Annotated in this window: 50 protein-coding genes (2 of these 50 running past the window's edge); 30 read left to right on the top strand and 20 right to left on the bottom strand. The window is 65.2% G+C overall.

The window, feature by feature from the left end:
* On the top strand, positions 1-1,269 hold the 3' portion of the coding sequence (locus tag M9980_RS01580; protein ID WP_250752653.1) for a DEAD/DEAH box helicase. Its footprint begins 114 nt before the window's first position; only the last 1,269 of its 1,383 coding nucleotides appear in the window; its start codon lies beyond the left edge, outside the window; its stop codon occupies positions 1,267-1,269.
* Between the two features lie 101 nt (positions 1,270-1,370).
* Positions 1,371-2,144: a COG4705 family protein gene (locus M9980_RS01575; RefSeq protein WP_250752651.1), complete on the top strand. Its 774-nt coding sequence runs from the start codon at positions 1,371-1,373 to the stop codon at positions 2,142-2,144.
* On the opposite strand, the gene M9980_RS01570 is transcribed toward M9980_RS01575, so the two are convergent.
* Together M9980_RS01570 and M9980_RS01565 are read right to left on the bottom strand one after the other, a co-directional pair.
* Positions 2,141-2,800: a hypothetical protein gene (locus M9980_RS01570; protein ID WP_250752649.1), complete on the bottom strand. Its 660-nt coding sequence runs from the start codon at positions 2,798-2,800 to the stop codon at positions 2,141-2,143. The genes M9980_RS01575 and M9980_RS01570 overlap by 4 nt on opposite strands.
* Before the next feature lie 62 nt (positions 2,801-2,862).
* Positions 2,863-3,246, bottom strand: a complete 384-nt coding sequence (locus M9980_RS01565; RefSeq protein ID WP_250752647.1) for a MarR family winged helix-turn-helix transcriptional regulator — start codon at positions 3,244-3,246, stop codon at positions 2,863-2,865.
* 166 nt (positions 3,247-3,412) lie between these two features.
* On the opposite strand from M9980_RS01565, the gene M9980_RS01560 reads away from it, so the two are divergent.
* The 8 genes from M9980_RS01560 (at position 3,413) to M9980_RS01525 (ending at position 12,871) form a co-directional block, all read left to right on the top strand.
* Positions 3,413-3,967, top strand: a complete 555-nt coding sequence (locus tag M9980_RS01560; protein ID WP_250752645.1) for a F0F1 ATP synthase subunit delta — start codon at positions 3,413-3,415, stop codon at positions 3,965-3,967.
* Positions 3,968-3,978: 11 nt separating this feature from the next.
* Positions 3,979-5,508 carry a F0F1 ATP synthase subunit alpha gene (atpA, locus tag M9980_RS01555; protein WP_250752643.1) on the top strand — a complete coding sequence of 510 codons (1,530 nt, stop codon included), beginning with the start codon at positions 3,979-3,981 and terminating at the stop codon, positions 5,506-5,508.
* A gap of 11 nt (positions 5,509-5,519) precedes the next feature.
* Complete coding sequence (locus M9980_RS01550; protein ID WP_250752641.1) at positions 5,520-6,407, top strand: F0F1 ATP synthase subunit gamma; 888 nt, start codon at positions 5,520-5,522, stop codon at positions 6,405-6,407.
* A 25-nt stretch (positions 6,408-6,432) separates the two neighbouring features.
* On the top strand, positions 6,433-7,902 hold the full coding sequence (atpD, locus tag M9980_RS01545) for a F0F1 ATP synthase subunit beta (protein WP_250752639.1): 1,470 nt from the start codon (positions 6,433-6,435) through the stop codon (positions 7,900-7,902).
* A gap of 119 nt (positions 7,903-8,021) precedes the next feature.
* A complete protein-coding gene (locus M9980_RS01540; protein WP_250752638.1) occupies positions 8,022-8,276 on the top strand; it encodes an ATP synthase F1 subunit epsilon in 255 nt (84 codons plus the stop codon).
* Positions 8,277-8,564: 288 nt separating this feature from the next.
* Entirely contained in the window at positions 8,565-10,100 is a 1,536-nt protein-coding gene (locus M9980_RS01535; protein WP_250752636.1) for a TadA family conjugal transfer-associated ATPase, read from the top strand.
* A 93-nt stretch (positions 10,101-10,193) separates the two neighbouring features.
* On the top strand, positions 10,194-11,411 hold the full coding sequence (locus tag M9980_RS01530; protein WP_250752634.1) for an aspartyl protease family protein: 1,218 nt from the start codon (positions 10,194-10,196) through the stop codon (positions 11,409-11,411).
* A 2-nt stretch (positions 11,412-11,413) separates the two neighbouring features.
* The gene (locus M9980_RS01525) at positions 11,414-12,871 is read left to right on the top strand and encodes an ArnT family glycosyltransferase (RefSeq protein WP_250752631.1); all 1,458 of its coding nucleotides are present in this window, start codon (positions 11,414-11,416) and stop codon (positions 12,869-12,871) included.
* Here the strand turns inward: M9980_RS01525 and M9980_RS01520 are convergent.
* A complete protein-coding gene (locus M9980_RS01520) occupies positions 12,861-13,046 on the bottom strand; it encodes a hypothetical protein (RefSeq protein ID WP_250752628.1) in 186 nt (61 codons plus the stop codon). The two genes, M9980_RS01525 and M9980_RS01520, sit on opposite strands and share 11 nt — an antisense overlap.
* A gap of 52 nt (positions 13,047-13,098) precedes the next feature.
* Here M9980_RS01520 and M9980_RS01515 point away from each other — a divergent pair, with 52 nt between their 5' ends.
* On the top strand, positions 13,099-13,908 hold the full coding sequence (locus M9980_RS01515; protein WP_250752625.1) for a class I SAM-dependent methyltransferase: 810 nt from the start codon (positions 13,099-13,101) through the stop codon (positions 13,906-13,908).
* A 197-nt stretch (positions 13,909-14,105) separates the two neighbouring features.
* On the opposite strand, the gene phaR is transcribed toward M9980_RS01515, so the two are convergent.
* Entirely contained in the window at positions 14,106-14,672 is a 567-nt protein-coding gene (gene phaR / locus M9980_RS01510) for a polyhydroxyalkanoate synthesis repressor PhaR (RefSeq protein ID WP_250752623.1), read from the bottom strand.
* A gap of 20 nt (positions 14,673-14,692) precedes the next feature.
* On the opposite strand from phaR, the gene M9980_RS01505 reads away from it, so the two are divergent.
* The 3 genes from M9980_RS01505 to M9980_RS01495 all read left to right on the top strand — a co-directional run bounded on the left by M9980_RS01505 (position 14,693) and on the right by M9980_RS01495 (position 21,174).
* Complete coding sequence (locus M9980_RS01505; protein ID WP_250752622.1) at positions 14,693-15,754, top strand: alpha/beta fold hydrolase; 1,062 nt, start codon at positions 14,693-14,695, stop codon at positions 15,752-15,754.
* 35 nt (positions 15,755-15,789) lie between these two features.
* Positions 15,790-16,965 (top strand): acetyl-CoA C-acetyltransferase, encoded by a 1,176-nt coding sequence (locus M9980_RS01500; protein WP_250752621.1) that lies wholly within the window; start codon positions 15,790-15,792, stop codon positions 16,963-16,965.
* Positions 16,966-17,226: 261 nt separating this feature from the next.
* Positions 17,227-21,174: a TonB-dependent receptor domain-containing protein gene (locus M9980_RS01495; protein WP_250752620.1), complete on the top strand. Its 3,948-nt coding sequence runs from the start codon at positions 17,227-17,229 to the stop codon at positions 21,172-21,174.
* Positions 21,175-21,225: 51 nt separating this feature from the next.
* On the opposite strand, the gene M9980_RS01490 is transcribed toward M9980_RS01495, so the two are convergent.
* The 5 genes from M9980_RS01490 to M9980_RS01470 all read right to left on the bottom strand — a co-directional run bounded on the left by M9980_RS01490 (position 21,226) and on the right by M9980_RS01470 (position 27,427).
* Entirely contained in the window at positions 21,226-22,257 is a 1,032-nt protein-coding gene (locus tag M9980_RS01490; RefSeq protein WP_250752619.1) for an alanine racemase, read from the bottom strand.
* A 47-nt stretch (positions 22,258-22,304) separates the two neighbouring features.
* Positions 22,305-23,906, bottom strand: coding sequence for an MFS transporter (locus M9980_RS01485; RefSeq protein WP_250752618.1), 1,602 nt, complete (start codon positions 23,904-23,906; stop codon positions 22,305-22,307).
* 452 nt (positions 23,907-24,358) lie between these two features.
* Positions 24,359-24,703 carry an ATP-dependent Clp protease adapter ClpS gene (gene clpS / locus M9980_RS01480; RefSeq protein WP_250755022.1) on the bottom strand — a complete coding sequence of 115 codons (345 nt, stop codon included), beginning with the start codon at positions 24,701-24,703 and terminating at the stop codon, positions 24,359-24,361.
* A 133-nt stretch (positions 24,704-24,836) separates the two neighbouring features.
* Positions 24,837-25,592, bottom strand: coding sequence for a phasin family protein (locus M9980_RS01475; protein ID WP_250752617.1), 756 nt, complete (start codon positions 25,590-25,592; stop codon positions 24,837-24,839).
* A 113-nt stretch (positions 25,593-25,705) separates the two neighbouring features.
* Entirely contained in the window at positions 25,706-27,427 is a 1,722-nt protein-coding gene (locus M9980_RS01470; RefSeq protein ID WP_250752616.1) for a PHA/PHB synthase family protein, read from the bottom strand.
* Between the two features lie 133 nt (positions 27,428-27,560).
* Between M9980_RS01470 and M9980_RS01465 the strand changes: the two genes are divergently transcribed.
* The 3 genes from M9980_RS01465 to M9980_RS01455 all read left to right on the top strand — a co-directional run bounded on the left by M9980_RS01465 (position 27,561) and on the right by M9980_RS01455 (position 30,337).
* On the top strand, positions 27,561-28,769 hold the full coding sequence (locus tag M9980_RS01465; protein WP_250752615.1) for an LL-diaminopimelate aminotransferase: 1,209 nt from the start codon (positions 27,561-27,563) through the stop codon (positions 28,767-28,769).
* A gap of 319 nt (positions 28,770-29,088) precedes the next feature.
* Positions 29,089-29,868 carry a sulfite exporter TauE/SafE family protein gene (locus M9980_RS01460; RefSeq protein WP_250752612.1) on the top strand — a complete coding sequence of 260 codons (780 nt, stop codon included), beginning with the start codon at positions 29,089-29,091 and terminating at the stop codon, positions 29,866-29,868.
* A 40-nt stretch (positions 29,869-29,908) separates the two neighbouring features.
* Entirely contained in the window at positions 29,909-30,337 is a 429-nt protein-coding gene (locus M9980_RS01455; protein WP_250752611.1) for an acyl-CoA thioesterase, read from the top strand.
* On the opposite strand, the gene M9980_RS01450 is transcribed toward M9980_RS01455, so the two are convergent.
* Positions 30,338-30,835, bottom strand: coding sequence for a winged helix-turn-helix transcriptional regulator (locus M9980_RS01450; protein WP_250752609.1), 498 nt, complete (start codon positions 30,833-30,835; stop codon positions 30,338-30,340).
* Positions 30,836-30,994: 159 nt separating this feature from the next.
* Here M9980_RS01450 and M9980_RS01445 point away from each other — a divergent pair, with 159 nt between their 5' ends.
* Positions 30,995-31,294: a CC_3452 family protein gene (locus M9980_RS01445; RefSeq protein ID WP_250752607.1), complete on the top strand. Its 300-nt coding sequence runs from the start codon at positions 30,995-30,997 to the stop codon at positions 31,292-31,294.
* A 71-nt stretch (positions 31,295-31,365) separates the two neighbouring features.
* The gene (locus tag M9980_RS01440; protein ID WP_250752605.1) at positions 31,366-33,462 is read left to right on the top strand and encodes a RelA/SpoT family protein; all 2,097 of its coding nucleotides are present in this window, start codon (positions 31,366-31,368) and stop codon (positions 33,460-33,462) included.
* Here M9980_RS01440 and M9980_RS01435 read toward each other — a convergent pair.
* Positions 33,459-33,959: a DUF1440 domain-containing protein gene (locus M9980_RS01435; protein ID WP_250752603.1), complete on the bottom strand. Its 501-nt coding sequence runs from the start codon at positions 33,957-33,959 to the stop codon at positions 33,459-33,461. The two genes, M9980_RS01440 and M9980_RS01435, sit on opposite strands and share 4 nt — an antisense overlap.
* A gap of 279 nt (positions 33,960-34,238) precedes the next feature.
* Between M9980_RS01435 and M9980_RS01430 the strand changes: the two genes are divergently transcribed.
* Both M9980_RS01430 and M9980_RS01425 read left to right on the top strand, forming a co-directional pair.
* Positions 34,239-35,744: a tyrosine-type recombinase/integrase gene (locus M9980_RS01430; protein WP_250752601.1), complete on the top strand. Its 1,506-nt coding sequence runs from the start codon at positions 34,239-34,241 to the stop codon at positions 35,742-35,744.
* 201 nt (positions 35,745-35,945) lie between these two features.
* Positions 35,946-36,818, top strand: coding sequence for a TIR domain-containing protein (locus M9980_RS01425; RefSeq protein ID WP_250752598.1), 873 nt, complete (start codon positions 35,946-35,948; stop codon positions 36,816-36,818).
* A 49-nt stretch (positions 36,819-36,867) separates the two neighbouring features.
* On the opposite strand, the gene M9980_RS01420 is transcribed toward M9980_RS01425, so the two are convergent.
* Complete coding sequence (locus M9980_RS01420) at positions 36,868-41,391, bottom strand: HEAT repeat domain-containing protein (protein ID WP_250752595.1); 4,524 nt, start codon at positions 41,389-41,391, stop codon at positions 36,868-36,870.
* 163 nt (positions 41,392-41,554) lie between these two features.
* Here M9980_RS01420 and M9980_RS01415 point away from each other — a divergent pair, with 163 nt between their 5' ends.
* Entirely contained in the window at positions 41,555-42,919 is a 1,365-nt protein-coding gene (locus M9980_RS01415; protein ID WP_250752592.1) for a hypothetical protein, read from the top strand.
* Between the two features lie 83 nt (positions 42,920-43,002).
* Here M9980_RS01415 and M9980_RS01410 read toward each other — a convergent pair whose 3' ends face one another.
* Positions 43,003-43,653, bottom strand: coding sequence for an SOS response-associated peptidase (locus M9980_RS01410; RefSeq protein ID WP_250752588.1), 651 nt, complete (start codon positions 43,651-43,653; stop codon positions 43,003-43,005).
* Between the two features lie 38 nt (positions 43,654-43,691).
* The gene (locus M9980_RS01405) at positions 43,692-44,555 is read right to left on the bottom strand and encodes an SOS response-associated peptidase family protein (protein WP_250752586.1); all 864 of its coding nucleotides are present in this window, start codon (positions 44,553-44,555) and stop codon (positions 43,692-43,694) included.
* Between M9980_RS01405 and M9980_RS01400 the strand changes: the two genes are divergently transcribed.
* From M9980_RS01400 to arsH, 6 genes are read left to right on the top strand one after another with little or no spacing between them, the layout of a single operon-like run.
* Positions 44,545-44,997 carry an ArsI/CadI family heavy metal resistance metalloenzyme gene (locus M9980_RS01400; protein ID WP_250752584.1) on the top strand — a complete coding sequence of 151 codons (453 nt, stop codon included), beginning with the start codon at positions 44,545-44,547 and terminating at the stop codon, positions 44,995-44,997. The genes M9980_RS01405 and M9980_RS01400 overlap by 11 nt on opposite strands.
* On the top strand, positions 44,997-45,353 hold the full coding sequence (locus tag M9980_RS01395) for an ArsR/SmtB family transcription factor (RefSeq protein ID WP_250752582.1): 357 nt from the start codon (positions 44,997-44,999) through the stop codon (positions 45,351-45,353). Before M9980_RS01400 ends, M9980_RS01395 begins: the two co-directional genes overlap by 1 nt.
* Complete coding sequence (gene arsC / locus M9980_RS01390) at positions 45,350-45,778, top strand: arsenate reductase (glutaredoxin) (protein ID WP_479725556.1); 429 nt, start codon at positions 45,350-45,352, stop codon at positions 45,776-45,778. The genes M9980_RS01395 and arsC overlap by 4 nt, the downstream gene beginning before the upstream one ends.
* Positions 45,775-46,851 (top strand): ACR3 family arsenite efflux transporter, encoded by a 1,077-nt coding sequence (gene arsB / locus M9980_RS01385; protein WP_250752578.1) that lies wholly within the window; start codon positions 45,775-45,777, stop codon positions 46,849-46,851. Before arsC ends, arsB begins: the two co-directional genes overlap by 4 nt.
* A complete protein-coding gene (arsN2, locus tag M9980_RS01380) occupies positions 46,848-47,279 on the top strand; it encodes an arsenic resistance N-acetyltransferase ArsN2 (protein ID WP_250752576.1) in 432 nt (143 codons plus the stop codon). The genes arsB and arsN2 overlap by 4 nt, the downstream gene beginning before the upstream one ends.
* Positions 47,279-48,019: an arsenical resistance protein ArsH gene (gene arsH, locus M9980_RS01375; protein ID WP_250755021.1), complete on the top strand. Its 741-nt coding sequence runs from the start codon at positions 47,279-47,281 to the stop codon at positions 48,017-48,019. The genes arsN2 and arsH overlap by 1 nt, the downstream gene beginning before the upstream one ends.
* 33 nt (positions 48,020-48,052) lie before the next feature.
* Here the strand turns inward: arsH and M9980_RS01370 are convergent, their stop codons facing one another.
* The 3 genes from M9980_RS01370 to M9980_RS01360 form a co-directional block, all read right to left on the bottom strand.
* Positions 48,053-51,370: an error-prone DNA polymerase gene (locus M9980_RS01370; RefSeq protein ID WP_250752575.1), complete on the bottom strand. Its 3,318-nt coding sequence runs from the start codon at positions 51,368-51,370 to the stop codon at positions 48,053-48,055.
* Complete coding sequence (locus tag M9980_RS01365) at positions 51,367-52,731, bottom strand: DUF6504 family protein (protein WP_479725555.1); 1,365 nt, start codon at positions 52,729-52,731, stop codon at positions 51,367-51,369. The genes M9980_RS01370 and M9980_RS01365 overlap by 4 nt, the downstream gene beginning before the upstream one ends.
* Positions 52,732-52,837: 106 nt before the next feature.
* Positions 52,838-53,569: an ImuA family protein gene (locus tag M9980_RS01360; RefSeq protein ID WP_250752570.1), complete on the bottom strand. Its 732-nt coding sequence runs from the start codon at positions 53,567-53,569 to the stop codon at positions 52,838-52,840.
* Between the two features lie 191 nt (positions 53,570-53,760).
* Between M9980_RS01360 and M9980_RS01355 the strand changes: the two genes are divergently transcribed.
* Entirely contained in the window at positions 53,761-54,204 is a 444-nt protein-coding gene (locus tag M9980_RS01355; protein WP_250755020.1) for a DUF1810 domain-containing protein, read from the top strand.
* Here M9980_RS01355 and M9980_RS01350 read toward each other — a convergent pair whose 3' ends face one another.
* A complete protein-coding gene (locus M9980_RS01350; protein WP_250755019.1) occupies positions 54,205-54,579 on the bottom strand; it encodes a thermonuclease family protein in 375 nt (124 codons plus the stop codon).
* Positions 54,580-54,634: 55 nt separating this feature from the next.
* Entirely contained in the window at positions 54,635-55,558 is a 924-nt protein-coding gene (locus M9980_RS01345) for a nucleotidyltransferase and HEPN domain-containing protein (protein ID WP_250752568.1), read from the bottom strand.
* Positions 55,559-55,685: 127 nt separating this feature from the next.
* On the opposite strand from M9980_RS01345, the gene M9980_RS01340 reads away from it, so the two are divergent.
* Complete coding sequence (locus tag M9980_RS01340) at positions 55,686-57,239, top strand: ApeA N-terminal domain 1-containing protein (protein ID WP_250752566.1); 1,554 nt, start codon at positions 55,686-55,688, stop codon at positions 57,237-57,239.
* Positions 57,240-57,330: 91 nt separating this feature from the next.
* Here the strand turns inward: M9980_RS01340 and M9980_RS01335 are convergent, their stop codons facing one another.
* Positions 57,331-57,671, bottom strand: the 3' end of a protein-coding gene (locus M9980_RS01335; protein ID WP_250752565.1) for a hypothetical protein. It continues 673 nt past the right edge of the window; 341 of the gene's 1,014 nt are visible here — the last part of the coding sequence; the start codon falls outside the window, past its right edge; it ends in the stop codon at positions 57,331-57,333.

The raw sequence follows: 57,671 nt of genomic DNA, 5'->3' as shown, positions 1-57,671 counted from the left end.
GAGGGTCGCGACCTGCTCGGCATCGCACAGACCGGCACCGGCAAGACCGCGGCGTTCGTGCTGCCGTCGATCGATCGTCTCGTCAAAAGCAACGTCCGCCCGATGCCGCGCCAGTGCCGCATGCTGGTGCTGGCGCCGACGCGTGAGCTTGCCGCGCAGATCGCCGACAACGCGCGCCTGTATTCGAAGGGCAGCCGCCTGTCGGTCGTCACCGTGTTCGGCGGCACCTCTCTCCACAAGAACAAGGTCGACCTGTCGAAGGGCTGCGACATCTTGGTCGCGACGCCGGGGCGCATGGTCGACCTGATCGAACAGGGTCACCTGACGCTGTCGGCGGTCGAGATCTTCGTGCTCGACGAGGCCGACCAGATGATGGACCTGGGCTTCATTCATGCGCTGAAGCGTGTCGTGAAGCTGCTGCCGCATCGCCGCCAGTCGCTGTTCTTCTCCGCCACCATGCCCAAGACGATCCGCGAGCTGGCCGAGCAGTTCATCAAGGATCCGGTCGAGGTCCGCGTGACCCCGGTCGCGACGACGGCGGAGCGCGTCGAGCAGCAGGTGATCTTCGTCAACCAGACCGAGAAGCAGGCGCTGCTCACGATGGCGCTGATGCAGCTGAAGATCGACCGCGCGCTGGTGTTCACCCGCACCAAGCACGGCGCCGACCGCGTCGTGAAGCTGCTGGAGGCGAATGGCATCGCGTCGAACGCGATCCACGGCAACAAGAGCCAGCCGCAGCGTGAACGCGCGCTCGGCCTGTTCCGCTCGGGCGAGGTACCGATCCTGGTCGCCACCGACATCGCCGCGCGCGGCATCGACGTGTCGGGCGTCAGCCACGTGTTCAACTTCGAGCTGCCCAACGTGCCCGAGCAATATGTCCACCGCATCGGCCGCACCGCGCGCGCCGGCGCCGACGGCATCGCCATCAGCTTCTGCGCCGACGACGAGAAGCCGTATCTGCGCGACATCGAGAAGCTGACGCGCCAGAAGGTGACGATCCGCTCGCTGCCCGAGGATTTCCAGGCCGAGGCCGCGAAGCTGGTGAAGTCGCGCAAGCCGGTGGTGATGAGCCGCGACGAGCAGAATGGCCGCAACGGTCGCGCCCAGCAGGGCGGCGGTCGCGGTCGCAGCGGCGGCGGTGCCGCGGCACCCGAGGGCGAGCGCCGGTTCTTCCCCGCGAAAAAGAAGTTCAGCGCACGCCCCGCCGGCAGCGGCGGCGGTCGTCCGGGCGGCGGCCAGCGCAGCGCAGGCGGCGGACGCGGGCGGTAAGCGCCAGACCTCAAGCGAAAGATGGAACGGCGACCTGGGGACACCCGGTCGCCGTTCTGCTATCTGCCGGGCGCGCGACGCGGTAGCGCGGGAGACGAGCGATGACCGAGACCGAACGAGACGCGCTGTCGAAGGTGCCGGCGATCACGCTGGGCTTCTGGATCATCAAGATCCTGGCGACGACGTTGGGCGAAACCGCCGGCGACACCGTCAGCATGTCGATGAACCTCGGCTATCTGGTCGGCACCGCGATCTTCGCCGCTATCCTGGTCGTGCTGGTCGTGGCGCAGATCGCCGCCGACCGCTATCGCCCGCTGCTCTATTGGGCGACGATCATCGCCTCCACCACGGCGGGCACGACGATGGCCGATTTCGCGACGCGGTCGCTGTGGATCGGCTATCCGGGCGGATCGCTGCTGCTGTTCGGATGCGTGCTGGCGTCGCTCGCGATCTGGCACCGGACGCTCGGGCGGATCGATGCCGACACGGTGGCGACGCCGCGGGCGGAAGTCTTCTACTGGGTGACGATCACCTTCTCTCAGACACTGGGCACGGCGCTGGGCGACTGGACCGCAGATACCGGTGGCCTCGGCTATGGCGGTGCGGCGCTGGTGTTCGGCGTGCTACTGGCCGGTGTCGCCGCGGCCTATTACTGGACTCGCGCCAGTCGCGTGCTGCTGTTCTGGGCGGCGTTCATCCTGACCCGCCCGCTCGGTGCCGCAGTCGGCGACCTGCTCGACAAGCCGATCGACCACGGCGGCCTCGCATTCAGCCGCCCGCTGGCGTCGTTGGTGCTGGGGGCGGCGATCCTGTTGCTGGTGCTGCTCCTGCCACAGCGGGCGGGCGGGCATCCGGCGGTTGGGCGTAACGCCTAGGGCTTAGGCGCCTTCGCGTTCACCGCCAATGCCATCGCGCGAACGGTGGCGAGGTGCTTGACCACGTTGGCGGGCACGCCGTCGCTGTACCGCGTGATGGTGATGACCTTGCCGCCGACCGCCGTGATGCAACCGCTGACCGCCCGTGAGTAGCTGATCAGGGGCGTCTTGTAGCTCATGACGCCGCCGAGATAGACGCAGACGTCATCGCGACCGAGGGGCTTGATCGCCCCGCCGATATCAGGGCGGTCGCCGAACACCTTGTCGAAATTCTTTGCCACGTCCTCGTTGGTGACCGTGCCGATGCGGGCCTGAATGGTCGGCGTCTTCATCGCCGCGGCGATCGAGTCGAGGAACGGTGCGCGCTCCGTCGTGACGGTGAGTGCGGCCTTGGGCGTCTTGACCATGAAATAATCGGGTTTGGAGCCGTCGGCATCGCCGCACTGGAACATCGTCAGGTGGGTGACGCTGGCTTCGTCGGTCGCGGCCACCATCTGCGCGACGCCGGCCCCGGTCCCGGTCGGTGCACAAAAGCCGGCAGGCGTCTTCATGCTCATCTCGACGCCTGCGACCTGCCAGGCCTGCACCGGCGCCGTGTCGGCCGCGGCCAGAGTGGCTGCGGCGACAGCCGCGACGATAGCAACCTTGAACATCATTCCCCCGTTCGATGCGTTTGCGGCCCCCGCCGCGCCGCCAATGTAATCAGTTCTACGCCGGACTAGCCAGCCCCGTCGGACGCGGCGTGCCGGTCGCACGCGGCCACCAGCGGCGCCAGTTCGCGCACCAGCGTCGCCCCCGCCCCGGTAAGCGCCACCGTTTGGTACCGCCGATCGTCACGCCCGGCGGCAGCGCGGACGACGAACCGGCGCTCCCGCAGCCGATCGACCAGCTTCGTGACCGCGCCGCGCGTCAGCCCGCAGGCATCGGCAAGAACACTCGGCGCGACCGGGCCGCTGTCGTGCAATTGTCGCAGCGCCGTCCAGGCGATCGGCGTCAGGGCATGGGGCGCCAGCACCACTCCGATCTGCTGCGACGCACGGGCCGCGGCCAGACGCAACCGGTGACCGGCAGCATCATCGAGGGAGGTCGAGGTGTCGTTCATGCGCCTTTCAGTCGTCAAAACAGTTTCCTTGTCAACCAGCTCCCCAAGCCCCGTTGCATGATCCTGGGCACGGTGCTAACCGCGCCGCGACCCGTCGGGGGCCGGACGAGATTCGGCTCATCTCCCGCGGGTCGAACCCAGACTCCCCAAGAGGAACATTGCGTCCGTGGAAAGCATCGGCGGTATTCAGGCAAGTCTAAGCGGGCGCTACGCGACCGCGCTGTTCGAGCTGGCCCGTGATGCCAAGACCATCGACGCGGTCGAGGCGAGCCTGGCGACCGTGCGCGCGGCGCTCGACCAGTCGGCCGATTTCGCGGCGCTGACGACCAGCCCGGTGATCGGGCGCGGTGCGGCAGGCGCGGCGATCGCCGCCGTCGCTACCTCGCTGAAGCTCGATCCGACCACCACCAAGTTCCTGGGCGTGCTGGCCCACAACCGCCGGCTGAAGGATCTGCCCGCGATCATCCGCGCGTTCCGCAGCCTGGCCGCCAACCACCGCGGCGAGACGACCGCCGAAGTGACGTCGGCCCATCCGCTGACCGACGCCCAGGTCGATGCGCTGAAGCAGGGCCTGCGCGCCCGCGTCGGCCGCGAAGTTTCCGTCGATCTGAAGGTCGATCCGTCGCTGCTCGGCGGGCTCGTCGTCCGCATCGGCAGCCAGATGATCGACAGCTCGATCAAGACCCGTTTGAATTCTCTCGCCCACGCGATGAAAGGCTGAAGGCTAAGACAATGGACATCCGCGCCGCTGAAATCTCCAAGGTCATCAAGGACCAGATCGCCAACTTCGGCACCGAGGCCGAGGTCAGCGAGACCGGCCAGGTGCTGTCGGTCGGCGACGGCATCGCCCGCATCCACGGCCTCGACAACGTCCAGGCCGGCGAAATGGTTGAATTCGCCAACGGCGTGCAGGGCATGGCGCTGAACCTGGAGGCCGACAACGTCGGCGTCGTGATCTTCGGTTCGGACTCCGAAATCCGTGAGGGCGACACCGTCAAGCGCACCGGCACGATCGTCGACGTCCCCGTCGGCAAGGGCCTGCTGGGCCGCGTCGTCGATGGCCTCGGCAATCCGATCGACGGCAAGGGGCCGATCGTGTCGGACCAGCGCAGCCGCGTCGAGGTGAAGGCGCCGGGCATCATCCCGCGCCAGTCAGTCAGCGAGCCGATGCAGTCGGGCCTGAAGGCGATCGACGCGCTCGTTCCCGTCGGTCGTGGCCAGCGCGAGCTGATCATCGGCGATCGCCAGACCGGCAAGTCGGCGGTCGCGATCGATACCTTCATCAACCAGAAGACGGCCAATGCCGGCGACGATGAGTCGAAGAAGCTGTACTGCGTCTATGTCGCAGTCGGCCAGAAGCGCTCGACCGTCGCGCAGCTCGTCCGCACGCTGGAGGAAAATGGCGCGATGGAATATTCCATCGTCGTCGCCGCCACCGCGTCGGAGCCGGCTCCGTTGCAGTTCCTGGCGCCCTACACCGGCACCGCGATGGGTGAGTATTTCCGCGACAACGGCATGCACGCGCTGATCGTGTTCGACGATCTGTCGAAGCAGGCCGTCGCCTATCGCCAGATGTCGCTGCTGCTGCGCCGCCCGCCGGGCCGCGAAGCGTATCCCGGCGACGTGTTCTACCTGCACAGCCGCCTGCTGGAGCGCGCGGCCAAGATGTCGGACGCGAACGGCGGCGGATCGCTGACCGCGCTGCCGATCATCGAGACGCAGGCGGGCGACGTGTCGGCCTATATCCCGACCAACGTGATCTCGATCACCGATGGCCAGATCTTCCTCGAAACCGACCTGTTCTTCGCGGGCATCCGTCCGGCGATCAACGTCGGCCTGTCGGTCAGCCGCGTGGGTTCCGCTGCGCAGACCAAGGCGATGAAGAAGGTGTCGGGCTCGATCAAGCTGGAGCTCGCGCAGTACCGCGAAATGGCGGCGTTCGCGCAGTTCGGCTCAGACCTCGACGCCTCGACCCAGAAGCTCTTGAACCGCGGCGCGCGCCTGACCGAGCTGCTGAAGCAGCCGCAGTTCTCGCCGCTGCCGTTTGAGGAGCAGACGGTTTCGATCTTCGCCGGCACGCAGGGCTATATCGACGCGGTCGCGGTGCAGGACGTCGTGCGTTACGAAGCGGCGATGCTGGCCGACATGCGCGCCAACCACAGCGACATCCTGACGGCGATCCGCGAGGCGAAGGACCTGAAGGACGACGTTCGCGACAAGCTCAAGGCGGCGCTGGAAAGCTTCGCGAAGACGTTCGCATAAGGGCTGACTAGATGGCCTCCCTCAAGGCACTGAAACTTCGCATCGGCTCGGTGAAGTCGACGCAGAAGATCACCAAGGCGATGAAGATGGTCGCCGCCGCGAAACTGCGCCGTGCGCAGGAAGCGGCGGAGGCCGGTCGTCCCTATGCCGCGACGCTGGAGCGTGTCGTCGCGAGCTTGGCATCGAAGGTGACGGTGAGCGAAAGCAGCCCGAAGCTGCTGGCCGGCACCGGCAAGGACCAGGTCCACCTGTTCGTCGTCGCGTCGAGCGATCGCGGCCTGGCGGGCGCGTTCAACACCAATATCGCCCGCCTCGCCCGTCGGCGCGCAGCCGAGATGATGGCCGAGGGCAAGACCGTCAAATTCTACACGATCGGCAAGAAGGCGCGGAACGTGCTGTCGCGCATCTACCGCGACAACATGCTGCACGGCATCGAGCCGGGCGACCTCGGCAAGCTGACCTTCGCCGACGCCCGCGGCTATGCCGACGACCTGATCGCGCGGTTCGAAAAGGGCGAGTTCGACGTCGCGCACCTGTTCTTCTCGAACTTCAAGTCGGTGCTGACGCAGGAGCCGACCGAGCAGCAGATCATCCCGGTGAAGGTCGACGCCGGCCAGACGAAGGCGTCCGCGGACACCGGTATGGCTGCGGTGACGTACGAGCCCGACGAGGAATCGATCCTCGCCGACCTGCTCCCGCGCAACGTCGCGATCCAGCTCTATCGGGCGATGCGCGAGAATGCCGCGTCCGAACAGGGCAGCAAGATGACCGCGATGGACAACGCCACCCGCAACGCCGGCGACCTGATCCAGAAGCTGACCATCCAGTACAACCGCACCCGCCAGGCCGCGATCACGACCGAACTGGTGGAAATCATTTCCGGCGCCGAAGCGCTCTAAAGTCACGAAGGCAGGAAGACAGACAATGGCAACCGCCGCTACCACCGCCCCCCAGGCGACCACGAACAACGTCGGTCGCGTCTCGCAGATCATCGGCGCCGTCGTCGACGTGACGTTCGAAGACGCGCTGCCGGCGATTCTTTCGGCGCTCGAGACCGAGAACAACGGCACCAAGCTGGTGCTCGAGGTCGCGCAGCATCTGGGCGAGAACACCGTCCGCACGATCGCGATGGACGCGACCGAGGGCCTGACCCGCGGCCAGCGCGTGACCGACACCGGATCGCAGATCCGCGTGCCCGTCGGCCCCAAGACGCTCGGCCGCATCATGAACGTCATCGGCGAGCCGATCGACGAGCGCGGGCCCATCGGTGCCGAGACGACCGCCCCGATCCACGCCGCCGCGCCCGCCTTCGTCGACCAGTCGACCGAGAGCGCGATCCTGGTCACGGGCATCAAGGTCATCGACCTGCTCGCCCCCTATGCGAAGGGCGGCAAGATCGGGCTGTTCGGGGGCGCCGGCGTTGGCAAGACCGTGCTGATCCAGGAGCTGATCAACAACATCGCCAAGGGCCACGGCGGCACGTCGGTGTTCGCCGGCGTCGGTGAGCGTACCCGCGAAGGCAACGATCTCTACCACGAGTTCCTCGACGCCAACGTCATCGCCAAGGATGCCGACGGCAATCCGACGAGCGAGGGGTCGAAGGTCGCGCTGGTGTTCGGCCAGATGAACGAGCCGCCCGGCGCCCGCGCCCGCGTCGCTCTCAGCGGCCTGACGATCGCCGAGTATTTCCGCGACGTCGAGGGGCAGGACGTCCTGTTCTTCGTCGACAACATCTTCCGTTTCACGCAAGCCGGCGCCGAAGTGTCGGCACTGCTGGGCCGCATCCCGTCGGCAGTGGGCTATCAGCCGACGCTGTCGACCGACATGGGCGCCCTGCAGGAGCGCATCACCTCGACCAACAAGGGGTCGATCACCTCGGTGCAGGCGGTGTACGTGCCGGCCGACGATCTTACCGATCCGGCCCCGGCCACGTCGTTCGCCCATCTCGACGCGACGACCGTGCTCAACCGCGCGATCTCGGAGCTCGGCATCTATCCGGCGGTCGATCCGCTCGATTCGACCAGCCGCGTGCTGACGCCTGCGGTCGTCGGCCAGGAGCATTACGACACCGCCCGCCGCGTCCAGGAGACGCTGCAGAAGTACAAGGCGCTGCAGGATATCATCGCCATCCTCGGCATGGACGAGCTGTCCGAAGAGGATAAGATCACCGTCACCCGCGCCCGCAAGATCCAGCGTTTCCTCAGCCAGCCGTTCCACGTCGCCGAGGTCTTCACCGGCATCAGCGGCAAGTTCGTCGCGATCGAGGACACCGTGAAATCCTTCAAGGCGGTCGTCGACGGCGAATATGATCACCTGCCGGAAAGCGCGTTCTACATGGTCGGCGGCATCGACGAAGTCGTCGCCAAGGCCCAGAAGCTGGCCGACGAGGCGTAAGACATATCCCCCTCCCGCGTGCGGGAGGGGTCAGGGGAGGGTCTGTCGGCACGCGACGCCCTCCAGATTGACAGGCCCTCCCCCGACCCCTCCCGCACGCGGGAGGGGGGAGAAATCAAATGCTGCACTTCGAACTCGTCACGCCTGAAAAGCTCGTCCGGTCGGAGGACGTGTACATGGTCGTCGTCCCCGGCACCGAAGGCGACTTCGGCGTGCTTGAGGGCCATGCGCCGCTGATGTCGACGATCCGCGACGGCGAACTCGCGATTTACAAGACGCAAGGGTCGAGCCCCGAGACGATCCGCATCGAGGGCGGTTTTGCCGAGGTGAACGGCGTCGGGCTGGTGGTGCTGGCGGAGACCGTGGCGGCTTAAGGCCGGCTGCCGCCATACCGTTCGTGCTGAGCGAAGTCGAAGCACGTGTCATGAGCGACACGCTGGCCGAATTGGTCGGACGTACTCACCCTTTCCTACATCCCGCCGCGGGCAAAGCCCGCGTCGTCGGTCGGGGCTGTAGCCCCGCCGGCCGGTCCGGCGCGAGGCGCTCGGCAGTGCTGTGCACTGCCATCGGCACGCCGGACTTGGTTAGGCAATTGTAAAACCTTCGGCACTACCCCTGTCCTTCAGGATTCGCGTGGGATGTAACCGCGCAAGAGGGGCGGCATGAGCGCATTCGGTCGACGCAACGGTATCAACGGGCCTGCCGGCTCGCGCCCCGCCTTCGGGGTCGCGCGGCCGATGCAGGGGGGCGGGCCGGTGCGTCCCAGCGAGCCCGAGGGCGGCGAGCAGTTCCCGCCGCTCGGCGGCATCACCCTGCCCGTGCCCGAACCCGAGCCGCAGTTCGCCGACGCCCCCGGCCCCAACGCCGATGCGATGTCGCGGTTGGCCGAGCGCCAGGCCGCTTCCGCCGAAGCCGGCAGCAGCCGGGTCGAGGGTTTCGAAAGCTCGATCCACCGCATCAAGGAACAGGTGCTTCCTCGCCTGCTCGAACGCGTCGATCCCGAAGCGGCGGCGACGCTGAACAAGGACGAGCTGGCCGAGGAATTCCGCCCGATCATCGGCGAAGTGCTCGCCGAGCTGAAGCTGACCCTCAACCGCCGCGAACAGTTCGCGCTGGAAAAGGTGCTGGTCGACGAGCTGCTCGGCCTTGGCCCGCTCGAGGAATTGCTCAGCGATCCCGCGATCAGCGACATCATGGTCAACGGCCCCGAACAGACCTTCATCGAGCGCAAGGGCAAGCTGGAGCTGGCCAACATCCAGTTCCGCGACGAGGAGCATCTGTTCCAGATCGCGCAGCGCATCTGCAACTCGGTCGGCCGCCGCGTCGACCAGACCACGCCGCTCGCCGACGCCCGCCTGAAGGACGGCAGCCGCGTCAACGTCATCGTGCCGCCGCTTAGCCTCAAGGGCACGGCGATCTCGATCCGTAAGTTTTCCGACAAGCCGATCACGCTCGACATGATGGCCGGCTTCGGATCGATGTCGCAGAAGATGGCGACCGCGCTGAAGATCGCGGGCGCGTGCCGGTTCAACGTCGTCATCTCGGGCGGTACCGGTTCGGGCAAGACGACGATGCTGAACGCCCTGTCGAAGATGATCGACCCGGGCGAGCGCGTGCTGACGATCGAGGACGCCGCCGAACTCAGGCTCCAGCAGCCGCACTGGCTGCCGCTCGAAACGCGCCCCCCGAACCTGGAGGGCCAGGGCGAGATCAGCATCCGCGACCTCGTCAAGAACGCGCTGCGTATGCGCCCGGACCGCATCATCCTGGGCGAAATCCGCGGGTCGGAATGTTTCGACCTGCTCGCCGCGATGAACACCGGCCACGACGGATCGATGTGTACGCTCCACGCCAACTCCCCGCGCGAATGCCTGGGGCGTATGGAAAACATGGTGATGATGGGCGACATCAAGATCCCGAAGGAAGCCATCAGCCGCCAGATCGCCGATTCGGTCGACCTGATCGTTCAGGTGAAGCGTCTGCGCGACGGTTCGCGCCGCGTCACCAACATCACCGAGGTGATCGGCATGGAAGGCCCCGTCATCGTGACGCAGGAGCTGTTCAAGTTCGAGTATCTGGACGAGAGCGCCGACGGCAAGATCATCGGCGAGTACCGTTCGATGGGCCTGCGCCCGTACACGCTCGACAAGGCGCGCCAGTTCGGGTTCGACCAGGCGATGCTGGAGGCATGCCTGTAGGTCCGCGCATCGCGGACGGCGGCGTTCGAACGATCGATTTGGGACGCGCGCCCGCGTAGCGCGTGCGACGGAAAGCCGCTAACGCGCGGCGAGATGTCGATCCTTCGCCTTGCCGCCCTTGCCTGTCTATGTGCCGCCGCACCGCTTGTGGCGCAGAAGCCGGCTGCCGTGCGCAGGACCGCGCCGGCCTTGCTGTCGCCCGGGCCCGTCCTGTCCGCCGACAGCGAGCGCCAGTGGATCGCGTTCGACTATACGCCGGGCAACCAGCTGGCGTTTCGCGTCACGGTGAACGGGCGCCGCGCGATCGCGCTGCTCGACACCGGCGTCAATTTCTCGCTGGTGTCGACCGGGTTCGCAGCGGCAGCCGGGCTGAAATCGTCGGCGCGGGCGGAGGCGACCGCGATCGGCGGCGCCGTGCCGATCAGCTGGGCCGCGGTCGAATCGATCGGCTTCGGCGGCCTGTCGCGCGACGGCGGACGCATCGGCATCGCCGATTTCGGACGGCTGGTCAGCGACACGCCCGAGCCCGTCGACGTCCTGATCGGCGCCGACCTGATCGCCGACCACGCCATCGACATCGATTTCGACAAGCGCCGTTTCCGCATGCTGCCGAGCGGGCGCATGCCGTTTGCGGGGACCACGGTGGCGATGCGCACCGGCCAGCGATCGGGCACGTTCCTGGTCGACCTGACGATCGACCGCGCGCGGCTGCGCCCCGTCATGATCGACACCGGCGACGGCGGATTCCTGTCGCTGTCGAACGAGGCGTGGACCGCCGCGCAGCTGAGCGCCGCCCGCCCGACTTCCACCGTCGCGATCGGCCTGGGGGGCATGATCGAAAGCGATCTCGCGACGCTGCCCGCGGTCGGACTGGGGTCGCTGGTGGCGCGCAATGTCGAGGCGCGGATCGAGCGGCCCGGCGGCTATTCGGCGCAGACCGCGATCGCCGGGCGGATCGGATCCGCGCTGCTGCGGCGCTACCGCGTGCTGATCGACCCGCGCGCGCGCCGCATGGTGCTGGCGCCGGGGGCCGAGATCGACACGGTGCCCGCCAAATCGACCAGCGGCATCGTCGCCTCCTATGAACGCGGCGCGCTGCGCGTCGTGCACGTGATGAAGAATTCGCCCGCCGCGGCGACCGGCTGGAAGGCCGGCGAGCGAATCTGCCGGATCGACGGCACGCCGCTGCCCGGCGACTATCCCAGCTCGCGACTGGCGACCTGGCCGATCGATACGCCGGGCCGCACCGTGTCACTGGGCCTGTGCGACCGTGGCGGCGAGCGGCAGCTGACGCTCGCCAGCTTCTACTGACGATGTCGCTGCGCTTCTCGCCACGCTGGGCGGTGGCCCTGTGCTTCCTCGCGGTCGCGGTCGCGCTCAGGATCGCGGATTTCGGCAATCCGATCATCCATGTCGACGAGCAATATTATCTACTGGTCGGTGAGCGGCTGCTGGACGGCGCGGTGCCCTATATCGACGTCTGGGACCGCAAGCCGGTGGGGCTGTTCCTGCTCTACGCCGGTGCCGCGGCGCTGCCGGGCGACGATATCCTCGGATACCAGCTGCTGGCGACGCTGTTCGCCGCGCTCACCGCGCTGGTCGTCGCGAGCGGCGCGAAGACGGTCGGGGCGAGCCGCACCGGCGCGATCGCGGCGGGGATTGCCTATCTCGTCTGGCTGCCGCTGCTCGGCGGGCGCGGCGGGCAGGCGCCGGTGTTCTATAACCTGCTGATCGCGACCGCCGCGCGCATCGTCATCGGTTTCCCATGGCTGGCCGAACGATCCGCGCGGGCCGCGATCCTGCGCCGTGGCGCGACCGCGTGCCTGCTCGCGGGGCTGGCGGTGCAGGTGAAGACGACCGCGGCGTTCGAGGCGGCGTTCGTCGGGTTGGCGGGATTGTGGTGGCTGCACCGCGCGGGAGCACGGGTCGTCACCTTGGCCGGTAGTGCGATCCTGTGGATGGCGATCGGCATTGCCCCGACGCTGGCAGCGGCGGGTTGGTATTGGCGGGTCGGCGCGTTCGACGCCTGGTGGTTCGCCAACGTCACGTCGATCCTGGAGCGACCCGGTTATCCCGCGGGCGAGATCGCGATGCGGCTGCTCGGCATTCTAGCGCAGCTCTCCCCCCTGCTGCTGTGCGCCGCGATCGCGTGGCGGCGGCGCAGGGTGCGGCTGGTCGGGGAGCGGGCGACCGCCTTCGCCTGGCTCGCTGCGGCGGCGGTCGGCTTCGCGGCGATCGGCACCTTCTTCGATCACTACGCCCTGCCGCTGCTGCCGCCGCTGGCGATGGCGGGCGGCATCGCGCTGGGGCGCATCCCGCGCGTGCTGGTCGGGACGCTGGCGCTCGGGCTGTTGCTGCTGCTGGTCGAGCGCAGCTTCATCCGCGACGACGCCCCAGGCGCCCGCGCGGTTGCGGAGGTCGTGCGGCGCAACAGCGGCGGCGGCTGCCCCTGGGTCTTCATCGGCGACACCGCGACCTACAGCCTGGCCGGCGCATGCCTGCCGACCTCCCGCGCCTTCCCCAACTTTCTGGCCTACACCACAGAGGCCGGGGCGACCGGGATCGACGAGGCAGCCGAAGCGCGCCGGATTCTCGCCGCGCGCCCGCCGGTGATCGTGTCGTCGACCCGCAAGCTGAAGATCTGGAACCGCGCGGTGCTGGCCGAATTGCGCCCGGCGCTCGCGCGCGACTATCGCCCCGTGTTCTCGACGCCACGCGCCGATTACCGGACGATCGTGTACCTGCGCCGCGACCTGCCGTTCAGGCGGTAAGCGCGAAGGCCGCGACGATCACCGCGGCGAACAGCGCCGCAAATTGTACCGTGGGCCACGGCATGAAGCCGACGCGGTCGGGGTCGGCACGGCGCGTGCGGCGCCAGTCGGCAAGGCCACTGGCCACCGCAACCGCGACACACGCCGCCACGCCGCTCCACAACCGCACTTGCATCGCCGCCCTCTGCCCCGCACAAGATGGTCCGTCCAGACCCGGGAGAGACACGATGCGCAATATCCTCGCCACGCTGGCGGTCGCCTCCGTCGTTGCCGCCGTGACCAGCGTCGCGATCGGCCAGCCGAGCAACCCGCGCGGAGCGATCGCGAAGGCGGTCGCATCGACCACCCGCACGCCGGCCAATGTCGCGCGCGACCGCTATCGCCACCCGACCGATACGCTGGCCTTCTTCCGCGTGAAACCGACCGACACCGTCGTCGAACTGATCCCCGGTGGCGGCTGGTACACCGAAATCCTCGCCCCCTATCTGGCGCAGCGCGGCACCTATTACGCCGCCGGCGCCTGGGCGAACGGACTGAACGGTATCAAGAAACTGCAGGGCGCCGACGCGGCGACCTATGGCAAGGTGCGCCTGGCCGCCTTCCCCGCCGCCGCGGGTGAGCCGGTCGTGCCAGCGGGCAGCGCCGACGTGGTGCTGACGTTCCGCAACATCCACAACCTGCGCTTCGCCGGAGTCGACCGCACCCAGGCCGCGTTCTCCGAGATGTACCGGATGCTGAAACCCGGCGGGACGCTGGGCATCGTCGAGCACCGCCTGCCCGAGGCGCGCGACGCCGCGGCGGAGGAAAAAAGCGGGTACATGAAGGTGTCGAGCGTCGTCGCCTTCGCCAAGCAGGCCGGCTTCGTCGTGTCGGAAATGTCGGAAGTGAACGCCAATCCGAAGGACACCGCCGACTGGCCCGAGGGGGTGTGGACCCTGCCGCCGACCTATCGCCTGAAGGACGTCGATCGCGCGAAATATGCCGCGATCGGGGAAAGCGACCGGATGACGATCCGCTTCACCAAGCCGCGGAAATAGGGGGCGTTTCAGGACCGATCGAAATTCGTCCACCCGTTCGTCTCGAGTAGGGATCGACCCCGGACTTGATCCGGGGCCGTATCGAGAGAGGCTTTCCCGGGGCGCGGACCTCTCGATACGCCGTCTCGACAGGCTCGACGGCTACTCGAGGCGAACGGCAAAGATAAATGCGCGAGCCGATCAGCGCGCCTTCCGACCTAAAGCTTCGCCACCTTGTCCTGAAGCTTCGACAACTCCGCCTTCAGCGCCGCGATCTCGGCATCCTTGCTGTGCGTTTCGCTGGCGGTGTCGGCGGCAGGCGCAGCACCCGGAGCGCCCGCCCCCGGCTTGAACGCGCCGGCCGCGGCTTCGAACATTTGGAGGTTGCGCTTGGCCATTTCGGCGAACGGCGAATTGGCGAACGCCCCCTCGACCGCGGTCTTGAACTGCTGCTGGTTGCGGCGGAAGCTTTCCATCGACGCCTCCAGATAGCCCGGCACCATCGCCTGCATCGAATCGCCGTACAGCGCGATCAACTGACGCAGGAAATTGACCGGCAGCATCGTCTGGCCGCGCGATTCCTCCTCCATGATGATCTGGGTCAGGACATTGTGGGTGATGTCCTCCTCGGTCTTCGCATCCACGACCTTGAAGTCGCGGCCCTCGCGCGTCATCGCCGCGAGATGCTCGAGCGTGATGTAGGACGAGGATTCGGTGTTGTAGAGGCGCCGGTTCGCGTATTTCTTGATGATGACCGGGCCGGTGCCGGTTGCGGTCTTCTTCATGGAAAGCGTCCCCTCACGCGATGACTGACGACGGCCTACCATTGAATCATGCCGCACCGCAACACGGACCGCGGCCCCTGCCCCTGTTCATCGAGATGCTGCGCAGCGAAACCGCAACATCGCCCGAGCGACGCGCGGCGGCACTCGCCGGCCTGGCGCGCTATCAGGCAGCCCCGCGCACGCCCCGCCCCGCGCCCATGCCAGAGGTCGCGCGTGATGGCCGCGTCACCCTGCGCGACTATGGTGGCGCGGGCGTACCGGTGGTGTTCGTGCCCTCGCTCATCAACCCGCCGTTCGTGCTCGATTTGTCGCCAGACGCGTCGCTGCTGCGCTGGCTGGTGGCGCAGGGGCGCCGGGTGCTGCTGGTCGACTGGGGCACGCCGACGCCCGCCGACCGCGACGAGGATGTGACCGCGCACGTGATGCGGTTGCGAAGGGTGTTGACCGGACTGGACGAGCCGCCGGTGCTGGTTGGCTATTGCCTGGGCGGGACGATCGCGACCGCACTGGCTGCCACCATGCCGGTCGCCGGCCTCGCGCTGATCGCGGCGCCGTGGCGGTTCAAAGGCTTCGATGCGTCCGCCCGCGCCGCCATCGCCGACCTGTGGAACAGCGCTCGCCCGGCGTGCGAAGCGCTCGGCGTCGTGCCGATGGAGGTGTTGCAGGCCGGCTTCTGGAAGCTCGATCCCGCACGCACCATCGCCAAGTTCGAGGCGCTGGCGAGCGCGGACGACGGCGCACTTTCCGGCTTCGTCACGCTGGAGGACTGGGCCAACGCGGGCGCGCCGCTGACGCTGGCCGCCGGGCGGCAGATGTTCGAGGATTTCTTTGCAAGCGACGCGCCCGGACGCGGGGCGTGGCAGGTCGCGGGCCACGCGGTAGAGCCGTCCGCCCTCGCCTGCCCGGTCGCCGACTTCGTCTCCGACCGCGACCGCATCGTGCCCGCCGCCTCCAGCATCGCGATCGGCACCCGCCACGACGTCGCCGCCGGCCACGTCGGCATGATCGTCGGCAGCCGGGCGCGCGCGCTGCTGTGGGAGCCGCTCGCGCACTGGATAAGCGGCGTGGTCGGCTCTAGATAGCGCCCGAACATCTTTCCCGAGCAGGAGCCTGTCCCATGACCGAGGTCGTCATCGCCGCCGCCAAGCGTACCCCCGTCGGCGCGTTCCTGGGCGCCTTTGCCGCGACGCCCGCGCATGAACTGGGCCGCGTCGCGATCGAGGCCGCGCTGGCGCAGGCCGGCGTCGCGGGCTCGGACGTGGACGAAGTGATCCTCGGCCAGGTGCTGACCGCGGCGCAGGGTCAGAACCCCGCGCGCCAGGCCTCGATGGCGGCGGGCGTGCCGAAGGAAGTGCCGGCGTGGGGCGTCAACCAGGTGTGCGGATCGGGCCTGCGCACCGTGGCGCTCGCATTCCAGGCGATCGCGACCGGTGACGCCAGGATCGTCGTCGCCGGCGGGCAGGAATCGATGTCGATGTCCGCCCATGCCGGGTCGATGCGTCCGGGCACGAAGATGGGTGACGTCAGCCTCGTCGACACGATGATCAAGGACGGGCTGACCGACGTCTTCAACGGCTATCACATGGGCATCACAGCGGAAAATCTGGCCGAGCAGTTCCAGATCACCCGCGGCACCCAGGACGAGTTCGCCGTCCGCTCGCAGAATTTGGCCGAGGCGGCCCGCAGCGCCGGGCGCTTCGCCGACGAGATCGCACCGGTGACGATCAAGGGGCGCAAGGGCGACACGGTCGTCGCCGACGACGAATATATCCGCGCCGGCGCGACCGTGGACGGCGTGTCGGGCCTGCGCCCCGCCTTCAAGAAGGACGGCACCGTCACCGCCGCCAACGCCAGCGGCATCAACGACGGGGCGGCGGCGATCGTCGTCATGTCCGGCGACGAAGCCGCCAAACGCGGCATCACCCCGCTCGCACGCATCAAGAGCTGGGCGAGCGCCGGCGTCGACCCCTCCATCATGGGCATCGGCCCGGTGCCGGCATCGAAGAAGGCGCTGGAGAAAGCCGGCTGGACCGTCGCCGACCTCGACCTGATCGAAGCGAACGAAGCCTTCGCCGCACAGGCGCTGGCGGTCGGCAAGGAAATGGGCTGGGACGCCGACAAGGTGAACGTCAACGGCGGCGCCATCGCCATCGGCCACCCGATCGGCGCCAGCGGCGCGCGCGTGCTGACCACCCTGATCTACGAAATGCAGCGCCGCAACGCGAAGAAGGGCCTGGCGACGCTGTGCATCGGCGGCGGCATGGGAATTGCGATGTGCGTGGAGCGGGATTGATTCAAAATCGATTAGCTAGCGAATAGAATAAAGATAGCTAGCAAATCGTGTCCGGAAATTTGGTGTGGCTTTAGATCGTCGCTTATCCGTTGTGTGGTATCGTCCCCTCACGCCAATCCTATTGTAGTATTTCCGACACACCCTGGGAAAAAATCCAGACAGGTGCCGATTGCGTACGCTTCAGCACTTGAGAGTGTGACGTTTGCATTGCAGCATCCCCACAAGCCTGTGCCTTGCACGGGCCAACAGGGGAAATTTTCAATGAAGCTCAGCCGTTACGCTGGCGCGACCGCGCTTGCCTCCACCTTGTTCTTGGTCGCGCCGGCCTTCGGCCAGGCGACGCCCAACACGCCGAATCCGGCGCAGCCCGCCCCGAAGACGGCGCCGCAGGCCGCAGAACAGGCCGCGCAGACGGTCAGCGCCGATGGCCAGTCGAGCGACGATGGCGCGATCGTCGTCACCGGTTCGCGCATCGCACGGCCCGAAACCGACGGTGTGTTGCCGGGCGTGCAGATCACGGCGCAGTCGATCGAGACGCGCGGCTTCACCAATGCGCTCGAGGCATTGAACGACATCCCGCTCGTCGGCCCGGGTGCGAGCCCGCTGAACGGCAACAATGGCGGCCAGACCGCCAGCCTGGGTGCTGCGTTCGTCGATCTGCTCGACCTGGGCACCGCGCGCACGCTGACGCTGGTGAACGGCCGTCGCTTCGTGTCGGGCAACGCCGCGTCGCTGTTCGTCGCGGGTAACGAGACGGGCAGCCAGGTCGATGTGAACGTCATTCCGTCCACGCTGATCCAGCGCGTCGATGTCGTCACGGTCGGTGGCGCCGCGGCGTACGGCGCCGACGCGATCGCCGGCGTCGTGAACTACATTCTGAAGGACGACTATGACGGCGTCCAGCTTCGCGGCCTTGCGGGAATTTCCGAGCGTGGAGACGCCGGTCAGTTCCAGCTCAGCGCATTGGCGGGGCGCAATTTCTTCGATGGTCGCGCCAACCTGACGGCATCGTTCGAGTATAGCCGCAACGACGGCCTTCAGGCTGTGTCGCGCGATTTCCGGAACGTCCGTCCCGGTTCGTATACGAACCCGTTCAACGGCGGCATCCGCAATCCCAGCTTCACCGGACGCGACGTCATCGATGCTACCGCCACCGGTCTGAACAACGGTGCTTTCCTGGCCGCTGCGACCGATGGCCAGCCATCGACCCTGTACGGCCTGGGCCTCGTCACGCAGACGCTGAGCAATCCGGGCACCATCCTGAACGTCCAGAGCAACACGTTCTACACTCCCTATACGCCGATCACGACCGGATCGGGCACGACGCTGCGCACCTCCAACTACATCACCTTTGCCAACGGTGCTGCACCGGTCGGCTTCGCATTGCCGGCGACCAACGCGACCGGCGGAGCGACGACGATCTCTTCGCTGAATAACGGGTTCTTCAGCTTTTCCGCCGCGCAGATCATCAAGGGCACCCCGGGTTCCGACGTGACTTTCGGAACGCTGAGCGGGAACGGCCTGAACGGCTCGACCACGCAGGCGACCAACGTCCCGTTCACGACCTTCGCACCGACGGCGTTGCCGTCCAACGTGACGTCCGCACAGGTTCTGGCCGCGTACGGCGTGACCGCGCCGACCGGTTCGACGGCAGCGCAGCAGACGACGCTGGCGATCAACCTGCTGCAGGCGAACCGCTTCACGTCGCGCGAATTCCTGGCGGCCAACCCCACGACCAACATCAACTATTTCATCGGCACGTTCGACCCGGCGGTGCCGCGCATCGCCAACACCGACACCACGCTGGTGAACGTGAAAGTCAACGGCGCTACCGTCCAGGTTCCGGTAAACCAGGTGCTGCCGTTCGTCGCCGTGCCGCTGGAATTCAACGATGACGGGTCGATCCGCCGCTACAATTTCTCCGGCCCGGTCAGCGGCAATTCGCCGATCACGGTCGGCAGCGCGCGCGGCGGTGACGGCGGGTTCCGCCGCAGCCTGGAGAACACCGTGCTGCGTACCCAGCAGGATCGCTACGTCGCGAACCTGATGGGCAAGTTCGACATCACCGACAACATCACCTTCTTCTCGGAAGGTACCTATGCGAAGGTGCTGAACCGGTCGCTCGGCAATATTTCGGGCGCCCAGAACTTCATCACCAATACCCAGGAGAATTCGGCGCTCCTGCTGAATTACAACAACCCGTTCCTCGATGCATCGGACCGCGCGGCACTGACCGCCGTCGGGATTGCCCCGAACCAGGCGAACGCCGGCAACTTCCTGCTGACGCGCCAGAATCAGGATATCTTCGGCGCGAATCCGTACACCAATCGCCAGGAAACCTACCGCATCGTCGCCGGCCTGCGCTCGAACTTCGAACTGTTCGGCAAGCGCTGGAAGGCGGAAGTGTCGGGCACGTACGGCAATTCCGAGCAGAACACCCGCTCGGACGGCATCGCGGATCTCGAGTATCAGCTGGCGCTCGACGCGGTTGACCAGGGCCTCGCCACCACCGGCGTCGCCAACGGCAACATCGTCTGCCGTTCGCAGGTGTTCCCGAGCCAGTATCTGGGCCGCACCCCGATCGGCACCGCCACCAACATCACCCGCGTGGTCGGAGCGGACGGCATTCCGACCGAAGTCATCGTCACCCCGACCATCACGCAGGATCTGATCACCGCGTGCAAGCCGCTCAATCCGTTCGGCTACAATCAGATGTCGGCTGAATCGAAAGCGTATGTCACCAGCCCGTCGCTGTTCCGCAACGTGTCGAAGCAGACCTTCATCCAGGGCTCGCTGAGCGGTGGGCTGTTCGACCTGCCGGCAGGCGCGCTGCAGTTCAACGCCAACGGAGAGTATCGCAAGGACGAGCTGACGTTCACGACCAACCAGCTCAACATCCTGGGCCGTTCGCGCTCGGCGCCTTCGGCAAACACCGCGGCCTACACGGAAACCTACGAGTTCGGTGGCGAGCTTGCCATTCCGCTCACCGGGCCCGACTTCCTGTCGTTCCTCGGACGACTGGAATTCAACCCGGCATTCCGGATGTCGAAGCAGAGCGGCCAGGCAGCGACGTATCGCAACCTCCAGGGCACCACGATCACGCCGAAGGCCGATGGCGACTGGGGCACGATCTATTCGCTGGCAGGGACGTGGAAGCCGCTCCAGGATATCCAGTTCCGCGGCAACTACACGCGCTCGCTGCGCCAGCCGTCGATCGTCGAGCTGTTCCTTGGCGGTCAGCCGACCTTCCAGGCGGTGACCGATCTGTGCGGCCCGGCCAGCATCGATACCGGTGTGGTTCCGACCACGCGTCGTGCGAACTGCGTTGCTGCGGCGCTTGCCAACGGCAACTTCATCGGTTCGAACGACGCCGCCGGCGCGACCGAGTTCCTGCGCAATTTCGTTCCGCAGGGCGGCAGCTTGCAGGGTACTTTCTCCGGCTCGACCGGCCTCGCGCCCGAGAAGGGTAAGAGCTGGACGGCAGGCGGCGTGCTGACCCCGCGCTGGATCCCGGGTCTGACGTTGTCGGCGGACTACATCAACGTCCGCGTCGACAACACGATCGTCACCGCGGGCGTGGGGACGTTCCTGCAGGCTTGCTACGACAGCCCGACCTTCCCGGACTCGTCGGCCCAGATCGGCATCAACGGCTGCAGCCGCTTTGCCCGCGGCAGCGACTTCCAGCTGCAGAACGGCGTGCAGGCAGGCTTCCTCAACCTGGGTGCGATCAAGATCCGTGCGATGAACATGTCGGGCAACTATGCCTTCGGCATCGGGTCGGGCCGGATGACGTTGCGCGCCAACGCCTACCACCTGATCCAGTATGATACCTCGGCATCGGGCACCTTCAACGGCGACCGGGTGATGACTGCCGGCACGTTCTCGCGCTCCAAGCTCGAAACGCAGCTGTCGGCCCGGTACGAGCGGGAGCAGTTCTACACCCAAGTGACCTGGAACCGTCAGGCGCCGACGCGGGTGTTCAGCAGCGGTCTGCCCGCGACGACCGAAATCGTCCCGTACAATCGCTACCCTGCGCTGCACAACATCGACCTAGCCCTGGGCGTCGACGTGAACGAGAAGTTCCGCATGCAGTTCAACGTGTCGAACGTGCTCGACCAGACGACGGGCGGCGACCTCGGCTACCGCTTCGCCGATTATTACGATCAGATCGGTCGTCGTTTCCAGGTGGCGGTCACCACCCGCTACTGATCGATCGGCATTGATCGGAAAGGGCCGTCCTTCGGGGCGGCCCTTTTCGTATCAGCGCCACACCCGCGCGAACCGCGAACCGAGCCCCGTCAGCAACTCGTATTGCGACATCCCCGATGCCGCCGCCGCTTTCGGTAGGGCGTAGTCGAAGGTCACCCAGTCGCCCTCCGCCAGCGCCGGCGCCGTCGACACGTCGAGGGCAGTCAGGTCCATCGACACGCGGCCGATGACGGGGAGGGCCGCCTCCCCTGCCCGCACGAAGCCCTTGCCGGAAAAGCCGCGCCAATAGCCGTCGGCATAGCCCAGATTGACGATCGCGACTTCGGTGTCCGCGGGGGCCGTCCAGGTGGCGTTGTAGCCGACCGCACCGCCGGCGGGTACGCGGCGGCGCTGGAGGATCTGCGCCTCGGGGCGGGCGACCGGGCGGATGATGTCGGCGAGCGCCGCGCACGGCACGCCACCGTAGAGCGCCAGTCCGGGGCGGACGAGGTCGAAGGCGTAGTCCTTGCCGAGCGCAATGCCGGCGGAGTTGGCGAGGCTCAGCCGGCGCGCCGACGTGCGGTCGCGCAGGCCGGCCAGCGCGTTGCGCTGGACCGCGTTCATCGCGCTATTCTCGTCCGCGCAGGCGAGGTGGCTCATCAGCACGTCGATGCGCAGCCCGTCGAGAAGCCCTGCCGCGACATCCTCCGCCGAAACGCCCAGCCGGTGCATGCCGGTATCGACCATCACGTCGCACGCGCCGCCGCCGGCATCGCGCCAGCGACGGACCTGTTCGGGCGTGGTCAGCACCGGGCGGGCGTTCGGCAAGCCGGTGGCAGCCATGTCCTCCTCGCGCACGCCGTGGAGCACCGCCACCGCCGCGCCGCATTCGCCGAGCGCCAGCGCCTCGGCCCAGGTCGCGACGAACAGGTCGCGGCATCCCGCGGCCACCAGCCGGTCGGCAACGCCGCGCGCGCCCAGGCCATAGCCATCGGCCTTCACCGCCGCGCCCGCCGGTACCCCGGCCATGCGCGCGAGCGCGCGCCAGTTGGCGACGAGCGCGCCGCCGTCGAGATCGAGCCGGGCGGGAAGGTCGAGCGTCATGCCCCGCGCGGTAGCCGCGCCGGCGCCTGCACTCAACCGCCCGCGCGTCAGTCCTTCAGCAGGTCGCGTTCCTTCATGCAGAACACCAGCACCGCCAGCGCGATCGCGACGACGATCCAGGTGTACCAGAGGCCAGCGTAGGGATTGCCGGTGCGCGCGACGATATACTGGCTGATGAAGGGCAGGAATCCGCCGAAATAGCCGGTCCCGACATGATAGGGTATCGACATCGAGCTGTAGCGGATGCGCGGCGGGAACAGCTCCGCGAGCAAGGCGGCAACCGGTCCGTAGGTGAGGCCCGACAGCAGCGCGAGGCCGAGGATCGCGACCAGGATCATCACGATCTGGCGTCCGTGCGGCGTCACCTTGTCGAGCTTGTAGCCGGCGTCGGCCAGCGCGGTGTCGAGGGCCGCGGGGCGGACATCCTCCTGCGGCACGCCGCCGATCAGGACCGCGACCGACCCGGCCTGCACCGTCTTGTAGGCCACCCCCTTCTTCGAGAAGTAGTCGAGCAGCTGCCCGCACGCATCCTTCTGCTTCGCGGCGAAGGGATCGTATCTGCACTCCGGCCCCGCCACGATCACCGGGGCACGGTCGGCGGCGCGGGCGAGTTCGGGGTTGGCGGCATGGCCCATCAGCCAGAACAGCGGAAACAGCAGCACGAGCGTGACGATGTAGCCGACGACGATCGGCAGCTTGCGCCCGACCCGGTCGGACAGCCGCCCCGAGGCGATGAAGAACACCAGCCCGAGCACCGCGCCGGCGCCGACGATCAGCTGCGCCGGGGTCTCCGCAACGCGCATCGGCCCCTGCAGGAACGACAGCACGCTGAACAGCGCGGTGTACCAGATGACGGTGAGCCCCGCGGCGATGCCCATCAGCGCGACGAACAGCCGGCGCTTGTTCCCCGGATAGGTGAAGCTTTCGACGAACGGGTTCTTGGCGGTCTGGCCGGCGGCCTTCATCGCCTTGAACACCGGGCTTTCGGAGAGTTTCAGGCGCATCCACAGCGACACCGCCAGCAGCACGACCGAGAACAGGAATGGCAGTCGCCAGCCCCATGCCTCCCACGTCGCGGTCGGCATCGACGCCTTGGCGATCAGGACGACCGCGAGGCTGAGGATGAAGCCGCCGGCGACGCTCGCCTGGATGAAGCTGGTGTAATAGCCGCGCTTCTTCGCGGTCGCGTGTTCGGCGACATAGATCGCCGCCCCGCCATATTCGCCGCCCAGCGCAAGCCCCTGGAGGATGCGCAGCAGGATGATGATCGCCGGCGCCGCCATGCCGATCGCGGCATAGCTCGGCACCAGCCCTACCCCGGCGGTGGCGATGCCCATCAGCGTGATCGTGACGAGGAAGGTATATTTGCGCCCGAGCTTGTCGCCCAGGAACCCGAACAGCACTGCGCCCAAGGGTCGGAAGCCGAACCCGACCGCGAAGCCCGCCCAGGCGAGCAAGGTCTGCATCATCTCCGACGAGGCAGGGAAAAACGTCCGCCCGATGATCCCCGACGCGGCGAGCGTGCCGTAGATGAAGAAATCATACCATTCGAACGCAGTGCCGAGCGACGACGCGGTGATGACGAGGCGGATGTCCTTGGGCGACGGATCGGCCACGTTGTCGATATCGGTCGTCGCTACGCTCGTCATGCTTATGCCCCCGGTGCTCCGCGCAGGTTTAGCGGGTCGGGGGGATGCGGCAAGCAGGGATACGGTGGCGGAACTCCCCACCTGCGAGCCAATTGAAGGCGTTCGCGCTCCGTGCCAACTTTGGAAATGGCGAGCCAGCTTGAGTATCAATGCTGCTACTGTGGTGAGGCGATCGCAACAAGCGATCGAAGCGCACTACGTATTAATCTGAGTGGAATCTGGGCTGGAAGGCAAGGCGCGGTGCAAGACATGTTCGCGTACTCAACCTGCGTAGATGCGATCTTCGGCACAACCCTTCACGCATCCGTGCCCTTTGACGTTGAGGCATTCAATCTCGAGGACTGAATTTTTCCCTTCCGCCCGCCACGTCGTCAGACGGGTCTGCTACGCGACCCCGCTGCCCGCCGTGGCGAGTCTGCGATTTGCTTCCGCAAATCGCCGGCCGCCCGCGCCTACGCCTTCTCCAGCGTACACTGCAGCGGGTGCTGGTTCTGGCGGGCGAAATCCATGACCTGGCCGACCTTCGTCTCGGCGACTTCGTAGCTGAACGTGCCGCATACGCCGACGCCCTTCTGGTGGACGTGGAGCATCACCTGCGTCGCTTCCTCCACGGTCATGCGGAAGAAGCGCTGGAGGCACAGGACGACGAATTCCATGGGCGTGTAATCGTCGTTGAGCATCAGCACGCGATACGGCGTCGGCTTCTTGGTGCGGGTGCGCGTGCGGGTGGCGACGCCGAGCGACGTGCCGTCATCGTCGTCGCGGTTGTCGTCGGTCGCGGTGGGCTGGAATGGCATGGTCACGTGGCCCAAAATATGCCCGCGCGGCGATGGGGGCAAGGTGTCGTCGTGGTGCAGGCAAACGAAAAAGGGGCGGTGGCACGTCCGCGCCACCGCCCCCTCGTCTCTCCCGCCGGGGCGGGACGCCGGCTTATGCGGCGGTCTTCACCTTCTCGGCGGCCAGCGCGAAGCGGTTCGAGATCGGCTTGGCGGCGTCGCCGGCCAGCTTGATGAACATCTCGGTCGACTTCGACGACTGCTGCACCGCGGCGTCGAACGCCGTACGCATGTAGTCACCCTGCAGCTTGAAGAATTCGGTCGGCGACTTGACGGTGGCGAGGCTCTTCAGCGTCGCGGTCATGCCCTCGAACGACTTGCGGGTGTAGTCGGCGGTGTCCTGGCCGATGAGTTCCATGCCCTTGGCGGCGATGCGGGTCGATTCGACCAGCGCCTCGACGTTGCCCTTAGAGAAGTCGCCCATTTCCGACGCCAGCTTGCCGCTCTTGTCGAACGCAGCCTTGGCGCGGTCGTTCATGTCGGTCAGCATCTTCGGGGTTTCGAACTTGGTAGCCATGGTGATGTCCTTCTTCACGGTGGAGGCGACCTTCCCGGCCGCGGTTGCGACGGCTTTCGCCGCTTTCTGGATCGGCGCGGGCTGAACTGCCGCGACCGTCTTCACACTCTTGGCGACGGCCTTGCGCACCGGCGCGGCCTTGGCCTTCGCCACCTTGGCGACACGCTTGGCGGCCTGGACCGGGGCGACCGGCGCCTTGGGAGCGGCCGTTTCAGCGGTCTTCGCGACGATATCCGCGTCGGCCTTCACGACGGTCTCGGCGGCCTTGGCCGTCTCGATCGCGGTGTCGCCAGCAGCCTTCACAACGTCGGTCGTCGGGGTTTCGGTCGCCATCGGATGCACTCGCCACTTATTGTTGCGGTGCAGCAAATACGCATCAACAGCGACGATTGCAAGTCATTTTGTGCGCTGCAACATTCTCGTCATGGTGCAGCGGTTTCGACCGCCTAGCGCGTGCGCACATACTCGCCCGGAGCATCGGCGATCGCCGCCAGCTTGCCCTCCCCCGGCACGCGCGCGCCGGTAGCGGGGACGTCCGTCGCGCCGAAGTCACGGAGCCAGCCGATCCAGTCGGGCCACCAGCTGCCCTTCGTCTCGGTCGCGCCGGCGACGAAGTCCTCGAGCGTCGCGGCGGGGGCGTCGTTGGTCCAGTACTGATATTTCTGCGCCGCCGGCGGGTTCACGACCCCGGCGATATGCCCCGATCCCGCCAGCACGAAGCGTAACGGCCCGGCGAAATGGTCGGTGATCTTCCACACGCTGTCCGCCGGCGCGATATGATCCTCGCGCCCAGCCTGGACATAGGAGGGCGTCCTCACCGTCGTCAGGTCGAGCGGCACGCCCAGCACCGACAGCGACCCCGGCTGCGCCAGCCGGTTGTCGCGGTACAGGTCGGTCAGATAACTCTGGTGCCACGCCGACGGCAGGTTGGTGACGTCGCCGTTCCAGTGGAGCAGGTCGAACGGCACATAATCCTGACCCATCAGATAATTGTTGCTGACGTAGTTCCAGATCAGGTCGCGCCCGCGCAGCAGGTTGAAGGTCGCCGCCATGTAGCGGCCGTCGAGATAGCCGTCGGTGGAAACCTGACGGATCATCGCCAGCTGGTCGTCGTCGACGAAGTGCAGCAGCTCACCGGCGTCGGCGAAATCGACCTGCGCCGTGAAGAAGGTGGCGCTGGCGACCTTCGCCGCCTCCCCCCGCGCGGTCAGCACGGCGAGCGTCGCGGCGAGCGTGGTGCCCGCGACGCAATAGCCGATGGCATGGACCGCGGGCACGTCGAGCAGGTCGCGGATGGTGTCGACCGCGTCGATCTGCGCCGCGACATAATCGTCCCACATCACGTCGGCGAGCGACGCGTCGGCGGATTTCCACGACACCACGAATACGCTCAGCCCCTGCGCCACCGCCCAGGCGATGAAGCTCTTCTCCGCGGTCAGATCGAGGATGTAGAAACGGTTGATCCACGGCGGGAAGATGACCAGCGGTGTCGCCAACACCATTTCGGTGGTCGGGGTGTACTGGATCAGTTCGTACAGGCGGGTGCGGTGGACGACCTTGCCCGGCGTCGTGGCGATGTTGCGCCCGACCTCGAACGCGTTGGTATCGGTGTGCGTCAGCTGCCCGCGCTGGATGTCGGCGAGCATGTTCTCCAGGCCTTTGAGCAGGCTTTCGCCCTTCGTCTCGACGATGCGGTTCAGCACCTGCGGGTTGGTCGCGGCGAAGTTGGTCGGGCTCATCGCATCGACGAAGCCGCGGGTCGCGAACTTCAATTGATCCTTCTGCTTGGCATCCAGCCCCTCGACCGCGTCGACGCCCTTCAGCAGATGGTCGGCGATGGTCAGATAGCTCTGGCGGATGAAGTCGAACACGGGCTGCTCGCGCCACTCGGGCGCCTTGAAGCGCTTGTCGCGCGCCTGCTCGGGGGTTTCGTGGAACGGCTCGGCATGGGCGGGGTCGAGGAAGCGCTGCCACAGCTTCATCGTGTCGCCCCAGAAATCGGCCTGCGCCTGGAGGAGCGGCGCGGCGTCGAACATGCCGGGCATCGCCGGCGCCGCCTTCGTCATCTCGACGCCCGCCTCCAGCATCATCTGCTGCGCGCGACCCAGCACCCAGGTCCAGTGCTGCATGTCGGCGAGGTCGGGTGCGGTGGTCTTGGTTTCGGACATCAGTCACTCTCCTGCCGCGTCTATAGCCCTCATCGTCACCCCGGCGAAAGCGGGGGTCTCGTGCGGCCCAAGACCCCAGCTTCCGCTGGGGTGACGGAGAGTGTAGGCTTTCGAGCACCGAAAGGGAGACCCGATGTCCGACGAATTCTACCGCATGAAGCGCCTGCCGCCCTATGTCATCGCCGAGGTGAACGCGATGCGGGCCGCGGCGCGCGCGAGCGGGGAGGACATCATCGACCTAGGTATGGGCAACCCCGACCTGCCGCCGCCGCAGCATGTGCTCGACAAACTGTGCGAAGTGGCGATGAAGCCCGACGCTCACGGCTATTCGCAGTCGAAGGGGATTCCCGGCCTCCGTCGCGCCCAGGCGAACTATTATGGTCGGCGCTTCGGCGTCGATCTCGACCCCGAGACCGAGGTCGTCGTGACGATGGGGTCGAAGGAGGGGCTGGCCAGCCTCGCCACCGCGATCACCGCGCCCGGCGACGTCGTGCTGGCGCCCAACCCCAGCTACCCGATCCATATGTTCGGCTTCATCATTGCCGGCGCGACGATCCGCAGCGTGCCGACGACGCCGGACGAGCAATATTGGGCGGCGCTCGACCGCGCGATGGCGTTCACCGTGCCGCGCCCGAGCGTGCTGGTGGTCGGCTATCCGTCTAACCCGACGGCCGAGACGGTCGACCTCGCCTTCTACGAACGGCTGGTCGCGTGGGCGAAGGAGAACAAGGTCTGGGTACTGTCCGACCTCGCCTATTCGGAGCTGTACTACGACGGCAACCCGACGCCTTCGATCCTGCAGGTGCCGGGCGCCAAGGACGTGGCGGTCGAGTTCACCTCGCTGTCGAAGACCTATTCGATGGCCGGCTGGCGGATCGGCTTCGCGGTCGGCAATCCGAAGCTGATTGCGGCGCTGACGCGGGTGAAGTCCTACCTCGATTACGGCGCGTTCACGCCGATCCAGGCGGCGGCGTGCGCGGCGCTCAACGGCCCGCAGGACATCGTCGCGAAGAACCGCGAACTGTACCACAAGCGCCGCGACGTGCTGGTCGAGAGTTTTGGGCGCGCGGGCTGGGACATCCCCGCGCCGAAGGCGTCGATGTTCGCCTGGGCCCCCCTGCCCTCGGCATTGCGGGAGATGGGATCACTCGAGTTTTCCAAACAGTTGCTGACCCACGCCAAGGTCGCGGTGGCGCCGGGCGTCGGCTACGGCGAGGACGGCGAAGGCTATGTGCGCATCGCCCTGGTCGAGAACGAGCAGCGCTTGCGCCAGGCGGCCAGGAACGTGAAGAAATATCTGGCGAGCATGGGGGTGAATACGGGGACGAAAGCGGCGGGGTAGGTTTGGGGGGCTTCCCCATCCGTGCTCCTCCGCAGGCGGGAGCCCAGAGCCACAAGCGTCATCGCCCGAAACCCTAGGCTCCCGCCTGCGCGGGAGCACGGAGTGGGTGCGGTGCGCGCGCACCGTTCTCCCGCGAAGGCCGGGGTCCAGTTGGACGGACCTCAGACTGGCGCGCCGAACCTCGCCTGGACGCCGCAACTGGACCCCGGCCTTCGCCGGGGAACGGCTCAGCTGCCTCACCTGATGTTCCCGCAGGCACAAGCGCACCCAAAGAAAATCTGTCTCGCGTTTTGACGCACCCCCGCCATGCTCGCCCGCGATGACCGCGATCGATCCGCTCTACTCGCTGGCCGGGGTGTTCGTCGGCATGCTCGTCGGCATGACCGGCGTCGGCGGGGGATCGTTGATGACGCCGATCCTTGTGCTGGCGTTCGGCATCCACCCGGTGACCGCGGTCGGCACCGACCTTCTGTACGCATCGGCGACCAAGTCGGTCGGGACGGTCGTCCACGGGCACCGCGGGACGGTCGACTGGCGGGTGGTGCGGCGGCTGGCGACGGGCAGCATCCCCATGACGCTCATCACCCTCGCCACCCTGAGCCGCGCAGGGACCGGCACGAAGGCGATGGGGGAAGCCATCGCCGTGGTGCTTGGGGCGGCCCTGCTGCTGACCGCGGTCGCGATCCTGTTCCGCGCGCGCATCGTCGCGCGGATGGGGCCGTGGTTCGACGGCATCGCCGAGCGCCGGATCGCCGGCCTGACGATCCTGCTCGGCGCGATCCTCGGCGCGCTGGTGTCGCTGACGTCGGTAGGTGCAGGCGCGCTGGGGATGACGGCGCTGCTGGTCCTGTACCCGCGGCTGCCGGTCAACCGGCTGGTCGGGTCGGACATCGCCCATGCCGTCCCGCTGACGCTGATCGCGGGTGCCGGGCATTGGGCAATGGGCGGGGTCGATTTCGCGTTGCTGCTGTCGCTGCTGGCCGGGTCGATTCCGGGGATCATCGCCGGCAGCCTGATCGCGACGCGGGTGTCGGAGCGCGTGCTGACGCCGATCCTGGCGGTGACGCTGGCGATCGTGGGCGCAAAGCTGCTGCTTTGAGACGGTTGACCGGCGCTTGCCGCCACGCCATCCGCCGCCGATGACCCGTCCCGGCTTCGCCTTCTCCACTACCTTCCGCGTGCGCTATGCTGAAATCGACGGCCAGCGGGTCGTCTTCAATTCGCGCTATCTGGAATATGCCGACGTCGCGGTCACCGAATTCTGGCCGTGGACAGGGATCGCCGATGCACTGGGCACGGCGTGGACCGACACCGAATTTCACGTGCGGCGGACCGAGATCGACTATCTGAAGCCGTTCGTGTTCGGCGACATGATCGAGGCGAACATCCGCATCGAGCGCGTCGGCACGTCGAGCCTGACCCAATATTTCGAGCTTGCCCATGCCGACACCGGCGACCTGCACTGCACGATCGCGATGGTCATCGTGAACGTCGATCTGGCGAGCGGGCGCGCGGTGCCGATCGGCGATGCGGTGCGTGCCTATCTGGCGACGATTCCCGGCGGTTGATTATTCAGCGGCGGCGACCTGTTCGGGATCGTCCCACACGACATCCTCACGCAGCAGCCATTTGAGGTCGCTCTTCTCCAGTTCACGCCCGTCCTGCGAGAGCACGCGGACCTGCCGGATCGGGCGGCTGTCGCGCGCGTCGACCAGCACGGGGCTTGAGATCGCCCCCGTTTCCCATTTCTCACCCCACTGCCGCAGCGCGATCATGGTCGGCAGCAGCGCGTAACCCTTTTCGGTCAGGCGATATTCGATCTTGCGGCGATCGTCGGGCAGCGCGCGCCGCTCCAGGATGCCGTGCTCGACGAACCGCGCCAGCCGGTTGGCCAGGATGTTCCGAGCGATGCCGAGTTCCGACTGGAACTCCTCGAAATGATAGATGCCGTTGAACGCCGCGCGCAGGATCAGGAACGCCCACCGCTCCCCCATCGCCTCCAGCGCAGCGGGCAGGCTGCACTGGGCGAACAACTCCCGCAAGGGTTCCCGGATCTTCGCATCCATATCGTTCAAACCTATCGCAAAATGCCTTGACGGCGAAGCGGTTTATCCTATTGCAGCGCAGCACAGGTTTCAGGTTGCAACCTGCTACCGAATCAGATAGGTAGCGTGTTGCAACTTGATTGCCAGTAATTTTCGCCTGCAAATCCAAGGAGCATCCCCATGAACACCGTCCTGAAGATCGCCGCCGCCTCGCTCGCCATCCTCGGCAGTGTGCCCGCGGTCGCCCAGTCCTATTACACCGCCAAGCCCGCCGCCGAGCTGAAGAAGGCGAGCCTGGTGACCCGCAGCACGCTGTGGAAGTGTGCAGATGGCGTCTGCGCCGCGAACAAGGCTGGCGAGCGCGACAGCGTGCTGTGCGAACTGGTCGTGCAGCGCGTCGGCAAGCTGGAATCGTTCAGCGCGGGCGGTGCCGCCTTCGCTCCCGAGGCGCTCGACAAGTGCAACGCGCGCGCCCGCTGAGGCCGATTTGCCCGCCGGGCATCTGAAAATCATTGCAATGCAGCAGCACGGCAGCCCATCTTAGGGCCGCCGTGCTGCGCCAATATGAACTCGTCGATCGGGTGTTGAGCTACGATCCCCAGGCCGACGAGGCCATGCTCAACCGCGCCTACGTCTTTTCGGTCAATGCCCACGGCACCCAGAAGCGCGCATCGGGTGACCCGTATTTCAGCCATCCGATCGAGGTAGCGGGCATCCTGACCGACCTGCACCTCGACGACGAGACGATCGCGACCGCGATCCTGCACGACACCGTCGAGGATACCGTCGCCACGCCCGAGCAGATCGAGCAGCTGTTCGGCCCCTCGGTCGCGCGGCTGGTCGACGGCGTCACCAAGCTTTCGAAGATAGAGGCCGAGACCGAAAGCCAGCGCGCGGCGGAGAATTTGCGCAAGTTCCTGCTGGCGATGTCCGATGACATCCGCGTGCTGCTGGTGAAGCTCGCCGACCGGCTGCACAACATGCGGACGCTCCACTACATCGCCCGGCCCGAGAAGCGGCGCCGCATCGCCAAGGAGACGATGGACATCTACGCCCCGCTCGCCGAGCGGATCGGTATGTACGAGTTCATGAAGGAGATGCAGACGCTCGCCTTCCGCGAACTCGAGCCAGAGGCTTACGAATCGATCACGAAGCGGCTCGAGGCGCTGGAGAGCGAGGGCCACCGGATCGAGAAGATCGCGCAGACCATCGAAACGCTGATCGACCGCGCCGGCATCAAGGCGCAGGTCGGCGGGCGGCAGAAGCATCCCTATTCGATCTGGCGCAAGATGTCGGAGCGGCACGTCAGCCTGGAGCAATTGTCCGATGTCATGGCGTTCCGCGCGATCGTCGAGACCGAGGAGGAATGCTACCGGGCCCTGGGCGTCATTCACCGCAAGTGGCCGATGGTGCCGGGGCGGTTCAAGGATTACATCTCGACGCCCAAGCGCAACGGCTATCGCTCGCTCCACACCACCGTCTTCTTCGGCGACACCGCGCGGATCGAGGTGCAGATTCGCACGCGCGCGATGCATGCGCAGGCCGAATTCGGGATCGCCGCGCACTGGGCCTACAAGCAGGACGCGGTGCGCCCCGACACGCAGGTGCCGTGGATCAGCGATCTGGTCGAGATCCTGGAGGCGGCCGACAGCCCGGAGGAACTGCTCGAACATACCAAGATGGCGATGTACGCCGACCGCATCTTCGCCTTCAGCCCCAAGGGCGAACTGATCCAGCTGCCCAAGGGTGCGACGCCGATCGATTTCGCCTACGCCGTCCACACCGACCTCGGCGACCAGGCGGTGGGTGCCAAGATCAACGGGCGGATGGTACCGCTCCGCACCGAGATCGCGAACGGCGATTCGGTTCAGATCCTGCGATCGAAGGGTCAGTCGCCGCAGCCCAACTGGCTGGCCTTCGCCACCACCGGCAAGGCGCGCGCGGCGATCCGGCGGCACCAGCGGCTGAAGGAACGGCAAGAGACGCACGCCCTCGGGCGCAAGCTATACGACGACATCGCCGCGCGCCTGCCCGCCCCGGTCGGTCCCGACGCGGTCGCGACAGCGGTCAAGCGGTTGAAACTGGCGGACGAGGATGCGCTGCTGGAGGCGATCGCGCGGCGCAAGGTGTCGGATGCGGCGGTGATGGAGGCGCTGATGCCCGGATCGGCGGGCGGCGCCGACACCCATGTCGCCCCGCCGCAGCGGCACGCCATTTCGATCACCGGGCTGACGCCGGGCGTTGCCTATACGCTCGCCGAATGCTGCCGCCCGGTGCCGGGCGACCGCATCGTCGGCATCCGGCGCGAGGGCGAGGGCATTACCGTCCACGAAATCGCCTGCCCGCAGATCGGGGATACCGTCGACGCGGACGGCGGCGAATGGGTGGACCTGGCGTGGGGCGACAAAGCGGAGGGCGGCACCGCGCGCATCGCAGTCACGCTGAAGAACGAACCGGGCGCGCTGGGCGCGATCGCGACCGTCATCGGCGCGCACAAGGCGAACATCCTCGGCCTTCGTATGGATAACCGCGACACGACGTTCCACACCAACACGATCGAGATCGAGGTGCGCAATGCCAGCCACCTCACCCGACTGCTCGCCGCGCTACGCGCCGCCGACGCGGTCAGCGAGGCCGAGCGGCTCTAGGCGCGGCGCCCGCCGAGAAGCGCGCGGACGCCCTCCAGCGCAAGGCCATACACCAGGTGCGAGGACACACCGTAGAGATGCACGCCGAGCGGCGTCTCGGTCGGCGCATCCCCGAAGCCGAGCGCGGGCACCGCCGCCTCGTCGAACACCGCCGACGTCAGCAAGCCGTAGGCGCTGCCGAAGCCGGTGGCGATGCCGGGCCGGTATTCGGCGGCGAGACCGTAAGCGCCGCCCAGTGCCGCCCCGAAGACATAGTGGACCACCTGCCCGCCGGCGGGCCGGTCGATGCGACGCATCGGCTCACCGGTCGCCAACAGCTTCGCCGCATTCGCGGCCTTTGCGGTCGCCGAATCGGCCGGGTCGCCCTCGGCATCGAAGGCCTTGGCGGTCTTGGCCTGGAAGAGCGCCATCACAGCGGACGCGGCAAGGCCCGCGGCGACGCCGGCGGCGAGACCAACGAGGGGACGCGGGGCGGAGGATCGGGTTTTATTTGCCATCGCCGCCGAACGCGCCGGACGGGCTTATGGTTCACACCGCGATCGTGCGGGGAAAAATGGTGCTGCCGGTGAGGATTGAACTCACGACCTCAGCCTTACCACCGACCAACACCCCTACGCCAGGACTTGTCTTTGCACGACTTCCCGTTTCGTTTCATTGACTTAGACCGAAGCTAGCGCGACACTGTTTTCCACGGTTTTCGCCCAACTGCTTCCTATGTGCTTCCAACTTCGGGCACGGCTTTAGAGCAGTTTCGGGCATTTGGAAGCGGATGTTTCATGCCCAAGGTAACGAAAAGGGTCGTTGATGCGCTCGTTCCGACCGGCAAGGAGCGGTTCGTATGGGACCGCGAACTTCCCGGCTTCGGTGTGCGACAGTCACGCGCGGGCGTCATCACCTACGTCTTCCAGTATCGGGTCGAGGGTCGCCAGCGGAGGTTCAAGATTGGTCGGCATGGCGCGCCGTGGACTCCGGAGACGGCAAGGATCGAGGCTCGTCGCCTGATCGGTGAAATCGCCGATGGGCGCGATCCGCAGAGCTGGCGCTTCGAGTGCCGTGGGATCCCAAACACCGCCCAGCTTTGCACGGTCTACGTCGAAGAAGGAATGTACGCGTGCAAGCCGAGCACGATCAGCTGTGCACAGGGCTGCGTCGAGAATCACATCACGCCGCTGCTGGGCACCCGGCGCGCCGATACGCTCACCCGCGCCGATATCGAGCGGATGATGCGTGACGTCGCAGCCGGCAAGACCGCCCGCACGGTCAAGAAGGGTCGCCGGCGGCTCGCAAGGGTGCGCGGCGGGAAAGGCGCTGCGAACAATGCCCTGGTCATCTTGTCAGGCGCGCTAAATTATGCGGTCGCGCAGAAGATCCGACCGGACAACCCGGCACTTGGCGTGAAGCAGTACCCCGGGCGCAAGCTCGACCGATTTCTTTCTCCGGTCGAACTGGCGAGGCTCGGCGACGTGCTGGCCGCTGCGACGGCGCTTGGCGTCGAGAGCGCTTATGCGCTGGCGGCGATCAAGCTCCTCATCCTGACCGGCTGCCGCAAAAACGAAGTTCTGACACTGAAGCGGACGTTCGTGGACTGGTATCATCGCTGCCTGCGGCTGCCTGACAGCAAGACCGGCGCGAAGGTCGTCCATCTCGGTGCGGCTGCAATGCGCCTGGTCGAGGGCATTCCCGAAGTCGTGAGTAATCCGTTTTTACTGCCCGGCAAGAAGGACGGAACGCACGTCACCGACCTCCAGTCGGTCTGGGAGCGCATCCGCAAGGCTGCCGGGCTCGAAGATGTGCGCCTTCACGATCTTCGGCACAGCTTTGCGTCGGTCGGCGCCGATCTAGGCGACAGCATGCTGATCATCAGCAAGCTGCTCGGTCACGCCAGCCCGAAGACAACGGAGCGCTACACGCACCTGTTTGATCACCCGCTCAAGGCCGCTGCTGATCGCATTTCCGAGCAGATCGCCTTGAGCATGGGAGAGACATTTGTTCAGCAAGATGCTGCAACTGATCCCCAGCTTCCACGAGACATCCACTTGGCTGCTCACGTGAGAGCAAAGGCCGATCCAGTGCTCGGTGCGATTGTTCAAACGCGATGGGTCGACACAGCTCGAGCTGCCAAGTGCCTCGGACTCACCGTCGGAACGCTTCAGACCTACCGCTGGCAAGGGACGGGTCCAGCCTTTCGCAAGGTTGGCAGGCGCGTCGTTTATGCCACAAGCGAACTAGCGGCGTGGAAGTCTGGCGAGGTGGGGACATTCGAACTCTCGCAGGCGGCGTGAAGCAGCAGACTCGTAACGATGAAACAGTCTGCGGCCGCCGAGCGTGAGTTGCGATCGTGGTGGGCGACGCCCTGTTTGAGCTTCTGAGTGACCTCGCCAACCAAGCTTCGTCGGCCTCGATCTTTAGCCAAGTATCGCTCTGTCGATCAGACGCGACGCCGCCAAGGCGCTCGGGTAGGAAAAACATCGAGAGGAGCAACGATGTACAATCTATTCGTATCGGCCGGCGCCGACGCTTGGAACGGCCAGCCATGGACAATCGAAATTGGACGTTGCGTTCGAGAATATACCGATAAGGACATCACCGCGAAATTCGGCGAACTCGACGCCGTCGCGATCGCCGAGCTCAAGCTCTTGCCGTGCATCTTCGCCTACGAAAACGGGAACAACAAGAATCCCAACTTCGGGATCATCACCGACGTGACACGCCGCGCGGCGCAGGTGCGCGTTGAATACGAACTTCACCCCGTCGCGCCCTTTTTGACCTGGCAAGACATGGATACGCTGGCATTCGAGTTGGACCTGAGTAAATGGGAGATGAACCGCACCCATTGGGCGGTCAAAAATCTCAACCTCCAGCAGGAGCTAGCGAGGGCCCGCGGGATCGTCTTGCCCGCTTGGGTTTCAGGTGCCCGCAAGGGCGTCAATCTCGCCGACCACCTCTTCGATGTTGCGTTGTCGTTCCCTGGGGAGTCACGCCCCTATGTACAGCAGGTGGCGGCAGCCCTCGAACGCCTGATCGGGCCCGACCGATATTTCTACGACCACAATTATGTCGCGCAGCTCGCGCGGCCATCGCTCGATACTTTTCTCCAAGCCATCTATCGCGATCGATCAAAGCTGATCGTGGTGTTCCTCGGCTCAGATTATGAACGCAAGGAATGGTGCGGCATCGAGTTTCGCGCCATCCGCGAAGTGCTGAACGGGCGTGCGGCCGAACGCATAATGTATGTCCGCATGGACGATGGCGCAGTCGAAGGTGTTCTGGGGCACGACGGTTTTGTCGATGCGCGGCGCTTTTCGCCGGAACAACTCGCGCGGTTCATTCATGAGCGGGCTGGCCTACTTCCGTAGTTCGTGCGAACATCCAGTCGCTGACCCAACTCCCAGATCAGTAACCGCGCTATCTTTGATCGAGGCGTTTTGCCCGTTTTGCTAATGCCTCTTTTCTTCGCACCAGTGTTTTTTCTGTCCAGATCGCGAATATCTCATCCATCGAATCCAAGAGTGGACCGATCGCCAGGCCATCGCTGTCGAATTCTAAGAGGTAGGGGTCGGCCAGATCAACCACAGCCCAGAGCCGCGACCATCGCCCGAGATGATCGGCGTCAGCAATTCCGGCGATCAATGCTTTTGCGTGACGTTCGGCGTCGCGCCGCCCCTCCGCTTCAAGGGCTGCATCAGACACCTCCGGCACTTTGTCGCTGACAAGAGCATTCAGTTGACCCGCGACTTCGTCATCGGGGAGCCACCCTAGCAGCTCGGCGGCAGCGCACCGCATTGCTACCGCGCTGCCTTGAGCAGCGTTCATCAGGCGCGTCATTAAGGCTTGCCTGTCTGCGTGACGGCGCAAGGCGCGCGCGATGATCCAGCGGACCTCGTGCCGTTGCTCAACCGCGTAGCGATCGACCAGGAAAGCGAGGCCATTTGCGCCTCCAAGCCCGAGGATCTGTCGCGCGCCGCCGGCGGATGGGTTCTGGTCATACCGACGCTCGGCGATCGCCAAGCCCTCTTCCGGATCGCCGCGAGAGATGCGCTCGACCAGCAGATAGGTATCGTCCGCCGACAGGCGCTTCGCCGAGTAGCCCAAGTCGATAAAATCGTTGGCGTCGAGCGTGCCGTTGTCGCTCAGCCGCCCAGCAATCTGTCCCAGCGGATAGATGCCATGATGCCGATCAACGAAGGGCATGAGCTTGGCGTTGATGATGGGGTCGTCGGGCAGATGCTCGCTTAGCGCGTAAGCAGCTCGCAGCGTGGAGCGGTCATACGTGCCGGTCGTGCCCGCGGTGAGCTGGTCGTGCACGAATTTGCGAGCGTCCGCATCGCCCTGCTCTGCCAGGTACGGAAGGGCTTCTTCACGCCGGGTGGCGTCTGGCAGGTTCACCATGCGCTTGAGTTGGTCGAGCATTCGAGGCTCATAGCAGCCGAGGTGCGACGCTATCCGAATTACGGTCAATGCCGATTCATCATCGTCTGGACACCGCGCTAGCGTATTGGCAAGCAAGTCGGCCGCATTCGGCGGCGGTGCCATGGCGAGCGCACAGGTAGCACCGATCCGCGTACCGCTATCGGCGCTTTCCAAATCGATCCCGATTTGGGCAGCAATGGCGGCGGGCCAAGGTCCCCGCTTAATCCGAACGTCGATCGCGTCATTGTACGCCGACTGCGACCGCATCACGAGCTGATACAGAGCCGCATCCGGACCATGCAAAGCAAGCGCGATCATGAGCCAATACTGATCCAGATTCCCGTTATCGGGTTCTGCCACTCCGGCGGCGAGTAGATTGGCGGGCGCCGACCCAGGCGGAAGCATGATCGAGGACTCGAACCCGTCACGCCGGGTGAATGCTTTATCGCTGATCATCGCCCCTGCTATGGCCGCGCCATATCCATCACCGCCGATCAGAAGCAGCAACCGCTCAAAATTGTCTGCGTCAGAATCGACACTTAGCGACACTCGCCCGCCATTTGCGATCAAGCGGTCGCGCAAGAGTGTCTCCAATGCGCTTTCGCGATAGGTTTCGAGAATGGCGAGCAGGTCCGGGCGCGTCGTGCCAGCCAAAAACTCGACAAGGGGCCGCTCACGTGTCGGCCGCCATGCCTGCCCGGCAACTTCAGCTAAGCGCGCCTCGAGTGCTGCAATCAGGGCCATAAAACTGTCGGTGTCGATTAATAGCGGGGCGGACGCATAGGCGATTGCCAAATCGCTCATTCCTTCCCAACCGGGAGCATGCCGCGCACGCAAATTTGATGGCACCGACGGCCCGCCGTTTCTGATCAGGTGAGCGAGACTGTCGGAAAGGTGGCGACGAACGACCTGTTCCTCGACCTGGACAAGATGTGCGCTCGCTCGGACAGGATCGACCCGTACAAGCGCCCTGAAACGCTCAGCCGGCTCGAAGTGATCCTGCGGGTCGTTAGGGATCGTCAGTCGCTCGGCGTCGCTGCTCTCCCCGAACCGCCCAATCGCGCGTGGCCAAATCGCCTTGCCGGCGGCTATCCGAGCACGAAACGTCGCCTTCGTCCGCACCCAAATGTCCTGCGCAACGACATGCTCAACCTTCAGCAGTAGTTCCAGAAGGACTTCAGCCGTGGGGGCGTCCGATGTCTGATCGAGTTTAGACTCGATCCACGCAGGCATTGTGGTCGCGGTCGTTACCAACGCGTCGAAACTCGCCTGCCGACGCAAAAATAGCTCGTGCTTGGCGGAAGAGTCGGCGTTGACGGCATCGACAGTAGCCTGCCGCCGCTCGAGATGGATTGCCCACAATTGCTCGATCGCATCCGACAGCGGATAAAGAGCCGCAGCGATTAACCCCGCGCGAACTGCCCGGTGATCGGCCGGATTGGAGATCAATCCGATAAGGGCCGGGTCCACGCTTCCCGGTTCGGCTCGCCCGACGGCGGCCATTGCACGTGCTGCAAGCGATGCGATTGGCCCGCGATTTCCGCTCGGCGTCTTGGCAATCTCTGCGAGGGCTGGAATAATCCGGCTACCAAGCCCGGCCAGATGGACTTCAATCAGATTGCCGGCGTTAATGCGATATTGCGGGTCGTCGATGAGGCCGAGCAGGATTTCGGCAACAGTTTGTGCCGGGACCTTGCCCGCGATCAGCCACAGGAAGTCGAGAAGGACGTACCCAAGCCGATAGCTTAGACCAATCGGCAACTCGTCAGGCTGACCAATGCGGATCAGTTCGGCGACCGAACCATGCGCGTCGATGGCGGAGCTTTCGAGCCGCCGGGCGAGGCCAAGCGCCACAACCCAGTTCAGTACGCGATCATGAATGATGACCGACCCGTTCTCGGACTGGCGCAGGATGCCAGTCGCGACAAGACGCTTCCGCGCCTCCTGGTCAAGGCCAGCCGCCTTGGCGACACCGGCGGGCCACGGATAGGCGCCGCCCGCTGCGAGCAGGGTCAGCGCCAGTTGGGCGAGCCCGTCAGGATCATCCTGATGATCCGCCATGTCACGCGCCTCGAACGTCGCATGTCGCCAAAACCGATCAAGCAGATTATATTCGTTGAGCGGTGTCCAATCGGGGCTTTCGATCCGGCGGTAGAGGTCGGCGAAGATCGGCGTCCGCAGGAGTTCGATCACATCGTCGGGGAGCCCTTGCATTGCTCGGTCGTGCGACTTCAGGAATTGGCGTAGCTGCGGCAGCGAGAATTCACCGACGCGGAAAATCGGTGGTGGCAGCGGCATGTTGGTGAGCGCATCGGCGAGGGGTGTCGGCGTGGTGACCAGCAAACGAACACCAAATGCAGCCCAATTTGCTGCCCGCATTTCGTTGAGTAACGACCGGCTCTGCACGTCGTCGACGCCGACGGTAAGCCAGGCGCCGTCACCGTCGACGTAACGATGCCCAAGCCGCCGCTGGAGCCCAGGCATGGTTTGCGGGCCATCAAACGAAGTGTGCCACACGACCTCGGCGACCTTTGAGACGATCGCGGTGAGAGAGTCGGCGTTTTGAACGAGCACGGTCAGGTGACCGGCGCGGTCGAGCCGCGCAAGTTCGCCAGCCAGCTGCCAAGATTTGCCGAAACCACTCTCGCCGGCGATCAACGTCAGTCCGAGATCACCCAACCCCGGCGGCGGGCGGACGTCGTGCTTCAAATCATACCCGAGCAATGCGAGCTGATGTTCAAGAGCGGCCCGCGTCGCCTGCGGAAGTCGCGAATAATGCAGGACGCGTTGGACCGGGAGTCCGGCTTCCTTGAGCAGGTTGGCGACCGTGATCTGGGTTTCGTCGCGCGCCAGACGGAGGATCAGGCCGATTAGCTGATCGCGCTTGCCGACGATGTCTTCGATTGCGTCGACCACATCGGTCAAGAAAGCGTCAATTTGCGTGATCAGAGTATGCTCGGTCAGATCGCCCTCGATTTCGAGCGAAGCCAGCAGACGCCAAAACCGGCGATAGTCCGTGCAACTCGCGCTTTTAGCGAGCGCCTTGAAGAACCCGCGTTCTGACAACCAGGCCTGATACTTGAACGCCTTCTTGTTGTTATCGTCGAGAGCGGCAAGCGGATCGTCGGGAGCAGCGCGCCCTTTCAGAGCTGCACAAAGATCAAGAAGGGTATCGCAATTCAGTGAACCATCGGTCGCGAAGCGATACCGAGTTGACCGCCCGTCGTCTTGAACAGATTTCAGGAGGTCTGGAAGAACATCGGCGGCGATGTTCCCTGACGTCCATGGCTTGCCGTTGGTCCGGATTTTGTCCTGCTCAACGAGCCGCTCACCCGCCGCTTCACACTGAAAGTCGCCCCCGTCGTTCGGCTCGAGTGTCAATTGCGCCGAAAGGAGTTCAGCGTTCTCGAATTGCGCCAGCTTGAGAACCAGCGATGTGCTGTGCGCGAGACCGCGCATGGCTTGCTGCACGATCCCGCGTACGCACAACTGACCGCCGGTCAGTTCGGCCTTATTCATAACGCGCTCTCATCGCCTAGTTATAGGATTGCGGAAGATGCCAACAATGCCTGACAAGCTCGCTTTGAGAGAAAGCTCATGCCTTGGTGAATGACAGTTCCTGCCAGCCGGAAAGTGGGTTGCGATGCTCGCGCATCGACTCTCGTAGCTGGTAGACGTGGCGATGACAGACGAATTTTCGCTCGCCCGATCGGAGAAGCTAACCGCGCTTTATACGCGGTATCGCGAAACGCTCGACTCGATCGCGGTGGGTGGACGCTGGATGCCATATCGCTGGTGGACCTTGCCTGACCGGCTCAATGCCGAATGGATGGCGTACAGCCAGATGCTCGGCGAGTATGCTTCCGAGCTTGCCAACATCATCAATGACCTGACGCATCATGTGCATCGGCTGCGAGCATGGGACCAGATCGTTGCCACGCTCGACGATAATGACAAGCACGAGGCAAGCCATGAGTTCATCGAGATGCTCGGCACGGTGGCGATGGGCCAACCTTATGCGATCAAGTCCCGCTTTGCGTTCGCCGCGGGCCATCTGTCGCACCAGGCGAACCAAGCAATTGACGGTTCAGGCTGGAACGACGATTTCCCGTCGTTCAATCTCTATCTGAACGACATCGAACCCTATTGCTCGCAGTGGAAGCGGTATCGCGCATTCAAGCTCAAGGTCGAGCCGATTGCGGGCAAAAAATTCAAGCGGGCCTCCGACGACTTCCGCAACGCGTACAATCATGGGTTCTCGTCGCGATTCCTGGTCGGGATGACAGGGGTCGTCAAGCGGATCGCGAAAGGCGGTGCGGTGTCTTATGCTTTCGGCGGCAACGAACCGCTCGGAACCGGTGAGATCGCCGATTTGCTCGAGGTCGAGCGCGACCATTGCTACGCCGCGTTCGACGCTTTCCAGCGGCTGGTCGAAGAACAGGTCGCGGCAATCGTCGCTGTCGAAGGGGGCGGCACGCCGGTCAGCGGCGGCCGGGCGCCTGAGCCACCTCGGAGCGGCGACCTTCTACAGTTTAACCCCGAAAGCGGGACTATCCTGTTTGAGGGCAGAAAGGTTGGATCGACCGAATATGCGAACGGAGCGACCCGCGTTGCCTTCAGCATCGAGTATGAGGCCGTCGACGGCGATTGGGTAGTGCCACTATCGTGGCTTGCCTACGGCCTGCGCTTGGCGGGACTCGACCGGCGACCGGCGATTGTGTTCGAAGCCAGCACCGACGCCGATGATATCGAGCCGGTCGCAGCGTCAGGACCAATACTGCTTGTCGAGAAGACATTGAGGTTAGACGGTTATGTCTGGCAATTCCATAAATCGGACGCGGATCCGTGGCCATCTCCACTGCATGGTCACGATTATGAGCGAGGTCTCGTGATCGATGGAATCACCGGTCAGATATATGACAAGGCGACGGGCACCGAGGTTTTCAAGCTCAAGCGCAAGCCGCTGGAGGAGCTGCATCAGCAGATCCGTGCCTCGAAAGACTTGGCAACTATCGCTGCGCAGCACCTGCCTCCGCCTCAACCCTGACCCATCCTACGAGCGGGACTAAGAGCATTCGGAGAATGTACAGCGGCGCGCCAAAGCGATCAGGCCGGCCCAATCGCATTCATTTAGGCAAACAGTGGCGCTTCGGATGTCGGTGCAGGCCGTTTAGACCAGAGCTCGGAAGTGCGCCTCATCTCGATCAAGTCGTCAGGGAAGCATTGGTCCTGGAACGCCAACACGTCCTCGAAGCTGCCATGTAGCCAGCGATTATACTCGTGAGGCTGCAGGAGTACCGGCATACGATCGTTTACCGGACGGATCGCCTCGTTGCAGTCGGTCATCACCCCTGAATAGACATCACCCCACTCAGCGCTCTGCCGCCACAGCCCCGCCCACGCAAAGATCGGCTGGTCCTTCACGCTGAACCACGTCCGGGTCTTGGCGCCCTTGGGCCCCTCTGCTTCGGCAAAGCCGGTGACCGGGATCAGGCATCGCCATTCGGGCTTGCGTGCGAGGCCGACCCACATGTTCTTTGTCACGTCGGCGATGTTGTTGACCGGCTTCGGCTTCGATTCCGGCTTCATGCCCTTGAGCCTTAGCGGGAAGCCCCATGTCATCGACTGGAGAATTCGAACACCGTCCTGCTCGCGTACCACCAGACCGGGCGAAGCGGGGTAACTTTCCTCGGGCGCATTGAACTGCTGAACCGGGGCCGAGACGCCAAAGTGCGCCGCGACCTCGGCCGCGCTTTTCCGAACCGTGTAGAGATTGCACATCGCAGCATCCTACCACGGGTTTCTTGATCCGCACTCGCCTAGAAAAATGCCATCTGCGGCTGCAGTTGCGGCGGCAGTTTTCCACTTTTCCAGCGATCTTCCGTATTTAGAATCGTCATGCTTTCGCTGGCGACAGGCGGCCGGAACTGAAAGGCGATCACATCCTGGATCGTCCCGTGCAGCCAGCTATCATATTCGCTGCGGGCCAGCAGGACGGGCATCCGATCGTTATAAGGTTCGACAAGCGCATTCGCCGTCATTGTCATCCCGGCATAGACCGGCCCGAATTCTGACGTGTTCCGGCAGAAACCCGCCCAAGCCACCAGCGGCTCACCAGTGACAGAAAACCAGGTGCGTGTCTTTTCGCCGGGATCGCCATTGGGGTTGGCGAAGTGGGTCAATGGAATCAGGCAGCGATAGCGCTGATCGACCACGAGGTGCTCCCACATCGGATTCGTCAGATCGGCGACGAGCCCGATACGGCCAGGTGGATCGCCGCGCAGCCTCATCTCCCGGGTCAGGCGCGGAAATCCCCAGCTCATCAACTTGAGCAATCGGCGGTAGCCACTCTCGAGCACGACTAGGCCAGGATTGCCCTCGATCGTCTCCGGCGGAACGCCGACCGATGCGGGAATCTCCGCACCGAAGTGGGTGGCTACGTCCGCGACGCCCGCCATAACCGTGTAGAGCCTCGACATGGCGAGCCAATCTTCCTTCGCCGACTCGAACGGCGCAACCTTATCACAGAACAAAGATCGAACAAAGATCGCGTGCCTGGCGGGATGACATGGGCTTCGCGAACGCGCGGCGAAACTAAATGGAAGCTCTGGCGATTGACTTACCTGTTTTACGGATATATCCGTAATAACATCGAGTCGGCAGGAGATCACGATGAAGCGCATGCATCTGCACGTGAATGTGCCCGATCTTTCGCAATCGATCGCTTTTTACCGAACACTCTTCGGTGCCGCGCCTACCGTCGTGAAAGCCGATTATGCCAAATGGATGCTCGACGATCCGAAGGTCAACTTCGCGATCTCACAGAGGGCGCGAACCGCCGGCGTCGACCACATCGGCATCCAAGTCGACAGCGCCGAAGAACTCGGCGATCTCGCCCATCGTCTGAAGGCGGCGGGCTCGGATACGTTCGATCAAGAAGCGACCACCTGCTGCTACGCCCAGTCGGACAAGAGCTGGGTGAACGATCCGGCGGGTGTCCGCTGGGAGACGTTCTTCACTTTTGGCGAGGCCACCACATACGGGGAGGATGAAGTCCTCTCCGTGCCGCCGGCCAGCGCCTGCTGCGGTTCGGCCGACTCGGCACGCGCGCAGATTTGCCGCTGATGGACCCCAAGGCTGCCATCGCCGCCCTGTCGGCGCTTGCACATCCCGGTCGGCTCGAGGTGTTTCGACTGCTCGTCCGGGTCGGCGAGCAGGGCATGGCTTCAGGTGAGATCGCTCGCGCGACCGGGCATGTGCCGCAGACCCTCTCAGGCAACCTGGCGATCCTCGGGCACGCGGGTCTCGTCGCGTCGCGACGCGAGGGACGCTCGATCATCTACACTGCCGCATATGGCCATATGAGTGACCTGCTGGGATTTCTCATGGAGGATTGCTGCGCGGGCAAGCCGGAAATCTGTGCACCACTCGCCGACATGGTGGCGAAAGCGGCATGCTGTCAGCCGGGAGCGGTCCAGTGACGGATATCGTGATTTACCATAACCCCGAGTGCGGGACGTCGCGCAATACACTGGCGATGATCCGCAATGCGGGCATCGAGCCGCACGTCGTCGAGTATCTGAAGACGCCGCCATCGCGGCCGATGCTGGTGTCGCTCATCGAGCGCATGGGGCTGACGCCTCGCGCGTTGCTACGCGAGAAGGGCACACCTTTTGCGGAGCTGGCGCTAGACGATAAGTCGCTGGACGACGACTATCTCATAAGCGCGATGATGGAACATCCGAGCCTCATCAACCGGCCGATCGTCGTCTCGCCGCTTGGCGTCAAGCTCTGCCGGCCGTCCGAAGAAGTGCTCGACCTGCTACCAGGCGAGCAGCACGGCGCATTCACCAAGGAAGACGGCCAGCGGGTCATCGACGACAGAGGGAAGCGGATCGCTTCATGACCGCCACGACCGCGGCGACAATCGCGCCGACCAAGCCCGCCATCAGCATGTTCGAGCGCTATCTCAGCGTCTGGGTAGCGTTGTGCATCGTGGTGGGCATCGCGCTTGGATTTGCGCTGCCCGACGTGTTTCGGGTGGTCGCCTCGGCGGAGCTCGCCAAGGTCAACCTGGTCGTCGCCATGTTAATCTGGCTGATGATCATCCCGATGCTGCTTAAGATCGACCTGACGGCGCTCGCGTCGGTCAGACAGCACTGGAAAGGTGTCGGCGTCACGCTCTTCATCAATTGGGCGGTGAAGCCCTTTTCGATGGCATTGCTCGGCACGCTGTTCCTCGGGTTCCTCTTCCGCCCGCTACTGCCGGAGACTGAAATTAGCTCCTACATCGCAGGCCTGATCTTGCTTGCCGCCGCGCCGTGCACCGCGATGGTTTTCGTTTGGTCCAACCTCTGCGACGGCGATCCCACCTATACGCTGAGCCAGGTCGCGCTCAACGACATCATCATGGTGTTCGCATTCGCGCCGCTGGTGGGATTGCTGCTCGGCGTCGCGTCGATCACGGTGCCGTGGGAAACACTTTTGATCTCCGTCACCCTTTATATCGTCGTGCCAGTCATCGTCGCCCAGTTGCTTCGCCGCGCCATCCTGTCGTCTGGCGGTCCGTCGGGTCTCGACCGGCTGCTCACTCGGCTTGGGCCGGTTTCGCTGATCGCGCTTCTGACGACGCTGGTGCTGCTTTTCGGATTTCAGGGCGAGGCGATCATCGCCCATCCGCTGGTGATCGCTCTTATTGCCGTCCCGATCCTCATCCAGGTCTATTTCAACGCGGGGCTGGCCTATTGGCTGAGCCATCGCTTCGGCGTGGCATGGTGCGTGGCGGCACCCGCCGCGCTGATCGGCGCCTCCAATTTCTTCGAATTGGCGGTCGCCGCCGCGATCAGTCTGTTCGGACTCAATTCGGGCGCGGCGCTCGCCACCGTCGTCGGCGTGCTGGTCGAAGTTCCTGTCATGCTCTCGGTGGTCAGGATCGTGAGGAAGACCCGGCCGTGGTACGAACGGCGGGTTCCGTCATGATAGCCACAGCGATCGATGCGAGTTCGCTGGCCGATCTCGCAACAGAACTGGAAGCGGCCGGCCTGGTTGTGAGCGATCTCGCCGATCCTGATCGCCGCTTCTTTCGGTTCGAGGATGCCGCCGGCGTCGTCGGTTATGGCGGTGTCGAAGGCCTCGGCGCCGATCGGCTAGTGCGCTCGCTCGTCGTGACGGCCAACCGCCGTGGACAAGGACTCGGGGCGGCGATGCTCGCGGCGATCGAGCGCGCCGCAGCCGATGACGGCGCGGCCAGCCTGTACATGCTCACTACCACTGCCGAGCCATTCTTCCGTGGGCGCGGTTACGAGACTGCTCGGCGCGACGATGCTCCCGCGGCCATCGCTAGCTCGGCGGAGTTTCGGACACTTTGTCCGGCGAGTGCGACTTTCCTCTGCAAGCGAATAGCCTGATGTCGCGTCTTCGCACCCTCCCCGAACCTGACTATATGCCCGCGCTCGATCGCAGATTGGTGCAGGCGAACGTGGGCGCTGGACTGGGCTCGCTCGATCACAAACCTCGTATCCTGCTGCTCTACGGTTCATTGCGCGAGCGTTCTTTCAGCCGGCTGGCCACTGAAGAAGCAGCGCGGATCCTCAACCACTTCGGCGCGGAGGTCCGAATATTTGATCCCGCCGACCTGCCGTTGCCCGACCAGGTGAAGGGCGACGATCATCCCGCGGTCCACGAATTGCGCGAACACGCGCTCTGGTCGGAGGGCATGGTGTGGTGCAGCCCGGAACGGCACGGCCAGATCACCGGCATCATGAAGGCGCAGATCGACCATCTGCCGCTTGAGTTCGGGGGCATGCGCCCGACCCAAGGACGGACTCTCGCGGTCATGCAGGTGTCGGGCGGGTCGCAGTCGTTCAACGCGGTCAATACCTTACGGCTGCTCGGTCGCTGGATGCGCATGATCACGATTCCGAACCAGTCGAGCATCGCGATGGCGTTCAAGGAGTTCGACGAGGACGGTCGCCTGAAGGCGTCGAGCTACTACGATCGAATCGTCGACGTGATGGAGGAGTTGGTTCGGTTCACCGTCCTGACCCGCGGCCATGCCGAACAGCTTGTCGATCGCTATTCCGAGCGGAAGGCTCATGCCGCAAAATCGGACGCGGTTAGCGATCTTGCGTCGCGGTCGGTCGCCTGAATACGAAAGCCACTCCGATTTCGTCACTTCGAACTAGCGGAAATCGCGCGGCTTGATCTTGATGCCCTCCGTCGGCTGACCGGGGATGATACCCGAACCCAGCCGCAAGTCGGGGATGTAGATGTCGCGCGCCGCCCGTCCCAGTGGCCGTTCGGCGGGATCGCGCGGATCGGGCGTCATCGGGCTCTTCACGACATCGGCGCGGCTCACGCGATAGATGTCGGCTATGTCGCTGCGATTGCCGACGCTGGCGAGCAGCGGGGACAGGTCGTCCAGCCGCTGCGCAATAAGATGGATCACCTCGCCCTCGCGCTGGACCTGACCGCGCACGCCCATCATCGATGCCCCGAGTACGGTTCGTCGGTTCGCCTCAAATACCTTGGTCCAGACGACCAGATTGGCGACATTGGTCTCGTCCTCGAGCGTGATGAACATGACACCCTTGGCGGACCCCGGCTTCTGACGGACAAGGACGATGCCGGCGAGTTCCACGTAGCGCCCGTCTCGGACCGTCTGCAGCTGCTCGCAGGTGATCATTCGGCGCGCCGTCAGTTCGTCGCGCAGGAAGGCGAGCGGATGGGCGCGCAGGCTCAGGCCGGAGGAACGATAATCCTCGACCACTTCGGCACCCTCGCCCATCGCGGTAAGCATGACGGCCGGCTCGATCGCTTCCTGCCGCAGCTTCCCGTCACGCGCGTCGGCGGCCGCAAACAATGGCAGCGCGGCATCGCCAAGCCCCTTCACATCCCACAAACCGGCCCGACGGCTCGCACCGAGCGAGCCGAATCCGTCGGCGTCGCCAATCCGGTCGAGCGCGCCGCGACCCACGCCGGCGCGGCGCTGAATCTCCTCCACGCTAGCGTAGGGATCGTCACCCCGCGCCGTCACGATGGCGGCCGCGTCGGCATTCGACAGGTCGCGTGCCATGCGCAAACCGAGGCGGACCGCCTTGAACCGGCCATTGCTCGCTTCGAGCGTGCAGTCCCACCGGCTCGAGTTGACGTCGATCGGCCGGACTTCGACGCCGTGTTGACGCGCATCGCGCACAATCTGCGCCGGCGCATAGAAGCCCATCGGCTGCGCATTGAGCAGTGCGGCGCAGAAGGCATCGGGATGATGACACTTCATCCAGGACGAGGCGTAGGCGATGAGCGCAAAACTGGCGGCATGGCTCTCGGGAAAGCCGTAGGAACCGAACCCTTCGATCTGCTTGAAGGTCTTCTCGGCGAACTCGCGCTCATAGCCGCGCGTCACCATCCCCTCGATCAGCTTGTCGCGGAAATGTGAGACGCCTCCGGTCAGCTTGAACGTCGCCATCGCGCGGCGCAGCAAATCGGCCTCGGACGGCGTGAACCCCGCGCATTCGATCGCGACGCGCATCGCCTGTTCCTGAAACAGCGGCACGCCCAAAGTTTTCTCCAGCACCCGGCGTAGCTCGGGCGTCGGATAGGTCACTTCCTCCTGACCATTACGACGACGGCGGTAAGGATGGACCATGTCCCCCTGGATCGGGCCGGGGCGGACGATCGCCACCTGGATGACGAGGTCGTAGAAGGTGCGCGGTGCCATCAGCGGGATCGACGCCATCTGCGCGCGGCTCTCGATCTGGAACACGCCGAGCGTGTCGGCCTTGCGGATCATCGCATAGGTCGCCGGATCCTCGGCCGGGATGGTCGCCAGATCGACTTTCAATCCCTTGTCACCCTCGAGAAACTCAAACGCACGGCGCATGCAACTGAGCATTCCCAGCGCCAGCACATCGACCTTCATAAAACCGAGCGCGTCGATGTCGTCTTTGTCCCACTCGATGACTTGGCGGTCGTCCATCGCCGCCGGCTCGATCGGCACGAGCTCGTCGAGCCGGTCGCGGGTCAGCACGAACCCGCCGGGGTGCTGCGACAGGTGGCGCGGGGTGTTGATCAGCTGGCGGGCCAGGTCGAGCGTCAGCGCCAGTCTCCGGTCGCCGAGGTCCATGTTGAGTTCCTCAGCATGTTTCTCCTCGACCCCTTCGCGGCTCCAGCCCCACACCGACGACGATAAGCCGGCCGTCGCGTCCTCGCTCAGCCCGAGCGCCTTGCCGACCTCCCGCACCGCGCCGCGCGCGCGATAGCGCGTAACGACTGCGGTCAGCGCGCTCCGTGTCCGGCCGTAGGTCTCATAGATCCACTGGATCACCTCCTCGCGCCGCTCATGTTCGAAGTCGACGTCGATGTCGGGAGGTTCTCGTCGCTCAGCGCTGACGAAGCGCTCGAAAAGCAGTTCGGAGCGTACCGGATCGATCGAGGTGATGCCGAGCACGTAGCAGACCGCCGAATTGGCGGCAGACCCCCTGCCCTGGCACAGGATGTCCTTGCTGCGTGCGAACGCCACGATCGAATGAACCGTCAGGAAATAGGGGGCATAATCGAGTTCGGCGATGAGCCTGAGCTCGTGTTCGAGTTGCGCGCGGACCTTCCCATCGACGCCGTCCGGATAGCGCTCGGGCGCCTTTTCCCACGTCAGCCGCTCCAGCTCCTGCTGCGGCGTGCGTCCCGCCACTCGGATCTCGTCGGGATATTGATATTTGAGCTCGTCGAGGCTGAAAGTGCAGCGCGCCGCCAGCGCGACGCTGCGCGCGACCGGACTCGTGTCTTTCAGATAGCGCCGGAACAATCGCGCCATTTCGGATGCATGTTTGAGATGACGGTCGGCGATACGTTCGCGCCGGTCGCCCAGCTGGTCGATCGTGCACTTCTCGCGGATGCAGGTAACCACGTCCTGGAGCAGCCGGCGATCGGGCGAATGGTAAAGCACGTCGCCGGTCGCGATCGTCGGCACACGCAGCGCCGCAGCGATCGCTGCCAAGTCGCGCAGCCGCACAGCGTCGCGCGGATGGCGACGGATCGAGAGGGCAAGATAGGCGCGGTCTCCAAATATCCGCTTGGTCCGCGCCAGCGCCGCCTCGGCGGTCGCGTCGGCGCGGTCAGGCGCAAGCATTGCGATCAGTCCGTCGTTCCATTCCTCGACGTCGGCCCAGTCTAGGTGACAGGCTCCTTTGCCGGCGCGATCCTTCCCGACGCTGAGCAATCGACACATTCGGCCATAGGCAGCACGGGTCGTTGGATAGACGAGCAGCGCCGAGCCGTCGGTCAGGTCAAGCCGGCAACCGACGATCGAACGCACGCCCGTGGTCCTTGCCGCATCCCAGGCGCGGACGATCCCAGCGACCGAGTTGCGGTCGACGATGCCAAGTGCGGGCAACCCTAGCAGCGCGGCCGCGGCAAACAGCTCCTCCGGCGACGATGCGCCGCGCAGGAAACTGAAATGCGTCGTGACCTGCAGCTCGACATACCCCGGTTCGGCCTCGGTCACGCGAACGCGCCGTGGATGAACCAGCGCATCGGCCCGGTGGCCGGGTTCTCGCCGTCGCCGAGCCGGAACAGCCAGTAACGCCCACCTTCGGTCGTCTCGACCTGGAAATAATCGCGGATGGTATAGGGCCGATCGGCCTCGACGCCGCCGTCACGCCACCATTCGCCATGGAGGCGTTCTGGACCGTCAGCCTGCGCCACCCGGTAACGCTTGCGCCGCCAGACGAACATCGCCGGCGGGTGGTCCGGCAGCATCGCCGTCACGTCGACCGGCTCCGGACTGCTGAGCATCCGGCTTGGGCGTGGCAGATCCGCATTCCACACCGCGCCCTCGGCATTCGACAGAGGGGACGCCGACCACAATGATCGCTCTGGCATCGCACTCGGATGAGGCGTCGACCGGTAAAGGCGACGCTGCCCGAACCGGTTGGCCAGCGCATCGACCAGCGCGGACAGGTCCGGCCCGCGTCGCACCATTGACTCGAGGCCTTCGCGTTGGCCTGGACCGAGCGGCTCGACGAGAGAAGCGATCAGCGTCATCACCTCGATGCCGAGGCCGGGATCGATTGTCTCGATCTTCGCTGCCAGCAGCTTGGCGAGATGACGCGAATCGCGCGACGGCGTCGCGGTGCCAACCCGGATCGCCTGGCTGTGGCCATCAACACGATGGAAATGACAATCGAGACGGCGCGCGCCGCTGGCCGTCTTGATCAGCTGCTCCGAGATATCCGCGGCGAGATCGGCGATGACTTGCCCGAACGCTTCGGCGGTCAGCAGCGGCTCCATGAAACCGCGCCGGGCGCGCGGCAGCGCTTCGGGAAAGACTGGTTCGATCGGCTCGGGTACGTGACCGAGCGCCTGGTCGAGACGGCGGTGAAGCGTGCGGCCGAACCTTTTGGCAAGCGGGCCACGCGGCGTGCCGATCAGCTGTTCGATCCGCTCGAACCCCAGCTTGCGCAGTCCCTCGACGATGCCGGATTCGAGCCGCAACGCGACGATCGGGAGCAGGCCGAGCGCGTTGCGATGGTCGCCAGGCTCGATCGTTACCGGCCGGCCCGCAGGCACGTGGCGCGCGACCGCGTGCGCGCAGCCAGCGGTGTCGGCGACCGCGATCTGCACCGACAGGCCGAACGCCGCGATACGCCGGTGCAAATCCTTGACCAGAGCGCGCTCGGTATCGAACAACGACGCGCAGCCAGTGATGTCGAGCCAGAGCCCGTCGGGCAGGTCGGGCGCTACCACCGGCGAATAGCGCTGCCCGGCCCATAGCGCGAGGCGCCGCAGACCCGCCGAATCGGCTTCCGGATCAGCGTCGATCACGTCGAGCCCGTGCGCAAAGGATCGCGCCTTCGTCACCGTCATGCCCGGCGTGATGCCAAGAGCGCGCGCACCGGCATCAACCGCTGCAACGATACGCCGGCCATGATCGGGAATTGCGGTGATGAGCGGCGGGATCGCCGTGTGGCCGTCAGGCGGCGGCTTGGCGGTCTTCCGCCGCAGCCGGTCGGTCGACCAGTGCGGTAGATAGACCGATACGACCCTGCGCATCGCATCCCTCCACGATCCATCGGCGCGGGTTGCCCCCGCGCACACGCTCCAAGGCGACCTCCCAGCGTGGTCGTCCAAGGCTCGGAATGCCGAGCGGCACACTCGGCGCTGCCGCCACCCGCCACCGCGTCACAGCGGCCGTCCCGTCGGCTACAACCTCGGGTTTCGACGCGCGTCGAAATACGAAGGCGGTGACGCCCGACGTTTCTGCCGCGAGCTGGAGCCGCTTGGATGCGGTCGTCGTGTATTTCGTGATCTCACCGACGACACCGGCGAGCCCTGGGTGGCGCAGACATTCCTCCATCGCGAGCAGGACATTTGCGTCGCTGCCCGCCTCGACGTGGATTACCCGGTCGGGATGAAGCCCAGCGAGGTGCAGCGCCGGCGCGAACAGGTCTCGCCAGCGCAGGCACCAGAAGACCGGGCCTTCCATTCGCGCGAGAATGCCGGCGAGGAAGATCGTGGCGCTCGCATCGTCGGCCAGTTCGGGACTTCCTGCCACCTCGTGCAGCGCGCCGGTCGCCAATCCGCCGCCGGGAAGCTTCCGATCGAGTGCATCCACCCCAAACGGCATGGTTGCGCGATGCGTCGGCGACCCCTCGACCTCGGCGATACGGGCGCGCAATTCAGCGAGGACAGTGGCATGGTGCATGGCATCGAACAGACTCAGGGACGATTGATTCGTTCCTTTTTTGTTCTCTATGCGATGCCACTGTCAATCCGACGGCAGTCCCCAAAAGATCAACGAAGAGCGTCCGCACGGCGGAATCCGGCTACTTCGCGGGCTGAAAATTATTTTCGGGGGCTTTGCAGCGAGCAGCCCGATAGGTCATCGCGCTGATGATGACCGATCGATATGACCTTGAGCGATACGTTGCTGCTCAGGAGAACGACTACCGCGCCGCGCTGGCGGAAATCGGCCGCGGTGCTAAGCGCTCTCACTGGATGTGGTACATCTTCCCGCAACTGGCTGGACTCGGCAGCAGCGCGATGTCGCGTCGGTACGCGATCCACTCGCTCGACGAGGCGCACGCTTACCTTGCTCATCCGGCTCTTGGCCCACGGCTTCGAGAGTGCGTCTCCGCTCTCCAGGATCTCACCGGCACCACGGCCGAGGAAGTGTTCGGCGCGATCGACGCGACGAAGCTGCGCTCGTCGCTGACCCTGTTTCTCGAGGCGGGGGGCGAACCGCTATTCCGTGCCGCGCTCGATCGCTGGTTTAGCGGGCAATTGGACGAAGCTACGCTCGATCGCTTGTATCGACGGCGGGCGCTGACCGCCGACTAGTTATCCGGTGGGACACCAGATTGGCTTGGGCTTTCCACGTCGCCACCAGCGGGCGACGTCCTGCGAGACTAGCAGCGTCGCGACATCGGCTCCGTTAAGGCGAAGCCTCGCCACCGTCCGACCATAGCTGATACCCACGCGCTCGATCGAAACGTAGCGGTTGTCTAGCAGCGCCCGCGCAATCCGGGTCGAACGCGCGCCGCGAACGATCTCTGCGCGGCAGTGCGCCTGACCGGCCCGGGTTTCAGGTGCGTCGATGTCAGCGATCCGGACGCGTTCGCCGCTTTCGAGCCGCACGGTGTCGCCATCCGTCACCCAGACGACGCGGCCGGTTAACGGCGGCGCCCCCAGCGCCGCTCCAGCCGTCGATCCCATCACCAGCAGAGGCGAGAGCCATGACCACCGCCTCATCAGCTAGCGGTGACGCAGCTCACGCGGCGCCACTGCGCCGCAGCTGGGCGATATGCTCGGCGCAAACCACTTCGACGACCTGGCCCAGCGCTTCCACCCGCTCGCCGAGCCAGGCGAGTTCGCTCTCATCGATCCGGTAATGCTTAGAATAGCGCGCCTTGACGTAGGCTTCCTTGAGCTTCTCGAAGCGCGCGCGATCGGCTTTGGTCTCGCGAGGCCACACCTCGATCAGCCGCGGGTCGATCCGCTCAGCTTGGGTGCGTAGGAAACCGAGATTGTGAACGTGAGGCGTGTAGAAGGTGCAAACTAGTAAGGCGCAATGGTAGAAGCGCTCGGTTGCCTGATGCAGTAAAAAGGCCGCATCTTTTAGACGACCTTCGCTTAAACTGAACTGAGCGGTTCGCAACATCCCCCGTGCAGCAGGTAGCCACTCGTCCAGATACTCCTGCGCAAGTGCGAGCGCCTGGTCGGGCGTCTTGGGCTGCGGCGCGGCGAGTTCGCTTGGTTCGGACTCGTAGAGCACGATGCCGTCGCGCGCGATGTCGATGAAAAAATAGCGCCCGTCGATCAGCGCGTCGTTCACTTCCTGCAGCGTGTGGACGATGAAATTGACCGGGGTCTTGAGCGTCTTCGTGATCGCCAGCTCGCGGTTCAAGCGGTCCTCGGCGGTCGACCAGAAGCCGGCGCGGTCGGTGAGCTTCGCGTGATTGACGATGACGAGCAGGTCGAAGTCCGACTGGTAGCCCTTGGCTGTGTGCGGCTCGTCGACCCAGTCGCCCCGAGCATACGAGCCGTAGAGAATGACCTTGAGGATGCGCGCCTGTTTCTTCCAGGCCGACGTCGCAATCGCAGTCGCATCGGCGAATTCGGCGAACAGCAGCGCGACGACGCGCTCGAGTTCGCGCTGCTTCGCCGCCGGAAGGTGATCGGTCCCCGTTCTCATTGTGTTCGCAGTCTGGCATCGTGCTTCGTCCGGAGCAAGCCGGGAAGGTGGCTGCTGCAGTCTGTCGTGATGGCGGCGCGCTTTCCGTAGGGTGCGGTGTATCCGTCGTTGGAGAGAGGGTTCGAGCATGTCCAGAGACGAGGAGATCGTGGAGGGTGCGAAGCTCGGAGGGCGCTTCGACATCGGCGAGGCAAGGTCCGTTCTCGGCGAACTGTCGATCCGCGGAACGGAAACGATGCTCTACCTGCACGATGCCGACTTTTTCCACGTCGAAGACGAGCATGCTGAGTGCATCCGAGGTACCCTTCACGACCGAACCAAGGTTACGGTGCTCGCGAGTGCGGTGCGTTCGAGCCTCGGATCGGCGACACGCTACGACGAGAGTTTTAGCTTCGCAGAGCTGATGCCGGCCTACATCGTTTCGGGGAACCGCCACCTCTCGGCAGAAGTCGCGGAGATCACGAAGGTCACCTTCCACATCGACGACGCTGAGCAGGTTTTCTACGACTTCGACGCGATGGGCCACGTCATTGACCCGCGACCGCTGATCGAGGCGGTGGTGGCCGCCAACGAGCGCCACATCGACCGGAAAATACCCACTGGTCCGTCGCCGGACATCGCTTACTTCGCTGGACGGACCGAGCTGGCCGACGTCGAGACCGCCATAGGCCGAGTCAGGGTCTTCCATCGGCCCATACCCTCCCACCCGCTCTCGACGCGCGAAGTCGGAATGCGCAATCGAACGCTGGTCGAGATTTGCTTCGTCGAGCCCAGACTTTTGGCCGGGACGCTCGACGCCGTCCTGAGCCTGCTCCGCTTCCTCGGAATGCTCGCTGGGCGGCCCCAGAACATCGACGGCATCTGGCTCGACACCATCGGCGACGACCGCGCGCCACCGCTCGATCTTTACTGGACCCATCCGCCCCGCCGCCCCGTCGCTTGGGAAGAGCGCAGTCCGCATCCTTCAGAGATACTGATCCCGGTCGTCGACGAGCCGGAGCAGTTCGGCACCGTGCTAAGCCGTTGGTTAGCGAACGACCCTGTGCGCCTCGAGGCGCGAGTCCGCTTCGCGAGCGGCTTTGAGCAGCAACGCAGTTTCTCCATCGACCGGCTCGTCGGCGCGGCCAACATGTTCGACATACTGCCCGATGATGGGTTTTCCACGGTGGCGCCGCTCGCCGCGGATCTGCTGAAGGCGAAGGCCTTGGCGCGCGGGGCGTTTCGCGCGTTGCCGAACTCGCCGGAGCGGAGCAGCGTCCTCAACGCGCTTGGACGACTTGGCCGACCGACGCTCCGCAGCAAGGTGCACGACCGCGCGGCGCTCGTGTCCGGAGCGCTGAGGGAGCCGCTGGTGGACCTCGACCTTGTCACGGACGAGGCGGTCAAGTGTCGAAACTATTATGTGCACGGGAGCCCGGGCAGCTTCAGCTACGCCGAAAACGGCGACGTCGTGTCGTTTCTCACCAGTGCGCTCGAGTTCTTCTTTGCCGCTTCCGACCTGATCGACGCGGATTGGGACATCGCCGCATGGCGCAACCGGGGGAGCGTGTTGGCCCACCCGTTCAATCGGGTCCTGCACGACTGGGACATCTACGCCGCTCACATCCGCGCGCTGCGGGAGGGGCTCCCGAAAAAGGCCGAAGACGAGGCGAGGGCGACGGTTGCCGTTTGCTGTGCTTGAGCGGGTGCGAAACCTCGCGCCGGTTCGCAGGCGAAATGGTGGCGGTCTCAGGGTCAGCCACCGGTTTCCAACCGTCGGCCAAGCTACCCCCCTAGGTCGTTCCTTGGCCGGTCAGTCCCGGCGTCGCCGCACGACCGTGATAACCGTCGCTACCGCGCTCAGCAGACCCGCCACTGCGGCCAGGAATGTCGTCAGTTCGCTCAGTATTTGCATCGACCGCACCTTCCTCAGTCGCGGGTATCGCGCGCTTGAGCGGATCGTGGCAGGGTGCATTATCCTGCATCTTTTCGGGGAGGATCAGGTCGATCATGTGGCTCGGCTCGAGATCGGGCGTGAAGTGGAACCTTGATATCTCGCGCCAGCTACTGGCCGTTCCAATCGCGTCCCACACCCACGCTTCCGGATTCCAAAGGAGCACAAGCAGCCAGTCCC

Source organism: Sphingomonas donggukensis (assembly GCF_023674425.1).
In the GTDB taxonomy this organism is placed as follows: Bacteria; Pseudomonadota; Alphaproteobacteria; order Sphingomonadales; family Sphingomonadaceae; genus Sphingomonas; species Sphingomonas donggukensis.
Note: the sequence above shows the minus strand (reverse complement) of the source record. Positions and strands in the feature narration are given on the sequence as shown.

Excerpts from the sequence above, each read along its gene's own strand:
- M9980_RS01405 (WP_250752586.1), bottom strand. The coding sequence starts at position 44,555 with ATGCGCTTCATCGTGATCTCCTGCCGACTCGATGTTATTACGGATATA.
- arsB (WP_250752578.1), top strand. The coding sequence starts at position 45,775 with ATGACCGCCACGACCGCGGCGACAATCGCGCCGACCAAGCCCGCCATC.
- M9980_RS01450 (WP_250752609.1), bottom strand. The coding sequence starts at position 30,835 with ATGGATGCGAAGATCCGGGAACCCTTGCGGGAGTTGTTCGCCCAGTGC.
- M9980_RS01355 (WP_250755020.1), top strand. The coding sequence starts at position 53,761 with ATGACCGATCGATATGACCTTGAGCGATACGTTGCTGCTCAGGAGAAC.
- M9980_RS01455 (WP_250752611.1), top strand. The coding sequence starts at position 29,909 with ATGACCCGTCCCGGCTTCGCCTTCTCCACTACCTTCCGCGTGCGCTAT.
- M9980_RS01575 (WP_250752651.1), top strand. The coding sequence starts at position 1,371 with ATGACCGAGACCGAACGAGACGCGCTGTCGAAGGTGCCGGCGATCACG.
- M9980_RS01485 (WP_250752618.1), bottom strand. The coding sequence starts at position 23,906 with ATGACGAGCGTAGCGACGACCGATATCGACAACGTGGCCGATCCGTCG.
- M9980_RS01395 (WP_250752582.1), top strand. The coding sequence starts at position 44,997 with ATGGACCCCAAGGCTGCCATCGCCGCCCTGTCGGCGCTTGCACATCCC.
- M9980_RS01350 (WP_250755019.1), bottom strand. The coding sequence starts at position 54,579 with ATGGGATCGACGGCTGGAGCGGCGCTGGGGGCGCCGCCGTTAACCGGC.
- M9980_RS01550 (WP_250752641.1), top strand. The coding sequence starts at position 5,520 with ATGGCCTCCCTCAAGGCACTGAAACTTCGCATCGGCTCGGTGAAGTCG.
- M9980_RS01515 (WP_250752625.1), top strand. The coding sequence starts at position 13,099 with ATGCGCAATATCCTCGCCACGCTGGCGGTCGCCTCCGTCGTTGCCGCC.
- M9980_RS01400 (WP_250752584.1), top strand. The coding sequence starts at position 44,545 with ATGAAGCGCATGCATCTGCACGTGAATGTGCCCGATCTTTCGCAATCG.
- M9980_RS01470 (WP_250752616.1), bottom strand. The coding sequence starts at position 27,427 with ATGTCCGAAACCAAGACCACCGCACCCGACCTCGCCGACATGCAGCAC.
- M9980_RS01430 (WP_250752601.1), top strand. The coding sequence starts at position 34,239 with ATGCCCAAGGTAACGAAAAGGGTCGTTGATGCGCTCGTTCCGACCGGC.
- M9980_RS01495 (WP_250752620.1), top strand. The coding sequence starts at position 17,227 with ATGAAGCTCAGCCGTTACGCTGGCGCGACCGCGCTTGCCTCCACCTTG.
- clpS (WP_250755022.1), bottom strand. The coding sequence starts at position 24,703 with ATGCCATTCCAGCCCACCGCGACCGACGACAACCGCGACGACGATGAC.
- atpA (WP_250752643.1), top strand. The coding sequence starts at position 3,979 with ATGGACATCCGCGCCGCTGAAATCTCCAAGGTCATCAAGGACCAGATC.
- M9980_RS01505 (WP_250752622.1), top strand. The coding sequence starts at position 14,693 with ATGACTGACGACGGCCTACCATTGAATCATGCCGCACCGCAACACGGA.
- M9980_RS01525 (WP_250752631.1), top strand. The coding sequence starts at position 11,414 with ATGTCGCTGCGCTTCTCGCCACGCTGGGCGGTGGCCCTGTGCTTCCTC.
- M9980_RS01570 (WP_250752649.1), bottom strand. The coding sequence starts at position 2,800 with ATGATGTTCAAGGTTGCTATCGTCGCGGCTGTCGCCGCAGCCACTCTG.
- atpD (WP_250752639.1), top strand. The coding sequence starts at position 6,433 with ATGGCAACCGCCGCTACCACCGCCCCCCAGGCGACCACGAACAACGTC.
- M9980_RS01530 (WP_250752634.1), top strand. The coding sequence starts at position 10,194 with ATGTCGATCCTTCGCCTTGCCGCCCTTGCCTGTCTATGTGCCGCCGCA.
- M9980_RS01535 (WP_250752636.1), top strand. The coding sequence starts at position 8,565 with ATGAGCGCATTCGGTCGACGCAACGGTATCAACGGGCCTGCCGGCTCG.
- M9980_RS01435 (WP_250752603.1), bottom strand. The coding sequence starts at position 33,959 with ATGGCAAATAAAACCCGATCCTCCGCCCCGCGTCCCCTCGTTGGTCTC.
- M9980_RS01415 (WP_250752592.1), top strand. The coding sequence starts at position 41,555 with ATGACAGACGAATTTTCGCTCGCCCGATCGGAGAAGCTAACCGCGCTT.
- M9980_RS01410 (WP_250752588.1), bottom strand. The coding sequence starts at position 43,653 with ATGTGCAATCTCTACACGGTTCGGAAAAGCGCGGCCGAGGTCGCGGCG.
- M9980_RS01420 (WP_250752595.1), bottom strand. The coding sequence starts at position 41,391 with ATGAATAAGGCCGAACTGACCGGCGGTCAGTTGTGCGTACGCGGGATC.
- M9980_RS01540 (WP_250752638.1), top strand. The coding sequence starts at position 8,022 with ATGCTGCACTTCGAACTCGTCACGCCTGAAAAGCTCGTCCGGTCGGAG.
- M9980_RS01490 (WP_250752619.1), bottom strand. The coding sequence starts at position 22,257 with ATGACGCTCGACCTTCCCGCCCGGCTCGATCTCGACGGCGGCGCGCTC.
- M9980_RS01475 (WP_250752617.1), bottom strand. The coding sequence starts at position 25,592 with ATGGCGACCGAAACCCCGACGACCGACGTTGTGAAGGCTGCTGGCGAC.
- phaR (WP_250752623.1), bottom strand. The coding sequence starts at position 14,672 with ATGAAGAAGACCGCAACCGGCACCGGCCCGGTCATCATCAAGAAATAC.
- M9980_RS01365 (WP_479725555.1), bottom strand. The coding sequence starts at position 52,731 with ATGACGGTGACGAAGGCGCGATCCTTTGCGCACGGGCTCGACGTGATC.
- M9980_RS01465 (WP_250752615.1), top strand. The coding sequence starts at position 27,561 with ATGTCCGACGAATTCTACCGCATGAAGCGCCTGCCGCCCTATGTCATC.
- M9980_RS01360 (WP_250752570.1), bottom strand. The coding sequence starts at position 53,569 with ATGCACCATGCCACTGTCCTCGCTGAATTGCGCGCCCGTATCGCCGAG.
- M9980_RS01565 (WP_250752647.1), bottom strand. The coding sequence starts at position 3,246 with ATGAACGACACCTCGACCTCCCTCGATGATGCTGCCGGTCACCGGTTG.
- arsN2 (WP_250752576.1), top strand. The coding sequence starts at position 46,848 with ATGATAGCCACAGCGATCGATGCGAGTTCGCTGGCCGATCTCGCAACA.
- M9980_RS01425 (WP_250752598.1), top strand. The coding sequence starts at position 35,946 with ATGTACAATCTATTCGTATCGGCCGGCGCCGACGCTTGGAACGGCCAG.
- M9980_RS01500 (WP_250752621.1), top strand. The coding sequence starts at position 15,790 with ATGACCGAGGTCGTCATCGCCGCCGCCAAGCGTACCCCCGTCGGCGCG.
- M9980_RS01340 (WP_250752566.1), top strand. The coding sequence starts at position 55,686 with ATGTCCAGAGACGAGGAGATCGTGGAGGGTGCGAAGCTCGGAGGGCGC.
- M9980_RS01520 (WP_250752628.1), bottom strand. The coding sequence starts at position 13,046 with ATGCAAGTGCGGTTGTGGAGCGGCGTGGCGGCGTGTGTCGCGGTTGCG.
- M9980_RS01460 (WP_250752612.1), top strand. The coding sequence starts at position 29,089 with ATGACCGCGATCGATCCGCTCTACTCGCTGGCCGGGGTGTTCGTCGGC.
- M9980_RS01445 (WP_250752607.1), top strand. The coding sequence starts at position 30,995 with ATGAACACCGTCCTGAAGATCGCCGCCGCCTCGCTCGCCATCCTCGGC.
- M9980_RS01345 (WP_250752568.1), bottom strand. The coding sequence starts at position 55,558 with ATGAGAACGGGGACCGATCACCTTCCGGCGGCGAAGCAGCGCGAACTC.
- arsH (WP_250755021.1), top strand. The coding sequence starts at position 47,279 with ATGTCGCGTCTTCGCACCCTCCCCGAACCTGACTATATGCCCGCGCTC.